Annotated in this window: 42 protein-coding genes and 1 CRISPR repeat array; of the genes, 21 read left to right on the top strand and 21 right to left on the bottom strand. The window is 70.8% G+C overall.

Going from position 1 to position 57,671, the window contains the following annotated elements:
• Positions 1-10: 10 nt before the first annotated feature.
• From I6A60_RS06030 to I6A60_RS06015, 4 genes are all read left to right on the top strand, one after another.
• Entirely contained in the window at positions 11-304 is a 294-nt protein-coding gene (locus I6A60_RS06030; protein ID WP_203013646.1) for a hypothetical protein, read from the top strand.
• Complete coding sequence (locus I6A60_RS06025) at positions 301-699, top strand: E2/UBC family protein (protein ID WP_203013643.1); 399 nt, start codon at positions 301-303, stop codon at positions 697-699. Before I6A60_RS06030 ends, I6A60_RS06025 begins: the two co-directional genes overlap by 4 nt.
• 200 nt (positions 700-899) lie before the next feature.
• Positions 900-1,415 carry a hypothetical protein gene (locus I6A60_RS06020; RefSeq protein WP_203013640.1) on the top strand — a complete coding sequence of 172 codons (516 nt, stop codon included), beginning with the start codon at positions 900-902 and terminating at the stop codon, positions 1,413-1,415.
• 458 nt (positions 1,416-1,873) lie between these two features.
• Positions 1,874-4,372 (top strand): toll/interleukin-1 receptor domain-containing protein, encoded by a 2,499-nt coding sequence (locus tag I6A60_RS06015; RefSeq protein ID WP_203013637.1) that lies wholly within the window; start codon positions 1,874-1,876, stop codon positions 4,370-4,372.
• 434 nt (positions 4,373-4,806) lie between these two features.
• Here the strand turns inward: I6A60_RS06015 and I6A60_RS06010 are convergent, their stop codons facing one another.
• The 4 genes from I6A60_RS06010 to I6A60_RS05995 form a co-directional block, all read right to left on the bottom strand.
• Positions 4,807-4,971 (bottom strand): hypothetical protein, encoded by a 165-nt coding sequence (locus I6A60_RS06010; protein ID WP_203013634.1) that lies wholly within the window; start codon positions 4,969-4,971, stop codon positions 4,807-4,809.
• A gap of 3 nt (positions 4,972-4,974) precedes the next feature.
• Positions 4,975-5,352 carry a hypothetical protein gene (locus tag I6A60_RS06005; RefSeq protein WP_203013631.1) on the bottom strand — a complete coding sequence of 126 codons (378 nt, stop codon included), beginning with the start codon at positions 5,350-5,352 and terminating at the stop codon, positions 4,975-4,977.
• Between the two features lie 1,459 nt (positions 5,353-6,811).
• Positions 6,812-7,063 carry a hypothetical protein gene (locus I6A60_RS06000; RefSeq protein WP_203013628.1) on the bottom strand — a complete coding sequence of 84 codons (252 nt, stop codon included), beginning with the start codon at positions 7,061-7,063 and terminating at the stop codon, positions 6,812-6,814.
• A gap of 63 nt (positions 7,064-7,126) precedes the next feature.
• Positions 7,127-7,468 (bottom strand): hypothetical protein, encoded by a 342-nt coding sequence (locus I6A60_RS05995; RefSeq protein WP_203013625.1) that lies wholly within the window; start codon positions 7,466-7,468, stop codon positions 7,127-7,129.
• 219 nt (positions 7,469-7,687) lie between these two features.
• Here I6A60_RS05995 and I6A60_RS43365 point away from each other — a divergent pair, with 219 nt between their 5' ends.
• The 3 genes from I6A60_RS43365 (at position 7,688) to I6A60_RS05980 (ending at position 13,043) form a co-directional block, all read left to right on the top strand.
• Positions 7,688-9,067, top strand: a complete 1,380-nt coding sequence (locus tag I6A60_RS43365; RefSeq protein ID WP_203013622.1) for a TIR domain-containing protein — start codon at positions 7,688-7,690, stop codon at positions 9,065-9,067.
• Between the two features lie 221 nt (positions 9,068-9,288).
• A complete protein-coding gene (locus I6A60_RS05985) occupies positions 9,289-10,599 on the top strand; it encodes a nucleotidyltransferase (RefSeq protein WP_203013619.1) in 1,311 nt (436 codons plus the stop codon).
• The gene (locus tag I6A60_RS05980) at positions 10,596-13,043 is read left to right on the top strand and encodes a ThiF family adenylyltransferase (protein WP_203013616.1); all 2,448 of its coding nucleotides are present in this window, start codon (positions 10,596-10,598) and stop codon (positions 13,041-13,043) included. Before I6A60_RS05985 ends, I6A60_RS05980 begins: the two co-directional genes overlap by 4 nt.
• 287 nt (positions 13,044-13,330) lie before the next feature.
• On the opposite strand, the gene I6A60_RS05975 is transcribed toward I6A60_RS05980, so the two are convergent.
• From I6A60_RS05975 to I6A60_RS05960, 4 genes are all read right to left on the bottom strand, one after another.
• A complete protein-coding gene (locus tag I6A60_RS05975) occupies positions 13,331-14,038 on the bottom strand; it encodes a hypothetical protein (RefSeq protein ID WP_203013601.1) in 708 nt (235 codons plus the stop codon).
• 240 nt (positions 14,039-14,278) lie between these two features.
• A CRISPR array of direct repeats spans positions 14,279-14,759; the repeat unit is 35 nt; unit sequence TTTCAATCCGACTCGGATTTGGTGATCTCTGGAAC.
• Between the two features lie 1,029 nt (positions 14,760-15,788).
• On the bottom strand, positions 15,789-16,649 hold the full coding sequence (locus tag I6A60_RS05970; RefSeq protein WP_203013599.1) for a transposase: 861 nt from the start codon (positions 16,647-16,649) through the stop codon (positions 15,789-15,791).
• A gap of 527 nt (positions 16,650-17,176) precedes the next feature.
• Entirely contained in the window at positions 17,177-17,953 is a 777-nt protein-coding gene (locus tag I6A60_RS05965) for a hypothetical protein (protein WP_203013596.1), read from the bottom strand.
• A gap of 563 nt (positions 17,954-18,516) precedes the next feature.
• Positions 18,517-21,033 (bottom strand): hypothetical protein, encoded by a 2,517-nt coding sequence (locus tag I6A60_RS05960; protein ID WP_203013595.1) that lies wholly within the window; start codon positions 21,031-21,033, stop codon positions 18,517-18,519.
• 378 nt (positions 21,034-21,411) lie between these two features.
• On the opposite strand from I6A60_RS05960, the gene I6A60_RS05955 reads away from it, so the two are divergent.
• Entirely contained in the window at positions 21,412-22,557 is a 1,146-nt protein-coding gene (locus I6A60_RS05955; protein ID WP_203013593.1) for a hypothetical protein, read from the top strand.
• Here the strand turns inward: I6A60_RS05955 and I6A60_RS05950 are convergent.
• The gene (locus I6A60_RS05950) at positions 22,532-23,020 is read right to left on the bottom strand and encodes a hypothetical protein (protein WP_203013591.1); all 489 of its coding nucleotides are present in this window, start codon (positions 23,018-23,020) and stop codon (positions 22,532-22,534) included. The two genes, I6A60_RS05955 and I6A60_RS05950, sit on opposite strands and share 26 nt — an antisense overlap.
• Positions 23,021-23,241: 221 nt before the next feature.
• On the opposite strand from I6A60_RS05950, the gene cas6 reads away from it, so the two are divergent.
• Positions 23,242-24,075 carry a CRISPR system precrRNA processing endoribonuclease RAMP protein Cas6 gene (cas6, locus tag I6A60_RS05945; RefSeq protein ID WP_203013589.1) on the top strand — a complete coding sequence of 278 codons (834 nt, stop codon included), beginning with the start codon at positions 23,242-23,244 and terminating at the stop codon, positions 24,073-24,075.
• Positions 24,076-24,881: 806 nt separating this feature from the next.
• Here the strand turns inward: cas6 and I6A60_RS05940 are convergent.
• From I6A60_RS05940 to I6A60_RS05920, 5 genes are read right to left on the bottom strand one after another with little or no spacing between them, the layout of a single operon-like run.
• Complete coding sequence (locus I6A60_RS05940) at positions 24,882-27,737, bottom strand: TIGR03986 family CRISPR-associated RAMP protein (RefSeq protein ID WP_203013587.1); 2,856 nt, start codon at positions 27,735-27,737, stop codon at positions 24,882-24,884.
• Entirely contained in the window at positions 27,730-28,437 is a 708-nt protein-coding gene (gene csx19 / locus I6A60_RS05935; protein ID WP_203013585.1) for a CRISPR-associated protein Csx19, read from the bottom strand. The genes I6A60_RS05940 and csx19 overlap by 8 nt, the downstream gene beginning before the upstream one ends.
• A complete protein-coding gene (locus tag I6A60_RS05930) occupies positions 28,434-30,227 on the bottom strand; it encodes an RAMP superfamily CRISPR-associated protein (protein WP_203013583.1) in 1,794 nt (597 codons plus the stop codon). The genes csx19 and I6A60_RS05930 overlap by 4 nt, the downstream gene beginning before the upstream one ends.
• 1 nt (position 30,228) lies before the next feature.
• Positions 30,229-32,727 carry an RAMP superfamily CRISPR-associated protein gene (locus I6A60_RS05925; RefSeq protein ID WP_203042223.1) on the bottom strand — a complete coding sequence of 833 codons (2,499 nt, stop codon included), beginning with the start codon at positions 32,725-32,727 and terminating at the stop codon, positions 30,229-30,231.
• Positions 32,724-34,637 (bottom strand): hypothetical protein, encoded by a 1,914-nt coding sequence (locus tag I6A60_RS05920; protein WP_203013579.1) that lies wholly within the window; start codon positions 34,635-34,637, stop codon positions 32,724-32,726. The genes I6A60_RS05925 and I6A60_RS05920 overlap by 4 nt, the downstream gene beginning before the upstream one ends.
• 1,131 nt (positions 34,638-35,768) lie before the next feature.
• On the opposite strand from I6A60_RS05920, the gene I6A60_RS05915 reads away from it, so the two are divergent.
• The 3 genes from I6A60_RS05915 (at position 35,769) to I6A60_RS05905 (ending at position 40,412) form a co-directional block, all read left to right on the top strand.
• Entirely contained in the window at positions 35,769-37,424 is a 1,656-nt protein-coding gene (locus I6A60_RS05915) for an FAD-dependent oxidoreductase (protein WP_203019929.1), read from the top strand.
• A gap of 41 nt (positions 37,425-37,465) precedes the next feature.
• On the top strand, positions 37,466-39,262 hold the full coding sequence (locus tag I6A60_RS05910) for an NAD(P)/FAD-dependent oxidoreductase (protein ID WP_203019937.1): 1,797 nt from the start codon (positions 37,466-37,468) through the stop codon (positions 39,260-39,262).
• A 145-nt stretch (positions 39,263-39,407) separates the two neighbouring features.
• On the top strand, positions 39,408-40,412 hold the full coding sequence (locus tag I6A60_RS05905) for an alpha/beta hydrolase (RefSeq protein WP_203019939.1): 1,005 nt from the start codon (positions 39,408-39,410) through the stop codon (positions 40,410-40,412).
• Between the two features lie 108 nt (positions 40,413-40,520).
• On the opposite strand, the gene I6A60_RS05900 is transcribed toward I6A60_RS05905, so the two are convergent.
• The 3 genes from I6A60_RS05900 to car form a co-directional block, all read right to left on the bottom strand.
• Positions 40,521-40,823: a hypothetical protein gene (locus I6A60_RS05900; protein ID WP_203019941.1), complete on the bottom strand. Its 303-nt coding sequence runs from the start codon at positions 40,821-40,823 to the stop codon at positions 40,521-40,523.
• Position 40,824: 1 nt separating this feature from the next.
• Complete coding sequence (locus I6A60_RS05895; RefSeq protein ID WP_203055571.1) at positions 40,825-41,190, bottom strand: ArsR family transcriptional regulator; 366 nt, start codon at positions 41,188-41,190, stop codon at positions 40,825-40,827.
• Positions 41,191-41,300: 110 nt separating this feature from the next.
• Entirely contained in the window at positions 41,301-44,840 is a 3,540-nt protein-coding gene (gene car, locus I6A60_RS05890; protein WP_238434855.1) for a carboxylic acid reductase, read from the bottom strand.
• A gap of 240 nt (positions 44,841-45,080) precedes the next feature.
• Between car and I6A60_RS05885 the strand changes: the two genes are divergently transcribed.
• The 3 genes from I6A60_RS05885 to I6A60_RS05875 all read left to right on the top strand — a co-directional run bounded on the left by I6A60_RS05885 (position 45,081) and on the right by I6A60_RS05875 (position 47,174).
• Positions 45,081-45,440, top strand: a complete 360-nt coding sequence (locus I6A60_RS05885; protein WP_203019965.1) for an EthD domain-containing protein — start codon at positions 45,081-45,083, stop codon at positions 45,438-45,440.
• Positions 45,440-46,405 (top strand): zinc-binding dehydrogenase, encoded by a 966-nt coding sequence (locus I6A60_RS05880; RefSeq protein ID WP_203019967.1) that lies wholly within the window; start codon positions 45,440-45,442, stop codon positions 46,403-46,405. Before I6A60_RS05885 ends, I6A60_RS05880 begins: the two co-directional genes overlap by 1 nt.
• A 124-nt stretch (positions 46,406-46,529) precedes the next feature.
• Complete coding sequence (locus tag I6A60_RS05875) at positions 46,530-47,174, top strand: TetR/AcrR family transcriptional regulator (protein ID WP_203019969.1); 645 nt, start codon at positions 46,530-46,532, stop codon at positions 47,172-47,174.
• A 45-nt stretch (positions 47,175-47,219) separates the two neighbouring features.
• On the opposite strand, the gene I6A60_RS05870 is transcribed toward I6A60_RS05875, so the two are convergent.
• The 4 genes from I6A60_RS05870 to I6A60_RS05855 form a co-directional block, all read right to left on the bottom strand.
• Complete coding sequence (locus tag I6A60_RS05870; RefSeq protein WP_203019971.1) at positions 47,220-48,158, bottom strand: 3-carboxyethylcatechol 2,3-dioxygenase; 939 nt, start codon at positions 48,156-48,158, stop codon at positions 47,220-47,222.
• Positions 48,115-48,672: a MarR family winged helix-turn-helix transcriptional regulator gene (locus I6A60_RS05865; protein WP_203019975.1), complete on the bottom strand. Its 558-nt coding sequence runs from the start codon at positions 48,670-48,672 to the stop codon at positions 48,115-48,117. Before I6A60_RS05865 ends, I6A60_RS05870 begins: the two co-directional genes overlap by 44 nt.
• Before the next feature lie 35 nt (positions 48,673-48,707).
• Complete coding sequence (locus I6A60_RS05860; RefSeq protein WP_203019986.1) at positions 48,708-49,955, bottom strand: amidohydrolase family protein; 1,248 nt, start codon at positions 49,953-49,955, stop codon at positions 48,708-48,710.
• Between the two features lie 140 nt (positions 49,956-50,095).
• Positions 50,096-51,256 (bottom strand): acyl-CoA dehydrogenase family protein, encoded by a 1,161-nt coding sequence (locus I6A60_RS05855; RefSeq protein WP_203019988.1) that lies wholly within the window; start codon positions 51,254-51,256, stop codon positions 50,096-50,098.
• 236 nt (positions 51,257-51,492) lie between these two features.
• Here I6A60_RS05855 and I6A60_RS05850 point away from each other — a divergent pair, with 236 nt between their 5' ends.
• From I6A60_RS05850 to I6A60_RS05825, 6 genes are all read left to right on the top strand, one after another.
• Positions 51,493-53,397, top strand: a complete 1,905-nt coding sequence (locus I6A60_RS05850) for a dehydrogenase E1 component subunit alpha/beta (protein ID WP_238434870.1) — start codon at positions 51,493-51,495, stop codon at positions 53,395-53,397.
• 224 nt (positions 53,398-53,621) lie between these two features.
• Positions 53,622-54,896 carry a cytochrome P450 gene (locus tag I6A60_RS05845; RefSeq protein WP_203019992.1) on the top strand — a complete coding sequence of 425 codons (1,275 nt, stop codon included), beginning with the start codon at positions 53,622-53,624 and terminating at the stop codon, positions 54,894-54,896.
• 30 nt (positions 54,897-54,926) lie between these two features.
• Positions 54,927-55,121, top strand: a complete 195-nt coding sequence (locus I6A60_RS05840; protein WP_203019994.1) for a ferredoxin — start codon at positions 54,927-54,929, stop codon at positions 55,119-55,121.
• Complete coding sequence (locus I6A60_RS05835; protein ID WP_203019996.1) at positions 55,114-55,899, top strand: enoyl-CoA hydratase-related protein; 786 nt, start codon at positions 55,114-55,116, stop codon at positions 55,897-55,899. Before I6A60_RS05840 ends, I6A60_RS05835 begins: the two co-directional genes overlap by 8 nt.
• A complete protein-coding gene (locus I6A60_RS05830; RefSeq protein WP_013426437.1) occupies positions 55,896-56,678 on the top strand; it encodes an SDR family NAD(P)-dependent oxidoreductase in 783 nt (260 codons plus the stop codon). Before I6A60_RS05835 ends, I6A60_RS05830 begins: the two co-directional genes overlap by 4 nt.
• 95 nt (positions 56,679-56,773) lie before the next feature.
• A complete protein-coding gene (locus tag I6A60_RS05825) occupies positions 56,774-57,520 on the top strand; it encodes an SDR family NAD(P)-dependent oxidoreductase (RefSeq protein ID WP_203019998.1) in 747 nt (248 codons plus the stop codon).
• Positions 57,521-57,671: the final 151 nt, after the last annotated feature.

Genomic DNA, 57,671 nt, shown 5'->3' with positions numbered 1-57,671 from the left:
GGAGCCGTTCATGCCCCGCACGATTCGGATCAACGGAATTGACGTCCCGGTCATAGCGGACGAGCTGAGCGGCGCCCAGCTCAAGGCAGCCGTGGGAATCGAGCCGGACCGTGTCCTCGTCAAACAGGACCCGGACCGCAACACCATCGTCGGTGACGGCCAGCGAGTCCGGCTGGCCGACGGCGACACGTTCGCCCACCATGCCCGCCACTCCAAGGCCCAGGACGAGTCGCGCGCGCCGCTGTTTCGCACCGTCCCCGAAGCCGACGGCGCGACAGCGCCGCGCCGCGGATCGAGCCGGTGAACTTCCAGCAGCGGCGGGTCTTCGCCGAGGCGGCACAGCTGTTGCGCGCCTACCCAGGGCTGTGCGTCGCCGCCGACGGGTCGTGGCTGCTCATCCCGGAGTTCCGGCTGCCCGCCGGCTGGGCGCCCCCTCGCACGACGGTGCTGATCGCCGTCCCGTTGACGTACCCCGAGTGCGCCCCGGACGGCTTCTACCTCGGTGACCGGCTACGCCGCCATACCGGAGCCGCCCTGGCCCAGCCAGGCCACTACTTGCGCGACTTCCACAATCCCTGCGCCGGCCTCGGCTACCTCTGGTACTGCCTGGAGGACCCGGAACGCCGCTGGCGCCACGACATCGACTCGCTGGTCACCTACGTCGAGGCGATCCGCACCTATCTCGGCGCCGCGGACTGATACGCGGCCACCCTCCAGGCCCGCCGACACGCCCAGACACCTCGCCGGCCGCGTACAACGACGAACCGCCCCAGGCTGGACGCTGCCTGGTCGTCATCCCGGCCCGGCTGTGGGACGACCTGCGCGCCCACCTGCTCGCCCGGCCCGTCGAGCGGTTCGCCTACCTGCTGGCACACCTGGAACAGCGCCCGCCCTCGGTGGTGGACCACGATCGAGGGCCGCAGGGCGTCAGCAGCCGCAGCCGGCGCCGTTTCACCGTCGACCGCCTGGACGAAGCCGCGCGGGGTGATGGCACGTGGCAGGTCACGCTCCGGGTCCGGTGGCTACTGCTCGTCCCAGACGACGCGCTCACCGCCCAGACGGCTGACCGCGTCGACGTGTCGGCCGAGCTGACCCGGACCGTGGTGCGGACCTGCTACGAGCAGGCGCTCTCGCTGATCGACGTCCACAGCCACCCCGGCGCGCCGTCCGCGCGGCTCTCGGCGCACGACCGGCGCAACGCGCTCACGACCCACCGCGAGTTCCTGGCCGCGATCCCGCCGAGGCCGCCCGTTCGCGGCATCCCTCGTGCTGACCAGCGCGGAGGCCGACGGTGTGTGGCTCGACTCCCAAGCCGGCCATCTCGGCGCGGTGAGCACCCAGGTCAGCTGATCGCCGGCTGCTCGGTCCCTGTTCCCGCAGGCCGCGGACGGGCACAGACCACGATCACGAAATAGTCGGTGACGTGTCGAGGCCCTTGGCCGGACGCCAGGCTGTTTTCTATGAGGCCCACAGACAGCGCTCCGCCCATAAAAGCTGCCTAGCATCCCCGGTTTGTCCCGGTATCAGCCGGTAGGCCCGGACGTCGATTCGTGTCACCGGGGACAAAGCAGCTGCCGAAGGATTCGCAACCAGGAGCACGCTCTGTGCCTGATCCGAAGCGTGTCGCGCAGCCGTGATGATCGGGTACGTGGGCCGATCGGGCAAGGAGAGGTTCCGGAACGCTGGCAGACACCCGGTGACTGTCTGCAACGCAAACGGTTTGTAGGGTTCTACTCACCCATCGACAGCACAGGAACGCGTGCGGCACGTGGGTGGTAGTAGAACAGCTGCCGCGCGGCGGCACGGTCGATCTCCACCCGAGGCGACCTGTTCCGCGGGTGGCCATTCCTCTCGCCGGACAAGGAGTCGGCCCTTGCGAGACCTGCATCAGCTAGTGCTGCGATGGAGTCACGAACGCGGCGAATTTGCGGCCACCGCGAGTTCCTTGCCGGCCGCCGAAGCAGACCGGTGGGCGAAGATCCTTTCGCCCTGGATATTACCGGCCAAGGACCGCGGTGCCGACGACGTCAGTTTTCTGCGAATAGGAGATGAGGTCGCCCTCTGTTTCCGGCAAGATTATGGTCAGCGTCATGATCGCGACTCCGTTGCCCACGTCATTCTCGGCCCCACTAGTGAGTTGACGGCGTGGCACAGTTTGGCGGGATTTGCGTGGCGTGGCCGTCGACTCGAGCCCTTCCGTATACACCTCTGGGATTCCATGGAGCACGGCGACGCGTATCGGCTGCCCTTTGAAGTCCTTGCCGACCTCGAACCAGCCCGTGCGGTCCCTGTCGATATCTTTCACGCCGAGGCAAAACGGGTAGACGGAAGGATAGCCCCGCTGCTTACGATGCTGCGCTATCTGGATAGGGATACCGGACCGTCGTTCGCAGTCGTCGCCCCTCGCTCGCAGTACGAGTATCTCCTGCGCATTCTCCTGACCGCATCACAACATCTTGAAATTGCCGCAGATCTGACCTTCACTACAGTGCCAGAAGTATTCTCCCGTGGAGGACTTCGCCCGAGACTATATTTTCTGGAACCTGGCCAGGTCGCCAAGCAACGCTCGTTGCTCGGTAAACGCTGGACTGCGAGCGCGGTCGATCGGGACGAGATCGCGAGGCTGGCGGACCCACGTATTCTGGCTCGACCAAAGGCGGCACGGGCGCCCGCCGAGGCAGGCGCCCAGAAGCAGTCGGAAACTCGCGCAGAAACGGGTGGCTTGGTCACGGCGATCGCCGACGCTGCAGCAGCCACCGGGCAACCGATCGACGTTCTGATCGTCCACGCCGGGGCACCAGGAGACAGGCATCGCGCCGACTGGATCGCCGGACGTCTGGAGGCCGCTAAATACAACGTGGCTCTTGAGGAATGGCTTCCTGCTGGCTCGAACGTCGTCGTAGAACTCGACCGGGCGATCGTCAGTGCGAAACAGGTATTCGTGCTCTGCTCGACACCGTTGCGAATGGCCGAGAGCGGGTTGATGAGCATAGTCGGCGCGCGTGCGCGGAGTTTCCCGGCGCGGCCGGCGATTGTGCCGATTGTCTATGATGACATGCCTCTCGTCGGATATCTCGCGAGCCGACGGGTCCTCGACCTCGGAGCCCCGGCGGGCTCATCGCGAGAAAAGTCGGAAGAAGCAGCTACACTTACGCTCCTGCGGTCCGCATACATCCTTTTTGGCGGAGCGGACCACGACCGAAACCTCGCGAGTCCGACTATTAGTGATGATCCCATCGGGGAATCATCAGACGCCGACGAGATCCAAGTTTATATTGTGCGTGGCACCGCTTCGGCTAGTCATCCCAACACATTCAACGACGACGGCGTGCAACCGTTAAGTTCAAGGAGACTCGCGCACGTCGACAGGACAGCGAGGCGCGAGGCCGCCGCCGCCCGCAGACTGGCCGAAAACCTCAAGAGACGAGAATACGCGGTGCTCGTCGGCATCCTTACGTCATTTGGGCTCACGCCCCGCGAACTTGACGATCCACGAGTTCAACTAATCGGTTTTCTCAAGAACCTACAAGCAGTCTCCGACGAACAGCTCGAAATTTCACTCCCGGAGATCGAGAGCGGCACGCTCGACTCCGATAGCCCGAATATCCCTGGACTGGATCTCGCTCTCGATCACGAAGGCGACTTGCTCCTGCGAGAACTCGGTGACGAACTTGCTGCGGGTGTTTCCGACGATGGGGGCACCTCACCCGAGACGCCGGACCAGCCAAAGGCGCGGCGGGCGATCGAGGCCCGGTTGGCCGCGACCGATTCCTTGCTGCGGCCTCCGAGACGAGCCAGGCCAGCACCTGCCAGGCCGAAAAGCTCGTGGCGACCAGCCGGCTGGGCACGAAGAATCAGCGCCCCCCGTCCGACGGTGACCAACAGATCATCCAACCGCAGATCGGAAGCCGCTGGCCAGGTCACCCACCTACTCGCACGTATGCGTCACTGGGCGACGATCATCACAGCATTGCTGCCCGTCGGCGGCGCAGCGTTCGGTGCGTGGCAAGACTCTGTCGCGGCCGGATTTGCCTTCGTCGTGGTAGCCCCTTTCGGCTTCGCGCTTTTGGCCGGTCTTATCGCTCTCGTTCTCAGCCCGCTAGCTCTCGGCATAACCATCGCCGAGGAGATCGGCCGCGCCGTGCGACACCCGCGGCCCCGGAAGGCTCGTAGGAACGCTTCCTTCGTTGCCCTGCTCGTGACCGGCTTTTTCGCTCTGGTTCTCAGCCCGTTGGCTCTCGGCACAGCCATCGCGGAGGACTTCACTCGTGCTAGGCGACACCCACGCCCGGCGGCGAACCGGCGACGCGCGATCGCCCGCTACGGCCTCCCCCGCATCCGCCGGAACGATCTCCATAGGAAGCCCGGATAAGGATTGCCGTCGTGCGGTCTCAGCGGCGACCGAGAGCGACGCTGTCCTGCCGGCGCTTGCTTTGCCGGCCGGGCTCGGCCCGGCCGGGCTCGGCCCGGTCGGGGAGCCAGTGCTTGCTGTGACGTCGGCTGGCTACGCGAGGACGTCGACGCTTCCGCCAGCCAATGCGCCTACCTGCGCGACCTCGCCGACTGACTCACGTTCTTTACCGAACTTGGATCTTGCTGGTCACGGTCGCCTGGATCCGGAAAGTCCGAATCCCAGCTTCCCGAATCCAGGCGACGCACGGACGACGCCAGGTCGAGCCGCAACTGCCGCCGCTTCCCGCGGACAGCGCGCCCCCAGATCGGACATGGCTCGACGACGCCGATGATCATCACGAGCGCGCCGAGGCCGCTCACCAATCCGGCGGTGCCGGGCGGGGTTCTGCTTGATCACGGCGCGGCTGCCGAGCCCCGCCGACACTCCCTGAACTCCGCGTCGATCAGCTTCGCGCGCTGCTTCGAGTCGTTCTCGACGTCGCCGCCTCGCATCAGCGTCAGATCGACATCCGCCGGTGCCTTCCCCAGCTGGACGAGGCGCACGTCCGGGACACCCACCTCCTACGAACGTCCCGCCTCTGCGCGCATCGTCGCCGCCAACGCGTCCGACAACGCCGGCGCGGGCTCAGCCGACGTCGCCGTCAGCGCGACCACCGCCGTCACGTCCTTCGGCGGCCGTCCGCAACCCGCCAGCACCACCCCGAGAAGAACAACCAGGCAGACGAGCAGCCCGACCACGCCTCGACGCGGCCGGGCGCCCGCGCACTGCCCGCTGGTCTCCCCGTGGAACCAACGGACGTGACGGCCCCCGAGAACCCGGACATCAGACTCGCCCGACAGGACATGCCCCCGCGCGTAGCCGTACGACACGGCAACGCCACGCCCCACGGACCCGAACGACATCCCCCACCGCGCCCCGCCCAGGCCGACCACAGACATCCCCGATCCCTTCGCGCAGACCGGCGACCCGCGCCCCCCAGGAGGCCGAACCATCGCCACCCCGGCGGCCGCGATCCTCCGGCGTCCGTCACCTCCACAAGACGGACAGCACGCCTACACCCGCGATGACCTCACCCCACGGTCTCCAGCCACCCCGCCACACCGCCCGGCCAGACCTCACGGCGAGATCAATCCGACCCGGATTTGGTGATCTCTGGGACAGTCATGCTAAAGCTAATCCTGGACTTCAAGTTTCAATCCGACTCCGGTTTGGTAATTTCTGGGACCCCCGGAATGGAGACGAGAAGACCATGAAGGGTCTGCTCGTTTCAATCCGGCTCGGATTTGGTGATCTCTGGGACCGGGAAGGCACGGATTAACATGCAGTCAAAGTTTCAATCCGACTCGGATTTGGTGATCTCTGGGACAGCTGTCCGAATTGTACATGGGCTGACCTGCGGGTTTACAAGATCGAACCAGAACCTCGACCCGAAGATCGACTTCGCATCGCGCTTTCGATCTTCTATCTGGCTGTCTCCGCACGTCAGGGCATGGATTGATCTATAGTGCCGCGTCTGGCAAGGTTCGCCCGTTTCGGCGTCTCCTTGATCGCCGTTTCGGCCCTCCGGTGGTCGCTACCGACGTTGTTTCGTAGCCACCAGAGGGCGAACACAGCGATCAAGGTGGCGGGCAGACTTTGCCGGTCGCGGCAATAGCCAGGGCCTATCCGGGCCGCAGGCGTGTCGGAGGTTCTCGCTGTGTCATCGGGTGGGTCCGTCTGTTCGCGGTGAGATCTGTCGCCGGCGGGCGGTGGGTTCCTGCAGAGCGGAGGTGCGGTGGCCCTCGAATTCAATGCCACTCGAATTCGAAGCTCATCTCTGAGCCCGGCCTACTACACAGAAAGGTACGGTGCGCCCGGTTTCAATCCGACTCGGACTTGGTGATCCCTGGGACCCTCGGCACGCAGTACCTGTACCACGTCGTGTTTCAATCTGACTCGGATTTGATGATCTCTGGGACTCGCCTACGCGATCGCCCGGCAGAACTACCCGGAGGTTCAATCCGACTCGGATTTGATGATCCCTGGGACCCTGAGATGAGGGTCGACGTAGGTAGGTTCCGTGGCCTGCGATCCGACTCGGATCTGGTGATCTCTGAGATAGTTGTCCAAATTGTACACAGGCCGACCTGCGGCTTTGCAAGATCAAACCAGAACATCCCTTCAGTGATCAACAGTCGCGGTCGCCGTCGATCTTCAAAATCGCTGTCTGGGCAGGCCAGAGGATATGCCGATTTTAAGCCAGAACCTCTTCGGGCTGGTCGGCCTGCTGGAGGCGCTGTCGCCGCGCGCCGAGCATCCAGCTACGACGACGAGTCGGGCCAGCCGGCGGGCGCGGTCATCTTCTCAGCCGGGCGGTCACCGCCGCGGCCCGCCCGCGAGGACCGGGCTCGGGCGCGGTCAGGTGCGGGTGACGGTGTGTTCGATGAGGGTGAAGACCTCGTCGGGGGTGAGGGTGCTACGGCGGCGGTCGGGGTGGCGGGGGGCGCCGCCGACGGTCGTGCCGCCGCCCCAGCCGGGCTCGCGGGCGGCGAGAGCGGCGAGGATCGTGTCGGGCTGGTCGGGTGGGCCGACGGGGAAGTCGTCGACGAGGGCGCTGCGGCGCGCGACGGTGTAGGCGGTCGTGCCGTCGAGTTGTTCCCGCCACAGCACGACCCGGCTGTATCCGCGGGCATAGACCGGCTCGAAACCGCCGAGCGGCCAGATCGCGGACCATCACCCAGCCGGTGCCACGGTGCGTGATGTCGACCGGCGGGGACGCCACCGGCCCGGCCCCGCGGCTGGCCATGCGTCCGAGGCCAGCGTGCCGATCAGATCGACGACGGCCCGCACTGCGGCGACGAGGTCGGCGGCCATCTGCGCGGCCGCGTCGGCGGTGCTGCGCTGGCTGGCCCGGTCGGGCAGCGCGACCCAGTGGGCGAACGCGGCGAGCAGCCGGGGATCCGCCACCGGGTAGGCCCCTCCGTGCGCGTCCCGGCTGGCGACGGCGTCGACGAGCGCCCGTGCGGAGGTGGTCGTCGCCGCGCCAGGCGCGACGAGGTCCGGGTGGGCCAGCAACGCGGTGGCGAGGACCGTGTCGGCATCGACGTCGTTGACGTAGACGGTGTAGTGGCTCGGCTCGAGGCCGAGCAGCAGCGCGTCGGTGACCTGGCGGCAGGTCCGTCACCTCCAAGGTGCGGAGCCATCTGCCCAACTCAGGTGGCCGGCCAGGCACATTGCGGGCCGCGTCCGGGCGAGGCGCCTGCTCGAACCACGCTTCGTGGATGATGTCGTAGCGTGAGGCCATCTGGTGAACGTGAGGAGTGGGACTTCTTCGTCTCGTACGCCTCGGCGGACGTGGCGTGGGCCCAGTGGATCGCCTGGCAGCTGGAGGACGCCGGTTCAAAGGTGCTGATCGGGGCATGGGATTTCGTGCCCGGAGCTCACTGGATGAGCCGGATGGCCGAGGGCGTGCGTGCGAGCGCGCGGGTACTAGCCGTCGTCTCCCCCGCCTACCTGGAATCGGTCTACGGCCAGCACGAGTGGCAGGCCGCGCTTCGGCAGGATCCTGGCGGGTTCGCGCGCAAGCTGCTGCCGGTACGGATTAAGGACTGCCCGCTGCCCGACCTTCTCGACGGCGTCGTGGCAGTCGACCTTTTCAGTCTTGGGGAGGATGAGGCGCGGCAGGCACTGCAGACAGCGGTTCGTGCTCTGGAGACCGGCCGCGCCAAGCCCGAGACAGAGCCCCCGTTTCCCGGCGCGATGGCCCTGGGAAACTCCGCGATGCCGGATTCGCGGTCGCGCACCTTCGCTTCGCCCGACCCGGCACGCAAACAGGTGGGCAGCGCCCCGCCCAGCTCCGCTGGTCACGAGCGCAGCCGGCCTCACGTCTCGGCGTCCGCGAGCAACCCGCGCGCGGCCGGTAGGTCGCAGGCGCCGGACCGCCCCGCGATCCTCAGCGTGCAGGCCATCGACATCGACCCTCGCGCGGACGACGCCGACATCACCTTGAACTGGATGCACCTGTACGACGGCGAGCAGCCACGGACGCGTGTCGCGCCGCGCGACCCTGCCGACTGGCAGACGATGGACCGTGAGCTGACGCAAGCCGCTGCGGAACTTGAAGCCGGCGGCTGGGACACCACGCTCCTACGCGGCGCCATGCGCCAGGCGACTTTCTTCCGCGTCGGCACCCTGCTGCCCATGGTCCGCCAGCACACGATCCAGTACCGGCAGGGCAGCCGCATCTGGTCGACTGACAATCCCAAGGCTCCGATCGCCGCACCCCAAACGCGCCAGACGAGACTCGATCAGGGCGGTGACCTGGCGGTAGCAGTCGGCGTCACCCTCGACCCGACCGAGGAGATCGTCCGCTATCTCGCGACCGCGCGGGTGCCTATCAGCACCCTGATCACGGTCACCCCGGCCGCTGGGGCCGATGACCAGTCCGTTGCAGGTCCTGGCGAAGCCGTCGCCTACGCCGAGCAGATCCGCAACCGAGTACGCGCTGCCGTCGCCGAACATGCCGCGACCGCGCGCATCCACCTCTTTCTCGCCGGGCCCGGAGGTCTCGCGCTGCTTCTCGGCAGCCGCTGGAACCGCCTCCGCGAGACCGTGGTCTACGAGCACCTCGGCGCCGGGCACGGCTACACCCCGGCCTTCACCGTCGAGACCTGACCAGTGACGAGCCCGCGCGCCATCAACGATGAGGCGCGGGCTCATGGTCCCATCGCCTGCGGTCACTCGGACCACCGGTGGCCCCGTCCGGCGCCACCGCCAGGGCAACCGGCTAAGTACTTCCGTCGACTTTCCGACAGGACCGGCTCACCCAGGACATCTTGCACTCGTCGATCCGTTGGCTAACCATGGTGTTCTTGTAGCGTGCCTCGGGAGCCGACATGGACGTTCTCGCGCCTCGGAGGGTCGACGAGGCGTTCAAGATCTTTCGGAGGCGCATCAGCGCGAGTCCGGCCGACCGCAGGCTGGCCCGCCAGCGGGTCAAGGTGGTGCGGCGCGCCCTGCGACGTGACCGCTGCGTGCGGGCCGTGTACCTGTCGGGCTCGTTCGCGCGCCGGACGCAGTGTCGGCCGATCCACGACGTGGACCTGATCGTCGTCTTCGACCGGCGGGCGCGGCCTGAATGGGACCGCGATCGAGAATCCGCGGCGGCCGCCCTGACTGAGGTTGAGCAGATCCTCAAGAGGCACCTGGGCTACGGCGATGGCAGCGGGACCGGCAGGATCCAGCGAATCGAACCCAAGAACCGGGTCGTTGAATGCTATCTTGATGTTGGAGTCGAGAACGGTAATCCCCGCTCCTTCGCCGTCGATATCATGCCGACCGTGTGGGAAAGGGAACTCGCGCGTGGCATTCGGCTCACCAACGTCGTTCGGGCGCCTGGGCGTCTTCAGCACGAGTGGATCTCGACGAACCCGCTCTACCTCAGGCGTCGTTTCGCGGTCCGAAACTGGTGGTGGTGGCGATTTCCAGCCCTAGCACGGATGCTCCGTGAATGGCGACGTTTCAACTACCCGGACCTGAAGAGCCTCACCGTCGACGTCTTGGCCCTCCATCATCTTCCGCGCCGCCTGTGGCATCCGTTACTGACTCAGCAGGAGGCTATCGCAATATTCTTCGACCACGCGGCGAACGCCGTCCTGAAGGGCGTGGACGACCCGGCTGGCAAATGCGGGGAGATTCAGCCTCGCCTCAAGCGGCAGGAGCTGTCAGAGTCCCTCGCGAGAGCGGCCGAGCTGTCCAGGAAAGCTCTGGACTGTGAACGGGACGAACTTTACGAGGAAGCCATCTGCAAATGGGGACAGATCTTCGGGCCCAAGTTCCCTGCGCCGCGCGGTGGCTGCGCCGGCTTCGGCGATGAGGACGGCTCTACAGGACTAGGTGACGACACTGGCCGAACGCCGAACGGCCGACCAGGCCCGACTGTGGTCATCCCCTCACCGGGACCACAGCCACCAGATGAGCAAGCCCCGACCGATCCGGTGCCTACACCGCCCGAAGATGAGATCCCGGCGCCGCCGCCTGCGGAACCCCGTCCTCCTGGCACCCCGGGCAATGGGCCGGCGTCCAATAGTGAGGCGGCGAAACCGGCGGCGGCCACCAGCGGCTGGGCCACTCTCCAAGACGCTGTGAGGAGGGCACGCGGTGCCGATGATCCACCGGCCGCGCCCGTCACCTTTGGAGCTCTATGAAGCCTGAACCGTCGGCGTGGGGCTTCACACCGGGTCAGTTTCAAGCCTTCGAGGAACTGTCGTCGATTGCCGACGACTCCTCCGAGAGGATCACCGTCGGAGCGCCGACCGGCGACGAACTGGGGAATCTCGTCGTGGACGTCGCCCTGGACTTGGCCGACGTCTCCACTGGTCCTGGCGGCGTTCGTCTGGACTCGCGCGAGACGATTCGCATCCGCATACCGGAGGATTACCCTTTCGGCATGCCACGCGCCGAGGCAACCCACTTGCGGTGGGCGGGAACGCCGCACGTGCAGTTCGGCCGCTATCTCTGCCTGTATGCGTCACCCGAGCTGGAATGGGACGCGCCCGACGGGATGTACGGCTACCTCCAGCGGCTATTCACCTGGCTGGAGAGAGCGGCGAAGGGTGAGGTGACCGAGGTTGGCCAGCCTCTGCACCCGCCCGTCGCCTACTCAATGTGCGAGGACGTCGTCGTCCTGCGCAAGGACATCGATGGCCAGAGAAGCACCGGCCCGTGGCTGGGCGTCGTCGTTTTGAGGCGGGTCAACCCGGCGCGGGTGGACGTGGTCGGATGGGTGCCTGGCGATCAGGCACTACCGCGCGGCGAAGCCGGCGCTCGGAACCTGGCGCGCGCCGCCGGCGTGACCGTCGCGCGAGACGACGAGATTCTCTACGGCTCGGCAATCATCTTGACAGGCGACATTGGCTTCGAGTATCCGCTGGGCGCCGGCGACCTCGTCGAAAAGCTAGCGGAGCAGGGCGTGTCACGTGACGGCCTGGTCGGGCTTCTCGGCGCGGTCCGCATTCGCAACGCGGAGCTGGCCGCTGCGCGGATTCCGGGATCCGACAGCGTTGACCCGATGGGGACGTCGTCGTATGTGCTCATCGGCACCCCATCACTGGGGATTGCCGGCGCGGAGAACCGGAACATCTCGCTGGTGGCGTGGAAATTTCCCGAGATGCTTACCGGCCTGATCGAGAAAGCCAACAAAGCGTATCGCGGCGCGCCGTCACTGAGTGCACTCGGCGCCGCGCTGAATGCCCTCGCGGCGGGCCTTCTGTCCGTCATGCCGATCGAGTGGGCGACCGTCCTCGACGCCCGCGAGGAGGTTGTGACGAGGCGCGACGCCTGCGCGCCCACGCACTGGCTCTCTGACCGTCGAGTGCTGGTGCTGGGCGCCGGCGCGCTCGGGGCGCCCGTCGTAGAAGCGGTCTGTCGGGCCGGAGCGGCCGAGGTGACCGTGGTGGACAACTCGATCGTCACACCAGGCATTCTCGTCCGGCAACCCTACGCCGACGCAGAGATCGGCCTACCCAAGGCGGAGGCGCTCGTCGATCGCCTCCGCAGGCTCGGTCTCCGATGCGCCCTCCGACCGCTAGTCCGTGACGCCATACAGGTAATCCGGGAACTCGACAGCGCTGCTCGTGCCTACGACATGGTCATCGACGCCACCGCGAATCGTGCCGTCCGTACCGAGGTGGAACAGCGCCGCTCGCAGGCACGAAACACCTGGCCGGCCGCAGTCACCCTCGCGATCGGGCACACCGCCGAGATGGGAATCGCCTGCGTCTCGTTGCCGTTGGCCTCCGGAGGTCCGATCGACATCCTGAGGCGGACGTCGCTTGCCGCCAGAAATGACCAGCACGACGTCGTCGAAGACTTCTTTCCTGACCGACCGCGAACGGATCTCTTCCACCCGGAACCTGGATGCTCCGACGCCACCTTTGTTGGTGGATTTTCCGACACCACCGGCCTTGCAGGCCAGCTGCTTACCGGCGCCCTCGGCTACCTCACCGACGGGGAAGACCCAGAAAACAAAAGCAGGACTCTCCCGATGGCGGCTCTGGTTGTCCGAGCCCCAGCGCGGATCGGCGCCCGAACGAGCTACCGGGGCCGCCCTCCTTCCTGGTTCACCTGGGCCAACGACCTGATCGTCGTTGATGCAGGCCACGAGTATGAGGTCCGACTCTCGAGCACCGCGATGGCGGTCATCCGCGACGAGGCCCAACGGTGCCGGGCCGAGGTAGGCACGCTCGCGGAAACCGGTGGCACGCTCCTCGGCGCCTTCGACCACGCCCTTCGGGTCGTCTGGGTCGACGAGGCCACGAAACCGCCGCCCGATTCGACACATTCGGACAGGTCCTTTGTACACGGAACACAGGACACCCGTGAAAACGCCGCGAAGCGCAGCTTCGCGACCGGTCGGGTCACGCAGTTCGTTGGGATGTGGCACACCCACCCTCACGGGATCGCACTTCCCAGCTGGACCGACGAGGCGAGCATGACGATGGATGCGTCGGTCCCGGCAGCCCGACGCTGCAGTCTTTTCCTCATTGTGGGCGGGGAGGGACCGCGCTGGTCGCGTTGGCTGGACGGGGCGGGCCGGCCAGATCTGTATGCCCGCGTCGTCGACCGCACCAGGGGCCTCCGGACCAGATGACTGTTCGGCGTGTGGGGGCCGATCACCATGGCCTGCGCCCGCGGCGGCCAACGCGGCCCTCATCCAGCGCGGCGGCGCGCTCCACGTCGCAGCGGGCGACCAGGTCGGCGCGGTAGCTGTCCCGCAGGCGAACGCGAGCAGGCCACTACTGTCCCGCCGCCGGTACGGCGCGAGCGGGAAGCGTGTACGCGGGCTCGAGTCCATGGCACACCTCCAGTAAGCCGAATCCGCCAGTAGCGCGAGCGCAGCTGGCATCGGCCAAAGGCGCCTGAGCCAGACAGACCGTGTCACTCGTGGCTCGGACCGGCAGGGTGAGCTCCGGCTGGGGCCGGGGCGCTCGCCAGGACGCCGGTTGGTACACACCGCGCGGTACGCAGCCATTCCGGCGGAGGAAACGCCGGCGGCGGCCACGCATCGGCCAGCGCCGCAGCTTCACGGCGCCGGCGGCGAAGGTTCGCCGCCCGGTACACCTCGACGCACTGGTCACGGAATGACGAGATCACGCCGGCACGGGCCTCGACCTCATCAATCAGACGTTCGCGCCGTTCCAGGTCCACCGCGAGTCGGACTCGGAGGTTCTCCAGCCGAGCCTGGTCGGTGAGCAGATTGGCGCGCGCCCGCGCCGCCGCCCGCCGCGCCCGCGCCGCCGCGTCATCCCCACTCACCGGAGCACCAAGATCCTCAGCCTCGCGCACCAGCCGATCGGCCGGGCTCCCGGTCACCCGCGCCGCCAGCAGCCCTGCCTGCGCGGCTCCCTCGGCGATCCGCATATCCAGCTCGCCGAGCGCCGCCGCCAAGACGCCTCGCAGCGCCTCATGCGACCGAGCGGCGGCATACGCCAGCTCCAGAACCGCCGGGCTGGCCAGCCAGCCCACCATCGACGCCGGCGGCGCGTCGCCCGTCGGCCCCGACCTGGTCGCCGACGGCACGCCAGCCCGGCCATCCCGACGCCCCAGCCACCACAGCCGCAGCCGGGTACGAACCCCCAGGCTCAAAGGGTCCCGATGCCCGCTCCAGACGCCCGCCAACGACGTCTCGCGCACGACACCCCCGCACGGCCCCCGCCGGCCCCGCGCGCCATCCGATACCACCTGACGCCCCCGTAGCTCGCCGCCCTATCGCCGACAGCCAAGCCAGACGGACGAGCACCCCGATCCCGGCAACACGGACCCACCGATCACCGACGGACCGACGGACCGACGGACCGACGCAAGTTCCAGCGAACGGCGAAAACCCTCCAACCCGACTCGGATTTGGTGATCTCTGGAACCTGGCCTCGCGAGTGAGATGCGCGCGGTCGCAGACTTTTCAATCCGACTCGGATTTGGTGATCTCTGGAACCACCATTCCAGCGAGCTGGATCGAGTGGGCCTCGGAGTTTCAATCCGACTCGGATTTGGTGATCTCTGGAACTGGCCCTATGAGCGGGTTTCTGAGCTGGCGACCGAACTCGCGTAGTTTCAATCCGACTCGGATTTGGTGATCTCTGGAACAGGCCTCAGTGTGTGGCTTCAACCGAAGGAGGAACCTGTAGTTTCAATCCGACTCGGATTTGGTGATCTCTGGAACCCGGCGTCATCTTCGGCGACATGTTCTGGAGGTCGGAGGTTTCAATCCGACTCGGATTTGGTGATCTCTGGAACTAGGCCAGACTCCGTGGGTTCGAATCCCACCGTTCCTGTTTCAATCCGACTCGGATTTGGTGATCTCTGGAGCAGCTGTCCGGATTGTACACGGGCTGACCTGCGGGTTTGCAAGATCAAACCAGAACCTCCCGCCAGAGATCGACGCCGAGCGAGCGGTTCAATCACTCTTGCACCTGTTTCCGCAGGTCGGGGGGCATGTCGATCAGCAGCCAGAACCTCCCTGGTTTGTCGGCGGGTCGGAGGTTCTGGCTGACGATCTTCGACGCGGCGGCGGGTGCCGGTGGACCAGATGGTCCGTCTAGTCTGGACGCCGGGCTCGCCGGGACGTGGGAGGGGGCGGAAGGCGTGGTTGGTCCACCGCGGATGCGGCTCGACGGCCGTGGCGTCGCCGTGCCCGTATTGGACGAGAACACCGCCGCGCATGTCCCCATCATCGCTGTTCCGGCACTGCTGGGAAACGGGGTGGCACGCCGGCCGATCGGGCCAGCCGCACAGCGCCGCCGACGCGGCCGAGGCCTGCCGCCACGAACTGGACGGACTCGGCGAGGGCGCTCGCGGGCGCGCCGTCGGTCCAGTCGAGAGGAGCGGCGGCGCGCCGGGCGGCTGCGAATTGGCCGGCGGCCCCGGCGACCTGGGTGCCACGACCGGCGGCGGATGGGGCCCGTTGCCGGGTTCCTGCTCGGCTTCGCTGTCGCAACGGCGCTGGCCACGCTCATCTGGCTGAGGTAGCCACCTGACATCGCCGTCTGCACGGCGCCTCGTCTCCAGGAGGGATCAACCCGGAGGTGGCCCGCGTCCGTCTGAGTCCGGTATCCGCTGGAAGGAGCCCTCCGGGCCCCGCACGATTCGGATCATCGGAATTGACGTCCTGGTCATCGCGGACGAGCTGAGCGGCGCGGACCTCAAGGCCGCCGCAGGAATCGGGCCGGACCGTGTCCTCGTCAAGCAGGACCCGGACCGCAACACGATCGTGGGTGACGGCCAGCGAATTCGCCTGGCCGACGGCGACACGTTCGCCCACCACGCCCGTCACTCCAAGGCCCAAAGCATGCCCCTGTTCCGCCTGGCCCGCGAAACCGACGCCACGGCCACTCCCCGGCTAGCCGCAAGGCCGTGTAGTTATGTCGGGGCGGGTGGTGTCAAGGTCTCGGGGTTGAGGATCTCGATGCTCAGGGTGGCGTTGTGGCTGGGGCCGTGGATACGGCCCTTGGCTGTGCTGGCCGCGTAGTTGGAGATCGCGCGTTTGACGACGCGGGGGCTGGCGCGTGGGCGCCGGTCGGGCCAGGACGGCCCGGCCGATCTTCCCGACCAGGTCGATGACGCTGTCCGCGATCACCCCGGCTGCCTGTGTGATCTGGTCGCGGGCGGTCTCGAGGGCGATCGTGAAGCTGGCGCGGTCGGGGTCGAGGCCGGGGCTGGTCAGGGTCGCGTCGGCGATCGCGAGCCGTAGCGCCTGGTAGGCGCAGAGCAGGGCGTGGACTTCCTGGTCGAGGCCGGTGGGGGTGCGAGCGCGCAGGACCCGGCCGTCCAGGATCGTCGCCTTGAGCTCGAGGTAGACGGTCTCGATCTCCCAGCGGTCGTGGTAGAGGCGGATCAGGTCCACCGTAGGGACGGCCGAGTCGGTCACGGTGGTGACCAACTGGTAGAGCCCGGTCCGGCGGCCGGCGGTGGTCGCGATCGTGATCTCGGCGCGGACGACCCGGACCTCGACCTGGCCGATCCGCGAGATCCACGACCCGTCGCCCAGGCGCCGGCAGACCGGTAGCCGGCGGCCGATCTTCACCCGCACGAGCAGGTCGGCCCCGGTCGCGGCGACCCCGGTCACCAGCGGCTGGTAGCCGAAGTTGCGGTCCGCGAGCATGATCATCCCCGGCCGCAGCGACCGGGCCAGCAGGCCGGCGTAGAAGACCTCGCCGCTGGCCGTGGGCGGTCCGCACTGGCTCACCCGCAGGCAGGTCATGCAGCGTGCAACCGTGACCGGCCACGCCGTCAATTCCACAGGCGTGGCACGACCACCAGCCTCGCACGCACAAACCCGCCAGCAAACAACCGTCCGGTTCAATCCGGCTCGGATTTGTGGATCACTGGGATCCGTTCATGAACACCTGATTCTCGTCGATCTAGTTTCAATCCGACTCGGATTTGTGATCACTGGGACGCGCCCTCAACTGCTCGAACCCCTGGTTCAACCAGCGGTTTCAATCCGATTCGGATTTGTGGATCGCTGGGACCAGTGACGTGATCTACGCTCACTTGCACCAGTTTCAATCCGATTCGGATTTGTGGATCACTGGGACAGCTGTCCGAATTATACAGGCGCCGACCTGCGGGTTTGCAAGGTCAAAACCAGAACCTTCCTTTGAAGATCGACGCGGGAGCACCGGTTCGATCTTCTTCACGGCCATCTCCGCAGGTCAGGGTGCATCTCGATCAGAAGCCAGAACCTCCTGGGTTGATCGGCGTGTCGGAGGTGCTGGCTCACGGCTGTCAGCCAGCGTGGACGGTGGGCGAGACGGCTGCTTCGATGATGGTGAAAATCTCGTCGGGGCGCAGGGTGCTGCGGGAACGGTCGCGGTGGCGCGGGGCGCCACCGATGGAGCTGCCGCCGCCCCAGCCGGGCTCGCGAGCGGCGAGGGCGGCCAGGATGGTGCCCGGCTGCTCGGCGGGGCCCACGGGGAAGTCCTCGACGAGGTCACTGCGGCGGGCGACGGTGTACGCGGTCGAGCCGTCGGAAAGCGCGCTCCACAGCACGACCCGGGTGTATTCCTGCGCGTAGGCGGGTTCGAAGCCGCCCATGCGGGAATCGCGCACCATGACCCACCCGGTGCCGACGTGGGTGACCTCCACTGGCGCGGTCGCAGCGGGCGGCGAGTCGTCGGTGGCGGCGGCCGGATGCGCCGTCGCCGCCAGGTCCAAGTAGGCCAGCCGAGGTTGGGTCGGGTGCGAGTGGGCCAGGTCGGAGTCTGATTCGGCGGCCAGGTCCGTGAGCAGGTCGGCGACCTGGTAGACCGCCACGGCAAGATCTTCTGCCATCTGCCGGGCGACCTCGGAGGGGTCCGGGTCCCCGTCGTTAACGCTGCCGGCACGACGAAGGATCGGGACGCGGCGGGCGAAGGCCGCGAGCAGCCGCGGGTCGGTCACCGGGTAGGCCGTACCGTGCGCGTCCCGCGCGGCGACCACCTCGACCAGCCGGCGGCCCGGTGGCGTGGTCGGGCTCTGCGGGGACAGCAGGTCGGGGAACGCGAGCAGGGCCGTCGCGAGCACGGTATCCGCGTGGACGTCGTTGACGTAGACGGTGTAGCGGGCCGGGTCGAGGCCGAGCAGCAGAGCGTCGGCGACCTGCCGGCAGGTCGCGGTGGTGACCAGCCGGATACAGCCGCAGTGGTGGTCGAAGCTGAACCGGCGGGGCAGCGAGGTCGATCTCCGGGCCCTGCACGAAGCCGTCGAGGGCGATGCTGTACTCCGGCAGCTCGGCGAGCGTCAGCGTCTGGCCGGGGGCGACGACCACCTGGCTCTCGCCGATCGGCACCGCGTGCCAGTACTCGTCACGGAGGCGCGGGGTCGCGCCGCCGCGAGTGGCCCCGCCGCGGCCCGCCGCATGGCCGGTGGTCTCGCTCATCGCCGACATCGTCGCCCCCGCACCTTGAGCCTGCACAGCCTTGGAACACACAGCCGAACGCCGTACCGGCACATATGAACTCCGGCGGCCTTCCTCGCGGCAGTCCGGCCCCACAGGGCCACGCGGCCGGATTCGGCCCAGCATGCCGCCAAGCCAGAACCGCTCTGGTGGACTCGGTCGCTCTCCTTCGATCAGACCCGGCGTGCCGTCAAGCACGAACGGCGTCGTCGGGCCTGGGCGAGGCTTCATCGCCGGAACTCGCACCGATGCGCACGCTCGGGTCAGACGGACCGGAGTGCTCTGGTACCGGGCCCGCCGGAACCAGGGCGGCGGACGCCAGCGGAGGGAACAGCTCGTCGAGCGCGGTGCGCAGCTCTTCGTAGCGGGTGACCAGGCGGCGGCGGTCCGGCGAGCGCGGGTCCGTCCGGGGGTCGAGCTCGCGTTGCACCTGGCGCAGCAGCGCGTCGCAGGTGCGGATCGTTCGGCCGGATGGCATCGGGTGGTCCCGCAGGGCGGCGGTGAACGATCTGAGCTGGTCGCCATGGGCGACGATTGCCTGACTGCGCAGCCGGTAGGCGGCGCGGCCGAACGGCTTCCCCGCGTACCACTTCGGACCACCGCGCACGTACAGGATCGCGTCGGCCATGGTCATCGCGAGGTGCAGCGCGTGCCAGTCGTCGAGGGCTGGCCGGGCGGACCGGCCGACGCCGGCGAGCAGGGCCCGGATCAGCTCGATCCGCCGGGCGACCTCGGCCGGAGCGTCAACGCCGACGACCCCACGGTGGACGTCGACGAACGCTCGGCGCAGCTCCTCGGCCAGCGCCGCGACCGGGGCGAGCCGGCGCCCGCCGCGGCGCAGCAGGTCCGCGGCGGCGCTGACCTCAAGGTCGGCGAGGTGTTCTCGGGCGACACCAGCGAGCAGGTGCGGGTAGCCGGGCAGCGCCGCGACCTGGCTGGCGGCGAGCCGGATCGCGGTCCTGCCGTCGCCTGCCGGGACCAGCTCGCCCACGTAGACCGGGCTGCCGATCGTGACGGCGACGTCGGTCGCAGCGAGCAGCAGGCCGAGGTTCATCTGGTTCGCGCCGGGGCCGGCGAGCACCAGCACGGCCTCGACGTTGAAAATGCTCGTCTCAGCAAGCAGCGCGTCCCGGACGAGGTCACGGGCCGTGGAGATCGTGAGGGGTACCTCGACCGTGTCGGGCCAGTCGGCGCTGTCGGGGGACAGCCCGAGGTGCTCGCCGATGTAGCGGGCGGATTCCCGAGCCGCGCCGATGGTGCCGGCGTTACCGGGGGCGGTCGGGGTGGCACCGAGTGGCGCGCTGCCGACGAGGCGGACGACCGGGACGATCGAGGTGCGTGCGCCGCCGTCTGTCCGCGCGTCGACGAGGGCGCCGATCCGCTCACGCCAGGCCGGATCGCAGACCGCGTCGGCGAAGGGACGGTCGTCGCCCTGCCGTTCCTGGGTGCCGACGCAGTAGCACACGAGGACCCGGCCGGAGGCCGCCGGCACCCAGACGAAGGGGTCGAGGTCCGCTGGGAGGCCGGGCAGGTCGCGCAGACTGCCTTCGGCTCGGCGGGGGTCGCGGTCGTGCACGCCCTGGGCGTACTGGGCGGCCTTGGCGAGGTAGCTCGGCTTCGGTGCCCGCAGGGTGTGGTTGTCCTGGGCCGCGTCGTTGATGATCTCGTTGTCGAGCAGGAACGTTACGGCGGCGCTCCGGTGGCGGCGGTAGCCCCGTTCTCGCCACACCCGCCTGATGAAGGTGCTGAGCTCCTCCCTCGGCTCGCAGCTCGGGTCGTCGCCCCCTCGAAGCTCGTTGTAGCGGGACAGCAGCCAGGCACGCCCGATCATCGTCGCCTGGACCTCGCGGCGGGTCAGCCGGTCGAAGAAGGCGTCGGCCAGGGCCTCCGGACGGTCCGGCGACAGCGGCCCGTTCACCGGGACGTCAGCCAGTTCCGCCAAGGCGGCAAAGCGGCCGGGGTCGAGACGCTGGCGGGCGTCGAGCAGCTCCAGCAGGCGGCGGGTACGGGTGTGCACGGGGTCGACGGCGGCGGCGAGAGCGCCGAACATCCGCCTGCGCGCGAGCCACGCCGTCGGGTCGTTCGTCACCGGGATATCCACCAGCCGGCCGTGCTCGGCCTCCTGGATCGGCCACACGCGGACCGCCGGACCGGCCTCGAGCACCGCCATCAGGCAGCCGAACGCGAGCGCGGTCGCGCCCGTCCCGACGCCAGCGACGATCTCGCTGACGCCGGCAAGGCGGCCGGGAGCCGACAACCAGCCCGACAGCCTGTCGTAGCCCTCGTCGAGCGCCGGCTTGGCGATGACCAGCTGCTCCACCGCGAACGCCGGCACTACCGGGCCGTAGACGTCCGGGACCAGGTCAAATGCCCGCGCCAGCAGCCCGGCCAGCGGCGCCGTGTCGAGCCCGGTGAGGTTCCCGCTGGTGGCGGTGGCGATCAGCAGCAGCCGGTCTCCCGGGCCGAAGCCGCGCAGCATGACCTGCAGCGGCACGTGGCTGCGCGGCCCCCGGTCCGGGCTCGCCGCCGGCGTCAGCAGCAGCCGGCGGACCTCGGCCTCGTCGCGCCGGTCCAGCGCGGCGGCGAGGTGCGCGATCTGGTGCCGCAGGTCGCGTTCGAACGCGAGACCGGCCAGCGCCGCGCGGATCCGTTCGTTGCTCTCGACCCCGAGGTCGGAATCCCCCAGCGCATGAACGACCACCCGCATCGAGCACCCCCGAGGCTCTCGGAATCGGTCGCGACCGCCTGCGAACCTCACATTCTGCGCCCGCTGTCCAGCACCACCGTGTGAGGCGGCTCCATGCGAGGCCGGATCCGGCGATCTGCTCACCATCGGCCCTCACGGCAGGTGACGGCCGCGGTGGCGTTGACGCGCCGCCGGGCAAACACCTAGTGTCGGCCTCGGTTGGTCATGTCGTGACCACCATCGCCCGCGGGGCAGTAGTCCCTCGCGGGCGGCGCACCGGCTCCGGCCGGCGCTCCGGTGCCGCCCCGGACTTCGGGGTGGCTCCCGCCCGGACTCGGGTGGGTGATCGACGAACGGCCCATGGTGGCCTGCTTCGTCATGCCTCCGGAGGCGCCGCCCGTGAGCGTTCTTCAGGTCTGCGACCTTCTCGACGCCGACGACACCGTGGCGGCGTTCGCCCTCGCCCGGTTCCTCAGGCCGGCGTTCGTCGTCCGGATACGACGGGTCGTGCGGACCAGCGTGCCGTGGCTGTGCTCCTGCGACCGCGAGACGCTGTGCGACACCTGCGGCGAGCTGGTCAACACCTACCTGTTCGACGCGTACCGGAAGCTGCGCGCCTGCGCGCGGGGCGAGCTCCCGGTCACCCGGGCGGGCGAGCCGCTGCGCGAGCTGCGCGACCTCGTCGCCGGCCTGTCCGACCCCGCCCCGACCGCGTCGCTCGACGTCGACGAGGCCGGCCGGCAGCTCGCCGCGTACACCGCCCGCGGCTCACGCCCGTCCGGCGTGGCCACGCCGGCAACGAGCCCGGCCGAGGCGCCGGTCGCCGACGAGGTCTGGCTACGCAAGGCCTGGGGACAGCTCGTCTGGTACCCCACCCAGAAGCTCGACATCGATCTCGTCCGCAAGGACGCGGTCCGCCGCGGCATGCCCGCCCGGCCGATGCGGACGCTGGACGAGTCCGCGGCCCGCGCGCCGCTGGCGGCCGACCCCGCGGCCGACGGCGCGGTACGCGAGCTGGTCACGGGACTGCACGCGAACGTCACCAGCCCGCTCCAGCTGCCGAGCACGCAGACCAGGCTGGGCGGGAGCGCGTCGGACGCGCGGGCCGCCCTGGAGCGCGGCCTGGAACTCCTGCGCCGCCACGAGCCCCAGGCCTACGAGACGCTGGTCGCCGGCCCGCTGGCCGCTCGCGGCGACGGGCGCCTCCCGGCCCGGCCCGCGCAGCCCCGGCCCACGGCCCGCCTCGACGACGCGGACGGGCTGGGAGCCGAGGTCGCCCGCCGTGCGCTCCGCGCCGAGATCACGGCCGCGTACGCCCTCGGCAGCGAGCGGCGGACCGGCGAGCCACCACTCGTGGCGCTGCTGACCGCGCTGGTCGACGCGGGCTACGGCCGCACGGTCGACCTGGCGGGCCGGTGCGGGCGGCTGCTGCGGCTGGACGAGGCCGCCGCTCGAGCCGAGGTCGCCCGGCTCGCCGCCCTGGCAGCCGAGGCTGGCCTCCCGTGGCTCGACGAGCTGCTCACCCGGCCGGAGCGGGCGGCGTGACCGGCCACCGAGCCGGTCGGGCCCGTCGGTGCCCCGGCGCGAGCAGGTCGGCGAGCGCCGCGGCCTGTTCGAGGCCAAGCACCGCAGCGACCGGCGCCCAGCCGGGGACGGTCGTCTCCACCGCGAGCCGCACTCCCTCCGGCTCCTGGGCGACCGACAGCCGGCGGACCACGTCCGGCCGAGCGGGCGGGGGGTCGGTCAGCCGGCGGCGGACGTGCGGCCGGACCCGCTCCGGCCAGGCCAGGCACCCGCCGCCTTCGGACCGCAGCAGCGCCGCGATCCCGGCACCGACAGCGAGAGCGTCCGCTGGGCCGGCCTCGTCCCAGAGCAGCCGCAGGCCCGTGTCGCGAAACTCGACCAGCACGGCGGCGCCGATCCGCTCGACCTCGACCGGCCCGAACCGGCGCCGGACGTGGGGAGCACTGAACCGCGCCGCTCCCGGCTCCTCGTCCAGTGCCCTCACCTCCCTGCGCAGCCGTGTGTCCGGCCGTCCCGGCGCGATCCGCCCAACCGAGCCCTCGGCCGAAGCCCTCCCGCGGCGGTCCCGGGTTCCCACGAGTGCCAGACGGACACCGGCGGATCGTCCGCAAGCGACTACCCGTCCGTCCGAGGAGAGTGACCGGGCACGATGATGGGCGGGCAGATCGACGGGGGTGGGCGGTGCCGGCGCGGATCGTGGTGCGGTTGCGAGCGGATTCGCCGGGGGCGCTGCCGCCGCCGCAGACCGGCCCGGCGGTCGCCGCCGCTGTGCTCGCCGCCGTCGCCAGGGTCGACCCCGCGCTGGCGGCGCGGCTGCACGACGACCCGCCACCGAAGCCGTACCGGCTGACCCCTCTGCTCGACGAGCAGCACCGGCCGCCGCGCCGGGGCTCCCAACAGGTCCGCTTCGAGGTCGGGATCCTGGTCGACGCGCTGTTCGCGCAGTTCCACCACGCGCTGTCCAGCGCCGCGACCTGGCGGATCGGCCAGACGACCTACCAGGCCGCCGGCACCGAGATTGCCGCGTTGCTGCCCTATCCGGACCTCGCGAGCGAGGCACTCCCGGCGACGTCGTGGGGCTTCCAGCTGGTCACGCCGTGCGCGTTCGGCACGGCCCGGGAGGAGGGCGCCCGCCGCCAGCGGGTGTTCCCCGAGCCGGAATGGGTCTTCACCTCGCTGGCCCAGCGCTGGCGGACGAACGCGCCGGACCTGCGCGGGCCCGATGGCGCCGCGTTCGACCTCGGCGGCGCCGTCGACGCCGCCGAGCGCAACCTGCAGGTCGTCGAGTTCGACCTGCACAGCGCCGAACACCTCGTCAAACCCAAGGTCCCGCCGTTGCGCGGCGCCGTCGGCACGGTCCGCTACACGCTTGCCGAAGCCGCGTCGGTCTCCGTCGACGCCCGCCACGCCCTGTCCGCCCTCGCCACGTTCGCCACCTACGCGGGCCTCGGCGACCGCACCACCGTCGGCATGGGCCACGTCCTCGCGATCCCCGCGCCGGGCAAACTGCGGCCTACGGCTGCGAAGGCTCCCGCGTAACGGTCAGGGCGCGAGCGGCCGCCACGATCTCTCGTAGCTCGCCGTCGAGCCGATCGGCAGGGTACGCGCGTTTCCGTCCGATTCGGTGTCTGGTCGCCAGTGCAACAGCCCAAGTCGGGCCGATCCGGCATGTGCGACCAGTTTCAATCCGGTTCGGTGCCTGGTCGCCAGTGCAACCTCGAACCACGACACCGCGAAGAACAACTACAGCTGGTTTCAATCCGGTTCGGTGTCTGGTCGCCAGTGCAACGCCCAGTACCGAGGCACCCGCGTCTTCGTCGAGGTTTCAATCCGGTTCGGTGTGTGGTCGCCGGTGCGACTCCTTCTTCCGACGTAACAGGCTTATTGCCACAGTTTCAATCCGGTTCGGTGTGTGGTCGCCGGTGCGACTTCGTAGGAGTCGCGGGCGGCCTTACAGCCGTGGTGGTTTCAATCCGGTTCGGTGTGTGGTCGCCGGTGCGACCCTGGGTGATCTGCGGGTTCTGATCGTAGCAGTCGGAGTACCTGCCGGCAGTCGGTCACTGCCGTCCGGTTTGCCCTGGTTCTAGCCTCGGAACCTCTCGGGGATTCGGAGGGCGCCGGGGGTTCCGAAGCGGAGCCAGGACGCGGCGAGGCCCACCGGATCAGGAGGACTGCCGGGACGACGCAGCAGTCGCCCGGCAGCCAAACCGGCGGGCAACGACGGACGAGCGTGGACGACCACGGAATCCGGACGGCCCGTGACCTGCACCAGCGGACGTCCGTGGACAGCCACTGACAAACTACAAAGTTCTCGAATTCGAAGGGTAGGTCTCGCCAGCCCTGAGTCAGGGCTGGCCAGGGTTGCGGGGTGGGCCCGGCCGCGGCCCGGGGCCGGGGCGGGGTACACGGTTCACGGCCGGCGGTGGACTCGCGCGACGTTCCTGGGACGGGCCGCGGTCGGAGCCGCCAGGGCGGCGGGCCTGGTCCGGACCGCCGGGACCGTGGCCCTGTGCGCTGGCGGCGCGGCCTTGGCCGGCGGCGCCGCGGCCTTCGGGGGCGGGGTGGATGGGAAGGGGATCGCCGTCGGCGGGTGGGAGGCTGACGGCTCGGACGAAGGTGCCGGCGCGTTCCTGCTCGTTCTGGACGAACCACTGGAAGGACTGGCCGCGCGGGTCTGGGGGGATGGCGGCGCGGACGTCGAGCTCGGCTGGGCGGACCCGCGGGTAGTGGACCGGGACCGTCGGGTCGCCTTGGGCCGCGGCCCGGAACGCGGCCAGCTGCGGGGCTCCGCGCCAGACCGCGGCGACCGCCTTCTCGAAGTGCCCGGCGAGCGCGCGGAAGTCAGGGTTCTCGCCCGGCAGTTCGGCCGAGAAGTCCACGTAGTGGCGGCGCCAGTCGTCGCCACGGCGCAGGTGTGTTGCGGCGGTGTCAAGGTCCAGGTGCACGCTGCCGAAACCCAGCGGCTTGCCCAGGCCGAACCGGTGGTACTCGTCCGCGGGGCGGCGCAGCAGCCAGAGCAGCGCTCCGAGCTCCAGGTTGGACAGGTTGCGTACGTCCAGGGTGAAGCGGAACTCCCCGCCGGGGCGCACCCAGGCCGTCACCGAGCGGTTCTGGTTGTCCCGCTGCTCCTCCTGCTCGGTCGTCCCGACGGCGAACGCGTCCCGGCCGGGAGTGAACAGGTCGCCGTCCGGCGCCTGGTGGGGCCGGCGGTACTCCTGGTAGCGGCCCCGGCCGTCGGCCGTCTGGGTCCGGTCCTCCGACGGCTTGGACCAGTAGTCGGGCGCCAGGCCGGCGTGGTGCGGGTAGGTCTTGCGGCCGCGCAGCGACCGGCCGGAGGCGTACCAGGCGGAGCGAGGGGTCCGGTCGGGCAGCGGGGCCGGCGCGTCGACAGAGCCGGCGGCGACGTAGAAGCGGCCCTGCTGCGGCTTCGGCTGCCCGAGGATCGCCAGCGGCACGCCCCGGCCCTCGAACCGGTCGAGGCCGTCACCCCCGTCGGGGCTGCGGAAGCTGGCCGGGCCGACTCGCAACTGGCCGCCATACGCCGCGCGCGGCCGCCGGCCTCCGGCGTCCCTGCCGGCCGCCGCAGGCTGGCCCGAGCGATCGTCCCGGCCCGCCGGGGACGGGCCGCGCTGGTGGACCCAGCCGAAGACCCGGTCCGCCGGGGACAGCGCGTCGAACTGGGCGGCGGGGCGCAGCGTCGGGTGCAGCAGGTCCAGCGGAGAAGCGGCGAACAGCTCGCGGGCGATCATCACCGGGAACAGCGCCGTCACGTCGCCGCGGGCGTCGAGCCGGGCGTAGCAGAGGTCGCCGGGGGAAAGCCGCTCGGCGCCCGCGGCGTACTGGTGGCGGCTCCAGCCGGTCTTGGCCGCCTTGCCGGCCTCGCCGTCAAGCCACTCGTGCGGCTTGGCGACCTCGTCGCCGCGCCGGCGGCCCCAGATGTCGGCGTGCCGGTGCGCGTACCGGTAGTTCTCGACGAGGTTGGTCCAGTCGGTTCGTAGCCGCTTCGTCAGCTCCCTGCGGACGGGGGTGCCGAAGAAGACGCGCTCGTCGTGCTTGCGGCTGAAGTTGCGGTTGGAGACCGACACCCAGCCGACGGTGTCCAGCGTGTCAGGCAGCACCTCGTGCCAGCTGCGCCGGTCGGCCGGCGTGGTGGCCCGCGTGAGCGCGGGCGACGGCGTGCCCGGGCCCTGGCCGTCCGGGGTGATCGCGGTGACCCGCCAGTAGCGGAAGTCGGCGACGTGGGTCTGCTGGCGCTTGTCCCAGCGGTGGTGCTGGACGAGCCGCAGCCGGATCGCCGCCTTCCTCGTGTGCCAGCCCGGCAGTCGTTCAGCCACGATCGGCACCTCGCGGTGGAATGGCGGGTAGGCCGGCAGCCAGGCCGCGTACATCACAGCCTGCGAGCCGGTGCGCTGGCCGAGCGGGGCCGTGCCGGTAAGCAGTTCGAGGGACTCGCCGTCGTCACTGACCCGGGCCGGGACCATGCCGAGGCCCGCGCTCGCGGACATCCGGTGGCCGAGCGGGGCCTCGTGGCCGGCGAAGACGCCGAAGCGCGAGTTGGTGACGGCCTCGTAGGAGGCGCGCAGCAGGCCCTTGACCGCCGTCGACGGCAGGTGGACAGCACCGCCGCGCAGCAGCGGGCCGTAGGTGGTGTGGCCCTTGTCGTCGGTCACCGCGGCGGGGGTGTCCAGCAGGAGTAGCGGGGTGTGCACGGTCATCCGGACGCCGATCTGCCCGGTCCACAGGTCGTCGTCCAGCCGGTCGTGGCCGGACGGGAGCCGGTCACCGAGGTCCGCCGCCGCGGGAGGCAGCTTGGCGAGAGCCGGGCGAGGCAGCGCCGGGACGAACGTGTACGGGTTGAGGAACGCGTCGGTGCGCACCTTCTCCAGCGGCTCGGCCGAGACAGGACCCGCGCCATCCGCCGGGGCCACCGCCCGCCGGGTGGCATCCGCGCCGCCACCGGGCGCCACCCACGGCTCGCCGTGGCGACGGACGCGCCTCGGCTGCGCCTTCACGTGTTCGAAGTCGACCTCGAACTTCGCGAGTTCCGGGGACTCGTCTTCGTAGAGCTTGCGCAGCTCGTCCGTCAGCTCCCGCTCGGGGCGACTGAGCCGCTGCGACTTGCCGCCCACCACTACGACAAGCTCGCGGGTACCGTCCGGTCGCTCGCGCCAACCGAGCCGCCCGGTTCGCACGTCAGCCATGCCGTCCTCCCGGGTTCGCGGCCTGCGCACTGATCTGACGGACGAACTGGTAGGCCTCGACGCGGACGAGCCGTTCGTCCAGGACGTAGGCGTTGCCGTGTCCCTTTACGTCGATCGCGTCCCCGGACGGGTCGGGCTCGGCGAGAGGCAGGTCGTAGGCGAGGTACTCGCGAACGACGAGGCGCAGCCGGTTCCCAGGGGCGGTGGCGACGCCGCCGTCCGCGGGGACGAGCAGGAGGCCGATCCGGTGTGACGACAACGCGCGCCAGCCCGCCCGGTCGGCGGCCGGCTCGTGCTCGCCCCAGAGCAGGTAGTGGCCGTCGTGCGCGGCGAGACCGGTCGCCTCGCCGCCGCCGGTCACGTCCTCGCCGAGCAGGACGCCCTCGCCGGAGGCGAGGCGGCGGACCCAGCGCAGTTCGACGTCCGCGGTGAAGGCGCGGGCCTCGAAGACGTCATCCGGGTCGACGGCGGTGCCGTCGGCGGTGACGCACGCGCCGTCGGCGCTCACCCGGGCGAGAAGGAACGCCGACGGCGTGGACAGCAGCGCGGTCGCGCCGGCGAACCCGGGCCGCTCGACGAGCACCGCGCGCAGCGCAGCGGCGAGCGGGCCGTCGACCCGCCGCCAGCCCAGGCGCAGGTCGCCAGCGGCCGCGCCCACTGGCGCTCCGGTCGCCCACGCGGTCGTGGTGGTGGCGTTCACGCGGCTGCCCCTTCCCGGTCGAGGTGGTAGGCCCGCCAGGCGTCGACTAGCTCGGCGCCGAGCTCGGTCCCCAGCAGGTCCGCGAGGGTGACCTCGCCGTCGGGGGGCGACCCGGCGGGCGAACGGCCGGTCCAGCGCAGGCCGACCCGGCTAACGGCCACGTCGCCGAAGCCACGGTTCACCGACCCGCCGAGCGGGATCCGCCCGGCAGAGAGGTCGCGCAGCAGCAGAAGCAGGAGCGCGACGACAACCTGCCAGCGGGGCGCGGCGTCCGCCGGGGCCGCGTCGGCGGACCCGGCGTCGAGCTGACGTAGCCGGGTGACGTCGAGGGTCAGCGTGAGCGGGCGCCAGGCGACCCGCCAGGGCTCAAGGACGGAGAACAGCAGCTTGTCGGCCGCGCCGCCGGTCCAACGGTCGATCGCGACGTGGTCGGCCTGGGCGAGCCCGGCCTCGGCCAGCCAGTTGCGCAGCTGGCGGGTGAACCGGCTGTCGTCGTCGGGCAGGCCCTCGGCGACGACCCGGGACGACGGCTCGCCGCGCACGAGCAGACCCCACTCACCGGCGTCCAGCGGCCGGGCGCTCACGCAATCATCGACGCGCAGCGCACCGCGGCCCCACGGCACGCCGTCGACATCGAACTCCCCTCCGGCGGCCCGGGCGGCCCGGGGTGGCTCGCCGAACAACGCCCAGGCGGGCCGCAGGCACTCGTCGCGCAGCTGATCGTGGAACTCCTCCGGCGCCGAGGTGGCGCTCGCTGCCACGGGCCTGCCTGCTGTCGTGCGCAGGATGCGCTCGGCGTGGGCCCGCCAGGCGCCCTTCAGGCTCGACCCGGGCAGCACGAGCCGGACCTTGCCGGCGTCGTCCGGCTCCCCGCCGGCGCCGGCGAGCGGCAACGTGTCGGCGACTAGCCCGGCCCGGTCGGCGCGGACCATCACCGGGGCGCGCGGAGCCCAGTCGATCGTGACGGTGAGCAGCTCCACCGGCGTGCGGTAGTCGTCGGCGCCGCGCAGGTCGGCAAGTTGTACGCGCGGCGACCCGGGCACGCCGTTCTCGCCGGTCGGGTCGCGCAGGAAGGCGAGCAGTCCGGCGCGGCTCGTCAGGTCGTGTTCGACGATGTGGACGTCCTCGTCGAGCTGAACCTTGCCGAGTCCACGGCTGACGGCGGCGCCGAGACGCAGCTCACCGGCCGCAAGCGCGCCGAGGAGCGCGCCGAGTCGCGCCCGGTCGAGTGCCTGGACGGCCGGGTCGGCGCCGCTCTCGACGTCTAGCTCGAGGTGCAGGTAGGCGCCGGCGGGCACGACGGCCCGGGAGTAGAGGATCCGGTCCGCGGCCGTGGCCGAGTGCCGGTCGATGCCGACCGATGTGCGGACCTCCAGGCGAGCGGGGGCCAGCAGCTCCTCGTCGCCAGGCGGCGTTATCGGGTCGGCGGGCCGGCGGGCGCAGACCAGCGCGTCGCGGACGACGATCCGGCTGGCCCGCGCCTCGGGGGCGGCGACCCGCCGGCCGCGGCGCTCGCCCGGGTCGTCGGGGTCGGCGTCAGCCCGCAGGGCGTACCCCCACAGCGCGAGCGGCGAGCGCTCGTCGACATCGGTGACGTCGGCCTCGCCGACCAGCCAGCTCCGGAACACGCCGGCCAGGCTCGTGCCGGGGACGTAGAGCCGGGACTGGCCATCGACGGCGACCGTCAGATCGACGTCGGCGTCCAGTCCCAGACCGCCGACGTGCAGCGGGGCGCCGAGGCGCAACCAGCCGGCGACCCGAAGGCGGGTGTGTAGCGGCCGTCCGGCCATGTCAGCTCATCCCCTTCCGGCGGGCCGCGAGCAGCGTGTGGACCAGCGTGGTGACCGCCTCGGCGCGCAGCGCCTGGCGCAGCTCCGGGTCGTCGTCGAGACCGGACGGCCAGCCCAGCAGCGTCCACACCTTGTCTGGTTCGACAAGCAGCGATCGGACTGCCGTACCGACGTTGCCCGGCCACGACCGTCGGCGCCTCGCGTCGACCATGCGGTCGACCAGCGCGCCGACCTCAGCCGCGCCACCGGGCTCGGTCAGCAGGGGCAGCAGCTCGTGCAGCAGTGCCAGCTGCGACGGCGTCACCTTCGCGATGTCCGCGCCGAGCGCCGTGCGGTGCGCCTCGGGGTCAGCGGCCAGCGCCACTGACCGGCGGGCGATCTCCGCCCGCCACGCCTCGGCGCGCAGCCGGCTCAGGGTCTGGGCGTCCCACGCGCTGAGCTGGCCCGGCGCCGCCGGCCGGTGGCGTGTGCCGCTCGCCTTGTGGGCGATCGTCTGCCCGAGGTCGGTCAGCAGCCGGCCAGGGCCGGGCAGGGTCTCGTCGTCCGGGCCGTCCTGGAGAACCGCGACGGCGACCTGGCCGAAGCCCTCGGCGCGGCGCTCGCCGAGGCCGGCCTGCGCCAGGTCGGCGAGCCGCTGCGGGTCAAGGGTCACGCTGGCGTCCAGGTCGAAGCCGGCGACGCTGCCGGCGGAGAAGGCGGCCAACGTCGGACGAGGCAGCCCCCAGCGGGCGTGCCACGACTCGACTCGTCCGGCGGCCAGCGCGGTGCGCATGAGCACGCCAGCGTCGACGGCCGCTTCGTCGTCACGGGCCGGCAGTTCCTCCGCCGAAACCGGGACCAGAAGATCTCGGCCCTCAGCTGCCTCGCGGTTAACCAAGCCCAGTGCGGTGGCCAGCGCGGCGCGCAGCAGGTCTGGTCGCGGCGACGGGCGCAGCCGCTCGTCGAGCAGCACCAGGTCCGACAGCAGCCACACCGCGAGCCGCCGCCCGGCGGGCACCGTGGCCAGGGTGGGCGCGTGCCTGTCGGCGACCAGGCTGACCTGGACCCGGCCGTAGTCGTCCTTCGTCGACCGGCCGGCGGTCCACTCGCCGGCCAGCCCCGCCGCCCAGCCGGAGGGGAGCAGGCCGGCGCGGACCCGCACCTCGGCCCGCAGCACGGTCCCCGGGCGAAGCGCCCGGTTGGTGTAGAGGCCGCCGCCGGTCTCCGCCGTCGGGCGCTGGGTGGCGTCGTCGACGCTGTTATGCGTGTGGATCTCGTGCTGGGGCCGCCCAAGCAGCAGCCGTTGGCCGTCGCCACGCTCAGCTGGCTCGGACGCGGCGTAGACGTCACCCAACCGGGCGAGCTGGCCCAGGTCCTCGTCGGCCCGCACCTGCGTCCGGTTGACGACCGGGAACGTTGGTCCGTAGGCCGCCTTCTGCTTCAGCACGGTGCGCGGCGCGGGCAGCGCCCGCTGTTCGGCGAGCTCGACGGTCGCGTCGGTGACGATGAGATCGCCAGCGAGCAGCGCCCGTCGTGCCGCCTGCCCGTCGAGCCCGGTCCGCCGCTCCCGTTCGCCCAGCAGGCGCAGCACACTCGGCACGAGTGTCGTGCCAGGGATCCGGTCGCCACCGAACACCTCGTTGCCGACGAGCCTGCCGGACGCGAGCACCGGATCGACGAGGACGAGCCGCAGTTCGGCGACCTCCCAGCCCGCCGAGGTGGCCGCGATCTGGGCGAACGCCGAACCGGGCCGCACCGCGGGGACCGCGGGCGAGACCGGGGCCGGCGGCGGCGCGGCCTCAAGCCAGGTCCACCAGTGGGCGACGGTCAGGCCGTCGACCGTCAGCCGACAGCGGCCGTTGCCCCGGCGACGCTTCGCGCCGATCTGCTCGACCAGCGCCGCCCCGGCGAGCAGAAGCGCGATGGCGTGCCGACGAGCGCCCTCGTCGAGCGCTCCGTCCGGATCGAGGGTGAGAACGCCGGTCAGCTCAACGCCACCCCGAGCCTGCTCCTCGAACCGCAGCATCCGGTCGAGCGCCCGCCCAGTCCGCCGGTCGATGGCCACTCCTGGTTTGACGAACGTGACCGCCTGGCGGACCGCCGGGTCGGCGGCGAGCAGCGCCGCCCGCAGCCCGGCAGACAGCCGGGCGGCCCGAACCGACAGCGCCGCCCGCGGCGGCGCCCCAGGCAGGCCAGCCCCATCCGCCGTCGAGGTGGTGACCCGGCGGGAGATTCCCAGCCCAGCCTGACTGCCGAACAGCCGGTCGACGAAGCGGGACCAGGGACCGTCCTCGGCCTCGTCGAGCGCCCGCGCGGCGATCTCACAGGCGTCGCGCCACAACCCGGTCACGGTCTTCGCCGCCAGGTACGGCAGGTCGTCGGCGTCGCGGACGACGAGCCGGTCGACGTCGCGCGGCCGGCCGTTACCGCTGCCCGCGTGCCAGTCGGAGAGCATCTCGAGCCGGTATCCGAGGACCTCGCCCGAAGCTGGTGGCTGCGGCGCGGCGATCGTCGTGGTCACTGTGCGTCCTCTCCGCTGGCGACAGCCTCGTCGTGGAGCCGGGAGGCCGTCGCGAGGAATTCCTCGGCGTCCATCGCGTCGAGGTAGCGGGTAACCCAGCGAGGCTCGTCCGGCCGTTCGTCGTCGTCCCAGAACAAGGTGGCCGTCCCGTCGGGAGCCGCGAGCGCTTGCAGCCCCTCGTAACGGTTCGCGCCCGCCGCTGCGCGCAGGCCGCGGTAGCGGGCGTCGGCGACCTCGCGGCCCAGTTGCAGGCCGGCGCGCAGGTCGTGGGTCTGCGATCGCGGCAGCGCGCGGCCCTCTCGGCCCGTCGCCGGCTTCTGCAGCGCGGCTACCTGCTCCAGCAGGTCGACCCAGCGGTGCCGGGCGGCCCAGCCGTCCCAGCCGTCGGCGGGCCTGGTCACGACGTAGGGCTGGGCATGCAGCCGGACACCGTCGTCAAGGGTGGCTCGCGCTCGCAGCGCGTCGAGGTCGGCCGCGGCGGTGTCGTACAGGACGTGGAACGCCAGGCCGCTCGCGCCTGTCGTCCGTGTCTTGACCTGGCGGGCCTCGTCCATCAGTGACTCGGCCAGGTGGTAGGCCGACGAGAACGGGTACGACCGCTTGACGATCGCCACACCGGCCTTGGCCGTCAGCTTCCTCGCCCGCTCCGGGCGCAGTCGGTACTCGTTGACGACCGCGCCCAGCCGGACCTGCGTCCGCTCCTCCAGCGCCCGCAGGTACGCGGCGGTGAACGCGAGCGCGACCTTGCCCTCACAGACGACCGTCAGGTCGTCGCCACCGAGGATGAGCGGCAGCACCTCGGCTCGGAACCGGGAAAGCGGGTCGTCCAGCGCCGCGTCCCGACCGGTCCGTTCTGCGCGCAGGAGGCCCAGGCGCACGAGTTCGTCGACGGCTGCCAGGTACGCGTCGACCGTCGCCGCTTCTACGGCCGCCGAGAAGTCCCGCAGAATATCGGCGCATTCCCGGGCCGACCGGTCGGCGATCTCGGCGCCGAGGCCGAGGAAGACCTCGCCGAGCCCGTTGCCGTCGGCGTGCACGACCGCGACCCATTCCCGGTCGGACTGCAGATGGTCGGCGGTCGTCTGCAGGGCACGGCGGGCGGTCGCGCGGCGCGCTGGCGGGACGTCGCCGGGCGTCCAGGTGCGCGCCAGCTCGTCGTCCGCCCCAGGGGCGAGCAGCAGGGCGGCGAGCCGGTCATACGCGCTCTCGACGCCACCCAGATCGCCGGCCGTGCGCGCGCCGTCGACAGCACGCAGCTTCGCCCGCGAGAACGCCGACCGCGGCTCCGGCTCCTCCAACTCTTCGGTAAGGCCCGCCTCGGCCGCGGCCCGCAGCGTCTCCACGTCCACCACGTCGTAGAGCCCGGCGGCGGGCAGCGAGCTGGACCGGCAGTGCTCGGCGATCGGCAGCCGGGCGAAGCGGGCCGACGGCTGGGCCGGGCGTGCCGCGCGGACGCGCGGCAGCAGCCCGCTCGCCTCCCGGGTCGCGGCCGGCAGCGTACGCCCGGTCGCGCCGGGCCCGTCGGTGCTCGCCTCAGTCCAGTCGAACGGGACGACGACGCCGCAGACGTCCAGCCCCGGCGCCCGGACCAACGCGTGCCGGGTGACAGCCGCGACCAGCGCGCGCCCCTGCTCCGGGTCGGTTACGAGGACCTGGACGCGCCCCGCAGCGGTCGTCAGCACCTCGGCCTGGGCCGTCGGGAGCCGTGCGTCCCGGACGGCGCTCCGAGAGGCCATCCCGAGACGGACGAGCGCGTCGATGGTCCACTCGCCAAGGGAGGCGATGAGGTGCGAAGCGCCGACGTTCTCCCGGCGACGGTTGGTGTCGAAGATGTACGCCTGGTTGCCCGACGTCTCCAGCAGCACCAGCCACATCAGCCGGCTCGGCCGCGCGGGACCACCTTCTGTCACGTCAACATCCGCAAGTAGCGCGCTCAAAGCAGCTCCCCCGTTGAGCTGGTCATCGCCACGTGGTCCTGGGAATCCACGTGGGCAATGACGGTAACGGTTCGGATCCGGTCAGCACAGCCAGGGTCACGCACCGCGTTGGATTCGGGACTTCCCTGGGCTGGCCCCGGCCGGCTGTCACCCCTGTCTGACGGACAGGACCAGCGATGGCTGACGTCGATCGGTGAGCGCACCGGCCGCGCCACGAGACGATCTTCGAGGGGAGTCCGATCCGGGTGGGCCTTGGCCCCGCCGCGTCCTGGCTCGGCTTCGGAACCCCCGGCGCCCTCCGAATCCCCGGGAGGTTCCGAGGCTAGAACCAGGGCAAACCGGACGACAGTGACCGACTACCGGCAGGCACTCCGACTGCTACGATCGGAACCCGCAGCTCACGCAGGGTTGCACCAGCCACCAGACACCGAATCGGATTGAAACTTACGTGGGTCTTTGAACCCCGGATCGAATACCTGGTTGCACCAGCCCACCAGACACCGAATCGGATTGAAACAGCCATTCGCGGATCACGCGCGAGCGGTCGCAGGCGGTTGCACCGGCCACCCGACACCGAATCGGATTGAAACCTGCTGACACCTGAAACCTATAGTGAACAGTAGGGATGTTGCACCGGCCAACAGGCACCGAATCGGATTGAAACCTTCCTGGCGATCGCCATGTCGTGGTGTTCGAGGGGGTTGCTCAGGCCACCAGACACCGAATCGGATTGAAACTCCATCAGGCGGCCTCGAACCCGTGCAGGTACGCCAGCTCCGAGAGACGGAAGCCGTCGAACGGCTCGGGGTCGCCAGTGGCGTGCCTCGGAGGTTGTTGGGGGGCCCCCCCCGCCCTCGGGGGCCCGGCGGGGCCCGGCCGCGACGGATGTGAAGTACTCCGACCCTGCCCTCGTCGGACCTGGCGCGATGCCCGCCAGGAGTGCGAAGGCGAGGTCTTGCCTCGATCTGACCACCGAAGGTAATCTCCGTTTGCTGCACTATCAGAACAGTCGAGTGCATTATCTGCACCCATGACCCATGCACCCAGGCACGCTGATAGCTGCATGCTGATAGCTGCGCAGTCTCGTGGCAGTGAGGGCTCGCGATGCACAACAGCTACGACGTCTTAGTCCTCGGCTCGGGCGCCGCCGGGCTGACCGCCGCGCTGTCGGCGGCGGTCGAAGGCGCTCGGGTCGCTCTCTTCGAGAAGGCCGAACTGCTGGGCGGCACGACCGCCCTTTCCGGCGGCACCGTGTGGATCCCCAACAACCAGCCCGCGCGGGACGCCGGCGTCGAGGACTCGAGGGCCCGTGGCCTGGAGTACCTGGCGAGCCTCTCCTACGGGATGATCCTTCCGGAGCTCGTCGAGGCGCTGGTCGACGGCGGCCCCGAGTACGTCGACTTCATCCACGAGCACACCGACCTGCGCTTCCAGCTCGTCGAGGGCTACCCGGATTACCACCCCGAACGGCCCGGCGGCCTGCCGCGCGGCGGGCGCTCGATCGAGGTCGGCCTCGTCGGCCTGGCCGAGCTCGGCGAGTGGGCGGCCCGGATCGCCGGTCTCCCGAACCGGCTGCTCATCCGGGAGACGCCACTCGGTGGCGGTACCGGCGTGCTCCCGGCGGACGTGCTCGCCGACCGCACGCTGGCCGGCTCCGAAGGACTCGGGCGGGGCCTCGTCGCCGGGCTGCTCAAGGCATGCCTGCGCGTCGGCGTCGAGATCTCCACCGGCTCCCGGGGCCTGCGGCTGCTGACCGACGACGGCACCATCACCGGGGTCGAGATCGAGACCCCCGCCGGCGTCGCCGCGGTGTCGGCCGGCGCCGTCGTGCTGGCCACCGGCGGCTTCGAGTACGACGCCGCCCTCGTGCGCGACTTCCTGCGGGGCCCGCTGACCAGGCCGCTCGGCGCGCCGACCAACACCGGCGACGGCCTGCGGATGGCGATGCGCGTCGGCGCCCAGCTGGGCAACATGCGCGAGGCGTGGTGGGCCCCGGCGGTGAGCTTCCCCGGGGTGCGCCGCGACGGCGGGGACAACGGCCTGCTGGCGTCGCGTGACCGCGCGCTGCCCGGGTCGGTCATGGTCAACGGGTACGGGCGCCGCTTCGCGAACGAGGCCGCGAACTACAACGCCTTCGGCGGCGCCTTCCACCAGCTGGACGCGTCCCGCTTCGAGTACCCGAACCTGCCGAGCTTCATGATCTTCGACCAGTCGGTGGTCGACCGGTTCGGGGTGCTGGGCGCCGGCCCTGGCACGCCGGCGCCGGACTGGGTGACCCGCGCGGACACCCTCGGGGAGCTGGCGGTGGCCCTCGACCTTCCCGGCGAGCAGGTCGAGGCCACCGTCGCCGCCTTCAACGAGCACGCCAGGGCCGGGGCCGACCCCGACTTCGGCCGCGGGGAAAGCGCGTTCGACCGGTTCCCCGGTGGCCGGATGCTCGACCCGGACTCGCCCGCCTCGACGCTCGGCCCGGTCGAGACCGCGCCCTTCTACGGGGTGCGCGTCGAGTCGTCGCTGCTTGGGACGAAGGGCGGCCCCAGGACCGACCAGACAGGACGCGTCCTGGACGTCGACGGGGACGTGATCCCCGGGCTTTACGCCGCCGGCAACGTCATGGCCAGCCCCACCGGCATGGTCTACGGCGGCGCCGGGGCAACCCTCGCGGTCGCCGGGGTGTGGGGGATGAGCGCCGGGCGCGCCGCTGTGCGCGACCGCGCTGTTATTTCAGGTGTCGCTACCGACTCTGTCGGCGACAGGTGACCAAGGCCGCACTTGCCTCAGGTGTGACAGGGAGACGACGGATGACACAAACGGTTGACCAGGCGTCGCGGGAGCTCACCGATCGGGAAGCGGAGCCGATTTTCGCCAGTTGGGTCACTGGCCTGGCGGCGGCCGTGCAGAGCGGCTCGGAGACCGCGCTCGCCGAGCTCTTCACCGAGGAGGCGTCGTGGCGAGACTTCATGGCCTTCCTCTGGGACTTCCACCACACAGTGGGGCGTGACGAGACGGTCCCGCGGTTCCTGGAGCTCGCGAAGACCTGGCAGGCCGCCGACTTCGCGGTGAGCCAGGAGCAGGCACCCGTGGTGACCGACGGCGCGATCAACGCCTTCGTCGACTTCACCACCAAGGACCGCCACAACCGCGGCTACGTGATGCTCGTCGCGGACGGCGAGGGCTACCGGGCCCAGATCCTGCAGACGCAGGTAATCGGCCTGCAGGACCACCCGGAGCTGGTCCGCGACCGCCGTCGGGAGGGGAAGGTCTACGGCGTCGTGCCGGGCCGGACCCGCTGGACGGATGACCGGGAGAAGGAAGCCTCCTTCGCCGACGCCGACCCGACGGTGCTGGTCCTCGGCGCCGGCCACAACGGCCTGTCCATCGCCGCGCGCCTCGGCGCCCTCGACGTCTCGACGCTGGTCATCGACAAGGAGGCCAGGGTCGGCGACCAGTGGCGCAAGCGCTACGCGTCGCTCGCGCTGCACAGCACGGTGTTCGGCGACCACCTGCCGTACATGCCGTTGCCGCCGAACTGGCCGGCGCACACGCCGAAGGACAAGTTCGCGGACTGGCTCGAGTCGTACGCGAAGCTGATGGACATCAACATCTGGCACTCGACGACCTTCCTCAGCGGTCACTACGACGACGAGACGCAGCGCTGGACGATCCAGATCCGGCGCGAGGACGGCACGATCCAGGAGCTGCACCCGCGCCACTTCGTGGTGGCCGGCGGCATGTTCGGCGCGCCGAAGATCCCGCCGATCAAGGGGCTCGAGGACTTCGAGGGCATCTGGTCGCACTCCGACGAGTTCCAGAACGGTGGCGACTTCGCCGGCAAGAAGACCCTGGTCATCGGGGCCGGCGTCAGCGGGCACGAGCTCGCGCACGACCTCTTCGAGCACGGCGCCGACGTCACGCTGCTGCAGCGCAGCGCGACCTACGTCGTCACCTACGAGTCGTACCACCGGTTCTGGTCGACGCTGTTCACCGAGTACATGCCGTACACCCCGGACTTCGCCGACCAGATGACCTACTGCCTGCCCAACCAGCGGGTGGACGAGCTGAACAAGCGACTGGTCAAGGAAGCGGCCGAGGCGGACCGCCCGCTGCTCGACCAGCTGGAGGCCCAGGGCTTCAAGCTGGAGTGGGGCCCCGACGGCACCGGCATCATCGGCGCGCACATGTCCGGCCGGGACGCCTACCAGATCAACATCGGCGCCTCCGAGCTGATCGCCGACGGCCGGGTCCACCTCAAGCAGGGCGTCGAGGTGGCCGAGATCCAGGGCAAGAGGGTCATCTACACCGACGGCACGACCCTTGACGACGTCGAGCTCATCGTCTTCGCGACCGGCTACCACCAGTTCTGGGGGCACCTGCAGCCCGTGCTGGGCAAGGCAGCCGAGAAGATCGACAAGGCGTACGGCCGGGCCGCCGACGGCGAGTACGCCAACACCTGGCGCCGCTCCGCGCAGCCGGGCCTCTGGTTCGGCACCGGCTTCATCCGGATGGCCCGCTTCTACTCCCGCTTCATGGCCCTGCTCATCAAGGCCATCGAGGAGGGCGTCGAGCCGGTCGACCCGGAGAAGCCGACCGCTGGGTGACCGGACTGGCTGACCGGGACCAGGCCCGGGCTCGCGCCGCCGTCCCCGCGGCGCGGGCCCGTGGCCACCCTTCGTGGTCGGTCGGGCTGGCGGCGCACCCCGTCGCGAGCCCGGTCCGGCTCCTGGAATCGAGCGAGGATGCGCGGTGCCTGAAGACGACGCAAGAGGCTCACAAGGTCCCGCCATCGACGTGAACGCGCGGGTGGAGCCAGGAACGTTGGCGATCCTCGACCGGCTGGCCCGCTGGGACCTGACGTCGATCGACACGATCCGCGCCTCCTACGCGAAGGTCGCCGCGCCGCTGACCCCGCCGAACCCGCTGGTGACCAGGACCGACGAGACGATCGCCGGCGTCGACGGCCGGCCCGGCGTCCGGGTCCGCTGGTACCGGCCTGCCGGCGCCGACCCCGGTGTGGCGTTGCCCTGCCTGCTCTGGCTGCACGGTGGCGCCTACATCATGGGCAACCTCGACGAGAACGACAGCCGCTTCGACCTGATGGTCATCGAGCTCGGGTGCGCGGTCGTGTCGGTCGACTGGCGGCTCGCGCCCGAGCACCCGTACCCGGAAGGGCTGGACGACGCCGACACGGTCTGGAGCCGACTGGTCGAGGACCCGGCGGCGTTCGGCGTCGACCCCGCGCGCCTGGTCATCGGGGGCGCCAGCGCGGGTGCCGGCGTCGCCGCGGCCCTCTGCCTGCGGCTGCGGGACACCGGCCGCGCACAGCCGATCCTGCAACTGCTCGTCTACCCCATGTTCGACGACCGCGAGGTGACGCCGTCGATCCGCGCGATCGAGGACCCGGGCCACTGGGGCCTGTGGCACCTGCGCGCGAACCGGCTCTGCTGGCAGGCCTACCTGAGCGGCCTGGCGGGGGAGGACGTCCCGGCGACCGCGGCCCCGGCCCGCGCGACCGACCTGTCCGGCCTCGCGCCGGCCTACCTGGGCGTCGGCGACGTCGACGCCTTCCTCGACGAGAACCTCGCCTACGCCGCCCGGCTTTCCCGGGACGGCGTCCCCGTCGAGCTGCACGTCTACCCCGGAGTCATTCACGGCGGTTTCGTGGCCGTCCCGCGCACCCCCCGCACCGCCCAGCTCCTGCGCGACGTGTACGCCGCCCTGGCCACGGCCTTCGCCCCGGGCCAGGCCTGACCTGCCGCCGGCTCCCCATCACCCGGCTCCCGGCCGTCGGCCTCCGGCCATGGCGCCGTGGTCCGGCGGGCGCCGTGTCGAGTCACGTCCGGTGGACTGACGGTCGGGTTATTCGACTTCGCGCAGGAGGCGTTCCACGCTGGTCAGGCGGCCGGTCAGGTCCGCGAGCTGCTTGCCGATGTCCGTCAGTTTCTCCGAGGTCTGGTACTGGGCGTCGGTCGCGTCGTTGGCGAGGGTGCGGTAGCTGGACTCCTTGCTGAGGGCGACCTTGGCGCGGGACCGGGCCACCAGAAACCAGGCCAGCAGTCCGACGAACAACAGCGAGATAATCATCGAGCCGAACGTCCACACCATTCCGTCGATCGACCAGGAATGTGCGTCCGAGGCGGCGTCCGCCCACGTCGTGTTCATGTCAGTCTCCGTTCTCGCGTGATTCGGCGGAGCGCCGTTCAGGCGCTCCGTCCGCGTCGGTGGTCAGGGGCGCGGCGGCCGCCGCGAGAATCTCGGGCGTGACGGTCAGCGCGAAGGGCGCGACCTCGTAGAACTTCATGGCCTTGCCGTCCTCGGACACCTCGATATGCGGCGAGACGAGGCCGACGGCCTCCAGCCGGCGCAGATGGACCTGCAGGAGGGGACGGCTCATCCCCAGGTCCCGGGCGAGCTGGCTGACATAGGCGCGCCCACCGACCAACGCCGCGATCGTCCGGAGGCGGTGAGGGTTGGCAAGTGCCGCGAAGACCCGAACCAGCTCGTCTCCGGTGATCTCAGTCTGTCCCACAACACCTCCTTGGCACCAGCAAGAAAAAGTTTGCATGTGCCAGAGGTAGATGTCAAACGTCGCCAGGCGAAGCCGTGGCCAGCAGGTCTGACCCGGGCGCGGCTACGGCCTCAGGCTGGCAAGGGCGGGATCAGGCCGAGGTGGGCCATGTCGGTCAGGCACTTGCCGAGGAAATCCCTGGTCAGACCGGGTACGCCGGGGCCGACCGGAAGGGTGCTGACCGCCGCCTGGAACCGCTCGGTGCCGGGCATCGGGTCGACCGGGCGGGGCGTGCGCAGCGAGGCCAGGACGGACAGGGACGAGTGCTGACGCCGCGCCTCCGGCAGCGCCTTCAGCTTGGTCTCGAAGCGGTCGAGCCAGACGCCGTAGTCGGGCACCCGTTCGACGGGGTAGCCCGCTTCCACGATCCAGTCGACGAAGGTGTCGAGCGAGATCCCGTCGTCCGCATGGTGATTCATGACGTGGTAGCAGCGGAGGCCGTCGTTCGGCTGGGCGCCGATTCCCGCGATCGCCGCGGCGACGAAATCCACCGGGAGGCCGTCGTAGTGCGCCGGGGCCGTCGCTGCGGACCGGTAGAACGAGGCCGGCGCGAGCCCGGTCAGTACGACGCTCGTGAGCAGCCGGGTGAAGACGTCGGGCACGTTGATCTGCCCCCGGTACCGCTGGTGCGCGAGCATCATGTCGCCGCGGAAGATGTTCACCGGCAGCCCGAACTCGCGGTGCGTATGCAGCAGCACCTGCTCCGCCGCCCATTTGCTGACGCCGTAGCCCATCCGGAACCGGTCGAGGTCGATCTCGTCGAGCAGTGGCGCGGTCTCATCGGGTGCCGAGTCCGCGTCGGCTGAGGGGTCCTGTTGGTCGGAGGGGTCCTGGTCGATCAGATGGGTGGTCGCGGCGGACGAGACGAAGTCGAAACGCTTCTGCCGCCGCGTCAGCGCCAGCCGGACCAGTTCCGCCGTCCCGGCGACGTTCGGTCCGAACAGGTCCTGGTACGGCAGGACGTGGTTGACCAGCGCGCCCGGATGGACGATCCGGTCCACGTCGCGCGCCAGGCGGTCGAACTCCTGCTCGGTCAGCCCCAGCCACGGCTGCGCGACATCGCCGACGACGACCTCCAGCCGGCCGTCGCTCAGCTCGGCGAACCGCCGCCGCAGGTCGGGATCGGTGTCGAACACCGCGGTGAGACGACGCCTGGCCGCGGCCTCGTCGGTCGCGCGCACCAGGCAGACGAGCGTCCCGCCGGTCGCCGCGAGGCGTTCGAGCCAGTCGAGACACAGGAAGCGGCCGAGGAAACCGGTGGCCCCGGTGAGCAGCACGCAGGTGGACACCGCGGGCGGCGGTTCGACCGGCGCGTTCGCGAGCGTGCCGGCCGGGAGGAAGGCGGCGAGACCCAGGTCGGCGGCCCGCAGGCGGCGGGCACCCGGGCCGTGCACGCGCTCGAAGGTCGCGAGCCGGGTGACGGACTGGTCGAGAGTGGACTCGATCAGGGCAGCCCAGGTCCGTGGGCTGCCCGCGGGGCTGAGGATCGCGCTGACCGGCACGGTGACGCCGAAGATGTCCGCCAGCATCGCGGCGAACGTCGCCGCACCGAGTGAGTCACCGCCGAGGTCCACGAAGCCGAGCGCGGCGGCCGGGTCGAGGTCGGTGACCCCCAGCGCCACCTCGAGCGCTCGGGCCACCCTGTCCAGGACGCTGGTGGCGCCGTCGAGGTTCCGGAGCGCGACGAGGTCCTCGGTCTGCCGGCGTTCGAGCTCCGTGTACAGCTCTTCGAGCCGCGCGCGGTATCTGGCCTCCAACGCGGGGCGCATGCGCTTGTGCACGCTGGAGAGCAGCCCGTTCTCGTGGGTGAAGGGCTCGTGTTCGACGATGAAGTCACGAGGAACCTCGAACGTCCGCAGGTCCTCCTTCGCTGCCACAGTGCGCAGCTCGGCCCGGATCAGGTCGCGCACCGCCGCCTCGGTGGCGCCGTCGCCGAGGCGGTCGCGCACCACGTCGGCGTTGGGAACGACGACGGCGAGCACGTGGGAACGCGACGAGCTGCCGTAGACGAAGATCTGGTCGATGACCGCGCTGCCGTTCTCGAACGTCGTGGCCAGCGCGCCGACGGCGACGAACTCGCTCTGGGAGAGCTTCAGGACGTCGTTGCGACGCCCGATCCATTCGATCTGGTCCGGGCCGCGTTCCTCCACGATGTCGCCGGTGCACAGGAAGCCGTCGGCGTCGAACAGGGCGGCCGTCGCCTCCGGCCGTTTGAAGTAGCCGGGAGTGGCCCGCTCGCTCCTGACGCAGAACTCGCCCCGTGGATAGGGCTTGTCCGTGAGCAGGTAGCCGAGCTCCGGGACCTCGCGCAGCCGGTAGTCGAGGACCGGGGGACGCAGGACGCGGCCCTTGACCGCCATCGTGCCGGCCTCGGTCGAGCCGTAGCCGCCGCCGAGCCGCACCTGGAAGCACTCCTCGGTGAAGCGGCCCACCTCGGGCGTCACCGGCGCGCCCGCCCCACCGATCGTGCAGACCCGGTCGCCGAGGAACTCGGTGCGCATGAGCCGCATCACCTCGGCGCGGGCCGCCTCGACGTCGAGGCCCTCGTCGGCCGTGCGCCGGACGACCTCGCGGACGAAGTGGTGGTGGATCAGTTCGAGGATCCGGGGAAACGCCAGCACCTCGGTCGGGCGGGTGAGCCGGATGTCCTCGAAGACCGTGGACAGGTCGCTGGCCGCGGTGAAGTTCACCCGGCCGCCGCGAGCGAGCGCCGAGTAGACGACGTTGCGGCCCGCCATGTGGTTAAGCGGCGCGAAGGCGAGCCGGATCACCGGGGCCGGCCGCTCCCCGGGATCCCACTGCGCCTTCGTGGTGCGCTCGGTGATGATCACGCCCTTGGGGGTGCCGGTGCTCCCGGACGAATGGACGAGCAGCGTCATCCGGTCGGCGCCCGACTCGGCGGCTGGCAGCGGCTCCCACGCGGGCAGCCCAGCCGCGTCGGCCAGCACCTGGTCGAGGGTGACGAGGCGCGCCGTCGAACCGTTGCTGGCGAGTTCCGCCGCCGCCGCGGCGAGGCGCGCGCGGTCCTCGTCGACCCGGGCGTCGAACCCGAGCGCGAGGACCGTCCGGACCGAGCCGTGCGCCCCGGCCAGCGTCGCCGCCAGCAGGAGGTCGGCCAGCTCGGCGGCCAGGAGGGTCGGCGCGGTGTCGGTGAGGATGTCGCCCAGGTTGGCGGCGGCCAGGGTCGCCTGCAGCGGGACGCTCACCGCGAGCGCGTAGGCGGCGGCCAGGTCGACCGTCACGTAGTCGGTGCTCGTGAAACCGAGGACGCAGACGAAGTCACCCGGATCGACCCGGTAACGCGGGTCGTGCCGCCAGGCCGAGGCCAGGCGTCGGACGCGGTCGTGCAGCGTTCCGTAGGTGATCGTGTCGAAGCCCGCGAGGTAGGACCGCTGGCTGCGTTCCGCCTCGTCCTGGATCACCTCGTAGTTGCGTCGGCCGAGGGCCGGCCGTGACGCGTAGCCGTCGAGGACGGTCGTGATGACCTGCTGGTACGACAGGTCGGGCCGGCGGACCCTCGCGGTGACGTCGGGGTCGGGCCGCAGGGCCTGCAGCTCGGGGTCCGCCACCGTCAGCTCGGCGAGGCGTTCGGCCGGGCTACGCACATCCATCAGAGACATCGCTGTTCTGCTCCCGTCGGCTCGCCGGTTCCTTGAACGTCTGGGGTTCCTCGACTCCGTCGAGGGGTGGGAGGCCGCGTGCACGGGTGTGGTCACCGTTCCGCGGTGCCGTTAATCATACCGCTGCGGTTGATTTCGGACAAGAGGGCCGGTAACCTGCGGTGGTGCCAACCGGCGAGGAGGAGATCGGGTGACGTCGGACCAGAGGCTGGTTCCCGCCGGGCGGGCGCGATGATTAAAATCGTCGCACTCATCAAAAGGCGGCCGGACCTTACTCGTGAGCAGTTCCGCGACTACTACGAGCATCGGCACGCGCCGCTCTTTCACCGGGTAATCCCGGACGAGGTGGCAGCCGCCATCGTGCACTATGTGCAGAACCACGCGGTCACGCTCGGGCGCGGTAGTACGGACACGTTGTATGACTGCGTGACGGAGATCGGTTTTGCCGATCGCGCCCAGCTGGCGGTCTGGAACCGCTGGTATCTTGGCGACGACGGGAAAGTGCTGCGCGACGATGAAGAGAACTTCATGGACAAGGACAAGCGAATCGTGATCGTCGCCGACGTCTGTGACATCGGGATCGTCCGCTGATGCTGGCCGCGACGATGAACCGCGTGGATGCGGACGACCCGCTGGCGGGGCTCCAGGTCGGTGCGCATCCGGAGCCGACGGCTCCCGAGGGCTGGAGCCTCGTGGAGGTCAGGGCGGCGTCGCTCAACCACCACGACATCTGGTCGCTGCGTGGCCACGGCCCCCGGAACGCGCCCCTGCCGCGGGTGCTCGGCTCGGACGTGGCCGGCGTCGACGAGTCCGGCAACGAGGTCCTGATCCACTCGCTGATCAACGACCCCGCCTGGACCGGCGACGAGGTGCTCGACCCCAGGATCTCCATGCTGTCGGACTTCCACGACGGCGGGCTGGCCGAGCGCATCGCCGTGCCGACGCGCAACCTGGTGCCCAAGCCGGCCGGGCTGTCCTTCGAGCACGCGGCCTGCCTGCCGACCGCGTGGCTCACCGCCTATCGCATGCTGTTCGTCCTGGCCGGGGCGACCGAGGGCACGACGGTGCTGATGCAGGGTGCCGGCGGCGGCGTGGCCACCGCGGTGATCATGCTGGGCAAGGCCGCCGGCGTCCGGGTGTGGGTCACGGGCCGGTCCGAGGAGAAGCGCGAGCGGGCCGTCGCGCTCGGCGCGGCGGCGGCGTTCCCGCCCGGCGCGCGGCTCCCGGAGCGGGTCGACGCCGTCATCGAGACCGTCGGCGCGGCCACCTGGGCGCACTCGATGAAGGCCGTGCGAGCGGGCGGCATCATCGTCGTCGCCGGCATGACCTCGGGATCGCACCCGCCTCTCGACATCGAGCGGGTGTACCTGGCCAACCTGCGGATCGTCGGCACCACCATGGGATCTCGCCACGACCTCGAACAGCTCGTGCGGCTGGTCGTCGACCAGGATCTTCGGCCGCCGATCCACGAGGTCATCCCGCTCGCAGAGACCCGGGCCGGTTTCCAGGCCATGCTCGCCGGCGACGTCTTCGGCAAGCTCGTGGCCCGGCCCTAGCCTGGCCCCGCTGGCCGCCGGCCAGCCTCGGAGGCACCTTCGGGCCAAGAACGAACGGCGAATGGTCCGGCGCGGCTGGCCTCGGGCCCGGCGGGGATGGCGGCGTGCCTGCCAGACTGGTCGTATGACGAGGTCGGCGACGCCCGCCAACCGGGGCAGTGGGCGCCCTACCAGCGCGGAGGCGGCGCGCCTCGAACGGGATATCAAGGAAGCGGCCCTGCGCCTGTTCCTGGCCCGCGGCTATGAGGGCACCTCGGTGGAGGACGTCGCCGTGTCCGCGGGTACGACGAAGCAGTCGTTGTACGCACGGTTTCGCGGCAAGGAAGAGCTTTTCTCCGCCGTTCTCAACTGGGCGATCGAGCGCCCGGACTGGCCCAGCCCGCAAACAGCGGAGGACGTGCCCACGAGCGACCTGGAGACCGCGTTGCAGGCGGTCGCGGAGAACGTCGTCCGCCGGGTGCTCGATCCCGAGATGGTGGCGCTTTCGCGGTTGGTGATCGCGCAGGCTGACCGGTTCCCCGAGATCGCCCACAAGGCGTACCGCATCTGGCCGCGGCAGAAAGCCGTCGCCAGCCTGCTGCGTGAGCACGCCGCCGCCGGGACGATCCGCGCGGACGATCCAGACCTGCTCGCGGAACACTTTCTCGGAATGGTCGCGGTCACGCCGGCGCGGATGGCGTCGTACGGCATCGTGCATGACCGCGAGACGCAGAACCGCCGCACGCGGGAGGCCGTCCAGCTGTTCCTGCGGGCGCTGCGAACAGACTGATCGGCCTGCCCTCGCGCAGCGCCGCGCGAGGGCAGACCGAACAGATCAGGCCGCCGGCAGCGCGGTCGTGACCGCAAAGCCGGCGATGTACTCCGGGACCGGGCGGTAGTAGCGGTAGGTGACCTCGTACCGCCCGGCCGCGGCGAGCGCGGCATGGGCGGCGAGCCAGGTGCGGATCTCGTGGGCGCCGCCGCCGTGCGCGCCGATCTCGTCGTTGGTCCAGCCGTCGAGCTCGGACAGCTTGCCCGCGCCGAGCAGGTCGAGGACGGTCTCGTCCCAGTCCGGCGCCAGCGGCAGCCGCGCGCTCGTGCCCGCCGCCAGCGCCTTGCCCTCGGCGATGGCGCCCACGTGCTTGCGCTCCGCCTCCTCGGCGGTGAGGGGCCGACCGGAGACGAGACGCTCGGCCACCGGCGGGGGAGCGGTGTCCAGCTGCGGCACCGGCGGGTCGTGCGAGAGGCCGCCGGACCCGAGGAAGAGCACGCGCTCGTCACGTCCGGCGAAGAACTGCCCGATCGCCGCGCCAAGCGCCCGGGAGCGCGACAGCGGCCCGAGCGGCGGTGCGGCGGCGTTGAGGAAGATCGGGATCACCGGCCGCGCGTCCAGGGCGCCGAACAGCTCGCGCAGCGGCTGCGCCGTGCCGTGGTCGACCTGCATCTGGTGCGAGACCGCCAGGTCGACCCCCGCGTCGAGGACGGCGGCGGCCAGCTCGCGCGCGAGCGCGGTCGGCACCGCCAGATCGCCGGCCAGGCTGTTGTAGTCGCCGATCGCGGTGGCGGCGACGCCGAGGCAGAACGGCGGCAGCGTTCGATAGAAGAAGCCGTTGAAATGATCCGGGACGAACACGACGACGACGTCCGGATCGACGGTCGCGGCGAAGTCCCGCGCGACGCCGAGCGCCCCGCGGACGGACGCCTCCAGCTCGTCGCTCTGTGTCGTGATGTCAAGCAGTGGACTGTGCGACATGCAGCAGAGCGCCAGCGGCATCGACTTCTCCGTTCTCCTCGACGTCGCCCCAGGCATGGCGCATCTTCGCGAAGATGGTGACCAGCGCCCGCGTCTCCTCGACGGTGAGCCCGAGCTGCGCGTACAGCTCGGAGCTCAGTCGCCGGATGGCCGTGCGGGTGCGGGCCCGCCCGGTGCGGGTGATCTGGGCCAGCGTGACGCGGCGGTCGGAGGGGTGCGCCCTCCGCTCCAGGTAGCCCTGCTTCTCCAGCTTGTCGACCAGGTTCGTGACGCTCGCCTGGTGCAGCTGCAGCGCCTGCGCCAGGTAGGACAGCGGCACCGCGTCCTCGTTGAAGTAGAGGACGACCAGCACCTCGTAGCGGGCGAACGTCAGCTCGACCGAGGAGAGGATCTGGTCGGCGCGCTGGGTGAGCAGCTGGTGGACCCGCAGGAGGGAGGTCACCGCCGTCATGCCGTCGGCGGTGTCCTCCCACCCTTTGCCCACCCAGAGGTCGTAGGCCGCCTGGATGGGGTCGCGGTTCCAGCGCTTGGGCATCGAAATCAGGCTAGCGCGGTGTCAGGCTCGCCGGATCAGACCGTGGCCGGCTGCTTGAAGCCGAGGACGTCGGCCAGGGTGCCGCCGACGATCGCCTTGCGCTCGGCGTCCGGGACGCCCTTGAACTGGTCGGCGATGAGTTCCTGGCTGCGCCGGAACGTGCCCTCCGCGTGCGGATAGTCGCTGCCCCAGATCAGGGAGCTGACGCCGGTGACGTGGCGGGCGGCGACGGCGGCCGGGTCGTCAGAGAACGACACGTGGAACTGGCGCTGGACGTACTCGCTCGGCATCAGCGGGTAGGGCCACTTCTCGTTCAGCAGGAAGATCCGGGACATCGTGCTCTGGCCCTCGACGGTCGCCGGGGCGTCGTCGTCCCAGGAGCCGATCCACCAGTCCTGGTCCTGGCCGATGCCGGTCGTCCACGCCTTGTCCATGGCGCCGACCAGCGAGCTCAGCCAGTGCGCGTTGAACTCGATGAGGCTGAAGTGCAGCTCGGGGAAGCGCTCGGGCACGCCGGCGCCGATCAGGTCGCAGATCACCTTCTGCGGCACGAGCGTCGACAGGACGGACTGGGTGTAGAGCCGCTCGGCGGCGGACTTCGCGGTGACCGGCTGGTTCACCTGCCGCGCGTTCTCCTTGACGACCCGCATCGTCGAGGACGACGGGTTCTTCATCTTCACGCCACCGGTCTGGGTGTGGAAGAAGATCTGCGCGCCGCCGTCCCTGGCGGCGTTCCAGACCCGGTCCAGCTCGGGGTCCCAGTACGTGGTCGGCGGGATGCCCGGCAGCAGCAGCGTCTTGAAGCCCGCGCTCGTGACCCGCTCGATCTCGGCGACCGCGTCGTCGATGTCGGTCAGCGGGATCGGGCAGGTCGGGGCGATCCGGTCCCGGTACGGCAGGAACCGCTCGATGAGGTACCCGTTGTAGACCCGGGCGTGCGCGATCGAGAGCTCGTGGTCGTCGGAGTACAGCCCGAAGATCGACAGGTTCGGGTGCATGACGCAGGCGTCGACGCCGTCGGAGTCGAGGTCCTCGATGATGTGCTCCGGGTCGCCCTCGGGCGTGCGGCCGGAGGTCTGCCGGTAGCGGGAGATCGTCCAGCCGTCGAAGCCGGGCGTGTGCAGGCGCCGGAAGACCCGGGCGCCGCCCTCGACCAGCGGCTCGACCTCGAAGTCCTCTTCCCACACCGCACGCTCGCGCAGGTGCTCCGGCATGCGGGTCTTGAAGAGGTCGATCGGCTCCAGGATGTGCCCATCGGCCGAGACGACGAAGTCCTTGGACATTCACACCACCCCATCGGGTCGGGCTGTACCGACCGGTCGAATCCTGTCTACGCCCGCCCGATAGGCGGAGTCAAGACTGTTGGCCTTCAAAGTAATTTGGGGACGCGGCCGCGTGCGAGCCCCTGGCGCGTTCCCGCAGGTCAACGGCGAGGGGTCGTCGTGATCATCCTCGCGATGACGTTGCGCTGGATCTCGCTGGTGCCCTCGCCGATCTCCAGGACCTTGGCGTCGGCGTAGAACCGGGAGATCGCGGACTCGCGCACGTAGCCGTAGCCGCCGTGGATCTGCACGCTCGCGCTGGCCGCACGGTTGGCGAGCTCGGAGGTGTAGAGCTTCGCCATCGCCGCCTCCTTGCTGAACGGCCGGCCCTGGTCACCGAGCCACGCGGCGCGGTAGACGAGCGCGCGGCCGGCCTCGATCTCGGTGGCCATGTCGGCGAGCTTGTGCCCGATCGCCTGGAACCGGCTGAGCTTGGAGCCGAACTGCTCGCGCTCGTTCGCGTGGCGCAGCGCCAGGTCGAGCGCGGTCTGCGCCAGCGAGAGGCCGAGCGCCGCCACGCTGATCCGTCCGCCGTCGAGCACCTCCAGGAACTGGCGCAGACCGTTGCCCTCCTCGCCGATCAGGTGGTCGTCGGGGATCCAGCAGTCGCGGAAGACCAGCTCGCGGGTGTCCATCGCGTGCCAGCCGAGCTTGCGCAGCGCGTTGCCCTTTTCGTAGCCCGCGGTGCCGTCCGGGATGAAGAACGTGCCGTAGCGCTTCTTGCCGTCGTCCGAGACGCCGGTGACCGCGAGGATCGTGACGCCGAGGCTGATCGGCGTCCCCGCGTTGGTGATGAACATCTTGGTGCCGTTGATCAGCCAGCCGCCGTTGTCCCGGCGAGCCTGGGTCCGGATGGACGCGGCGTCGGAGCCGGCGGTCGGCTCGGTCAGGCCGAAGGCGCCGAGCTTGCGGCCGGTCGCGAGCGGCTCCAGCCAACGCTTCTTCTGCTCGGGCGTGCCGAACGCGGCCAGCGGCAGCGAGGCGATCGTCGAGTGGGCGTTCCAGGCGGCCGCGATCGACTGGTCGGCCCCGCCGATGGCCTCCATCGCGGCCACGTAGTTGACGTAGCCGGCGTTGGTGCCGCCGTACTCCTCGTCGATCAGCATGCCCATGACGCCGAGATCGGCCAGCTTGCCGAACAGCTCGGCCGGGAAGTACTCGCGCTCGCTCCAGTCGGCCGCGTACGGCTCGATCTCCTTGGCCGCGAACTCTCGGCACACGCGTTGCAGGGCGAGCGTCTCCTCGGGGAGATCGAAGTCCATGGTCGCCTTCCCGCAGCTGCAAAGGGTTGTGTTTTGGAACGAGCGGTACAAGAATGGCGCGTTGTCGCTCGATGTCAAGCGGTCACCCCAAGCGGGCCCGCACCTGGCCCCTGGCCACTGGGCCCGCTCTTGGCCAAAGGCCACACAGGCCGGAAGGAAGGCAGCAGGCGGTGACGTCCATCGACGTGGAAGAGGCCGGTCTCGACCCGGCGACGCTGGGTGAGCTCTACCGGCGGATGCGGCTGATCCGACGCTTCGAGGAACGCGCGTCGGTGCTTTACCGCGACAGCCAGATCCCTGGCTTCCTGCACCTGTCGATCGGCCAGGAGGCCTCGGCCGTCGGGGCGTGCTGGCCCCTGGACGACCGGGACGTGATCACCTCCACCCACCGCGGCCACGGGCACTGCATCGCCAAGGGCCTCGACGTCACCGAGATGTTCGCCGAGCTGATGGGGCGCGAGACCGGTACGAACCGCGGCCGCGGCGGCTCGATGCACATCGCCGACCCGCGCCGGGGCATCTTCGGCGCGAACGGCATCGTCGCCGCCGGGTTGCCGATCGCGGCCGGCGCGGCCACCGCGGCCCAGCTGCGCGCGTCGGGCGGGGTGGTCGTCGCGTTCTTCGGGGACGGCGCGGTCGGCCAGGGCATGTTCCACGAGGCGGTCAACCTCGCCTCGGTCTGGGACCTGCCGGTCATCTTCCTGTGCGAGAACAACCACTACGCCGAGTTCTCGCCGGCCGCCGACCAGAGCCGCTCGTCGCTTGCGGACCGGGCACAGGGCTACGGCATCCGGTACGCGCACGTCGACGGCAACGACGTCGTCGCCGTGGCGCAGGCCATGTCCCGGCATGTGCGGGACATGCGCCTCGGCGCTCGGCCGCTGCTCTTCGAGGCCGAGACCTACCGGTGGCACGGCCACTACGAGGGCGACCCCGAGGCCTACCGGGACGTCGCCGAGGTCGACACCTGGAAGGCCCGCGACCCGCTGGTGGTCCTCGCGCGCCGGATGGCGCCGACGCAGGTCGCGGCGATCGACCGGGAGATCGACGAGCAGATCGAAAAGGCAGTCGCGGCGGCCTCCGAGGCACCCGAGCCGGAGCCGGAGACGCTGCACCACTTCGTCTCCAGCCCGCGGGAGGCCGTGGCCGAGCCACCTGCGCCGACGGGCGAGATCTTCCGGACGATGGACGCGGTGCACGAGGCGCTCGACTACGAGCTCGGCCACGACCCGGACGTCTTCGTCGCGGGCATCGACGTCGGGGCCGGTGGCAACGTCTTCGGCCTCACCCGCAAGCTCGCCGCGCGGTACCCGGGCCGGGTGCGGGACACGCCGATCTCGGAGAGCGCGGTCATCGGCACGGCGGTCGGGGCGGCGATGGCCGGGATGCGGCCGGTGGTCGAGGTCATGTACCTCGACTTCATCGGCGTCTGCCTCGACCAGATCATGAACCAGGCCGCGAAGCTGCGCTTCATGAGCGGCGGGGCGGTCAGCCTGCCGCTGGTGATCCGGACCCAGTTCGGGGCCGGGCGCTCGTCCGGCAGCCAGCACTCGCAAAGCCTGGAGGCCCTGCTCGCGCACATCCCCGGGCTCACCGTCGTCATGCCGTCGACGCCGGCGGAGACCTACGGACTCCTGCGCGCCGCGATCCGTGACCCCAACCCGGTGATCTTCATCGAGAACCGCCTGCTCTACGGTCGCAAGGGGCCGCGGCCCGAGCCGGACGCGCTGGTGCCGCTCGGCAAGGCCGCCATCCGCCGGCCGGGGACGGACGTCACGCTGGTGTCCTACTCGCGGATGGTGAACGACTGCCTGACGGCCGCCGAGCAGCTGGCCGCCGAGGGGATCAGCGTCGAGGTCATCGACCTGCGGACGATCGCGCCGCTCGACTACGAGACGGTGCTCGCCTCGCTGGCCAGGACGAACCGGCTCGTCATCGCGCACGAGGCGGTGACGCCGTTCGGGGTGGGGGCGGAGCTCGCCGCGGCCGCGGTGCGCGAGGGCTTCTGGACGCTCGACGCCCCCGTGATCCGGGTCGGGGCCGAGGCGACGCCGGCGCCCTACGCGCCGTCGCTCGAACGCGCCTGGCTGCCGAGCGTCGAACGGATCGCCGCGGCGGTGCGCGAGTCAGCCGGCGCCTAGCCCCACGCGGACCCGGCCCGGTCTCCGGGCCCGCGATCGGTCTCCGGGCCCTCGCCGGGTCCGCGGACCCGGGACGCGGGCCACGACAGGGGCCCGCGTCTGGTCCGACGGCGCGCGGCCGCGACGACCAGGACCACCACCCCGCCGGCTGACCGGGGCGCCAGCCGGCCGGATGAGACAGACCCCGCCCCCCGACCCGAGCACGACCGAAGCGGAGCAGCCAGATGACGGACCTGAGCACGGTCAACTTCTTCCGCGACCCGCAGGTCGCGGTCGACCCCTGGGCGTACTTCAACTTTTTGCTGTCCGACCGCCCGATCTGGCTGGAGCCGAACTACGGCGTCGCGATGGTCTCCGGCTGGGAGGAGGCGCTGACCGTCTTCCGCGACCCGGACACGTTCTCGTCCTGCAACCTGATCGCCGGGCCGCGGCCGGCCTTCCCCGTCCCGATCAAGGGCGTCGGCGACGACATCTCCGAGCTGATCGAGGCGCACCGCGACGCGCTGCCGCAGAGCGACCAGCTGGTCACCTTCGACCCGCCGAAGCACACGTTCCACCGCGCGCTGCTGATGGGCCTGATCACGCCGAAGCGGCTCAAGGAGAACGAGGAGTTCATGTGGCGGCTGGCCGACCGCCAGCTCGACGTGATCCTCGCGAAGGGCAGCTGCGAGTTCATCAACGACTTCGCCCAGCCCTACACGCTGCTCGTCATCGCCGACCTGCTCGGGGTGCCCGAGGAGGACCACCCGCAGCTGCTGGAGGCGACCGGGATCGGTGACATGCCCGGCAACGTCAGCGGCGCCAACGCCGGGCACCACACCCTGGACCCGATCTACGACTACTTCATCGAGCGGATCGGCGCGCGGCGGACCGAGCCCCAGGGTGACGTCCTGACCGGCATGGCGGAGGCGACGTTCCCCGACGGGAGCACCCCCGACCTGCTCGACGTGGCCCGGATCGGCGCCAACATGTTCGCCGCCGGCCAGGAGACCACCGTGCGCCTGCTCGGCGCCTGCCTGCGGCTGCTCGGCGACAGCCCGGAGCTGCAGCAGCAGCTGCGCGACAACCGCGACCTCATCCCGCGCTTCATCGAGGAGGCGCTGCGCCTGGAGGGGCCGATCAAGAGCGCCTTCCGGCTGGTGCGCAAGACGACCAGCGTGGGTGGCGTCGACCTGCCCGCCGGGACCGTCGTCCTGCTGATGCACACCGCGACCGGCCGGGACGGGCGCCAGTTCGAGAACCCGGACGAGCTCCAGATCCAGCGCCCGAACGCGCGCCGGCACCTGGCCTTCGGGCACGGCGCGCACACCTGCCCAGGCGCGCCGCTGGCCCGCTCCGAGGTCCGCATCGTGCTGGAGCGGCTCTTCGACCGCACCTCGGCGATCACGATCTCCGAAGAGGCCCACGGGCCGGCCGACGCGCGTCGCTACCAGTACATGCCGACGTACCTGTTCCACGGCCTGATGAACCTGCATGTGGAGCTGACCCCCACTGCCTGACGCCGACGAGGCCCCTCGGGAGGGACCAACGTGGCTCGTGCCATAACGATCGACCGTGACCTGTGCATGGGTTCCGGCCAGTGCCTCATCTACGCGTCGAACACCTTCGACCTGGACGACGACGCGATCGCGACCGTCGTCGACCCCGACGGTGACTCCGACGCGGAGCTGACCAGCGCGGTGACCGGCTGCCCGACGCAGGCCATCTCGGTCGCCCGTGACTGACGCCGTCCTCATCGAGACGCGGGGACGCGTCGCGGTGATCACACTGAACCGGCCCGAGGCGCGCAACGCCGTCAACCATGACGTCGCCGCCGCCCTGGAGTCGGCGATCGACACCCTGGAGAACGACCCCGACCTGTGGGTCGGCGTGCTGTGCGCCAACTCCGCGGGGCAGGTCCGGCCGGTGTTCTGCGCCGGCGCGGACCTCAAGGCGATCGAGTCGGGCCAGCTCGACACCCTGTTCACCGAGCGGGGCGGCTTCGCGGGCTTCACGTTCCGCGAGCGGGCCAAGCCGGTCGTCGTCGCGGTCGACGGGCTGGCCACCGCCGGCGGCCTGGAGATCGTCCTGGCCGCCGACGTGGTGGTGGCGAGCACGCGGTCCGCCTTCGGGCTCGCGGAGGTCACGCGCAACCTGATCGCCTCCTCCGGCGGCCTGTTCCGGCTTCCCAGGGCGGTCGGCCAGGCCGTGGCGATGGACGCGATCCTGACCGGCGAGCCGATCGACGCCCAGCGGGCGTTCGCCCTCGGCCTGGTCAGCCGGCTGGTCGAGCCCGGCGCCTCGCTCGACGAGGCGCTGCGGGTGGCCGAGCGGATCGCCGCAGCCGCGCCGCTGGCCGTGCGGGCCAGCCGGCGGGTCGTGCGGGCCGCCGCGACGGCCGACGACGAGACGCTGCGGGCTATGTCGGACCGGGAGTTCGACGCCCTGCTCGGCTCGGCAGACACCAAGGAAGGCCTCGCCGCGTTCATCGAGAAGCGGCTTCCCCGATGGAGCGCGCAATGACGGACCGCATCGAGATTCCCGAGACCTTCCCCAACCCGGGGGACGTTCGCGGCAAGCGCGTGGTGCTGACCGGCGCCGGCCGCGGCCTGGGCGAGCTGCTCGCGCACGCGTTCTCGCGCGCCGGCGCCAGCGTCGCCCTCGTCGCGCGGACCGAGCGAGACCTCAAGACGGTCGCGGCCGCCCTGCCCGGCCCGGTCCTGCAGTTCAGCGGTGACGTGCGCGACGCCGACTTCAACGAGGCGGTGGCCGACGGCACGGTGGCCGCCTGGGGCGGGGTCGACGTGTGGATCTGCAACGCCGGCATCTCGCCGGTCGTCGCGGGCCCGCTGAAGACCGACCCGCAGGTCTGGCGGGACGTCCTGGAGGTCAACCTCACCGGGGCCTTCCTCGGCGCCCGGGCGGCCGCCCGGGTGATGGGCAAGAACGGTGGAAGCCTGATCTTCACCGGGTCCGTGCTGGGGGAGCGGCCCGCTCGCGGCCTCGCGGCCTACAGCGCGTCCAAGGCCGGTCTGGTCGGCATGGCCAAGGCTCTGGCCCTGGACCTCGCCAACGGCGGGATCACGGTGAACGTCGTGGCGCCGGGCTGGTTCGACTCGCCGCTGGCCGCCGGCTGGAAGTCCAACGAGAAGCTGGAACAGGCTGTCCTCGGCCACACGGCGCTGGAGCGATGGGGACGGCCCGGCGACCTCGTCGGCACCTACCTGTTCCTGGCCTCGGCCGCCGCCGAGTTCGTCACGGGCTCCGTCTTCAACGTCGACGGCGGCTACCTACTCAAGTGAACCTTTTCCATTGCCGTTCATGGAGAAGGCTGTCCGCAGCAAAGGCTGTGCCTAGCAGGTAGGCGCATAAATGGAAAAGGTTCAGTGAGGGCCTTATGACCGAGCAGCGACGCGTGGTTGTGATCCTCGGCGCGGGTGGCACCCTCGGCGGTGCCCTCGTCCGCAAGCTGGCGAGCGAACCCGACACCGACCTCGTGCTGTCCGACGTCAACGACGCGGCGGTGAAGGCCGCGGCCGAGAGCGTGGCGGGCGCCGGGGCGGCCGTGGAGACCGCGCTGGCCGACGTCGGCGAGCTGGAGCAGGTCGAGGCGGTCGTGCGCCACGCCGTGGAGCGGTTCGGCCGGCTCGACGTGCTCATCAGCAACGCCGGTGTGCTCGCGCAGAACGGGCGCATCCACAACCTGACGACCGCGGACTGGGACCGCTCGTTCCGGATCAACGTGATGGGCGCGGTCAACGCGGTCCACGCGGCGGTCGGCCCGATGCGCAAGCAGGGCAGCGGGTCGATCATCCTGACCGCCTCGGTCGCCGGCATGACGGCGTGGAGCCACTCCGGGCCGTACTGCGTCACCAAGGCCGGGGTGATCCAGCTGGCCAAGGTGGCCGCGGTCGAGTACGCCCGCGACGGCATCCGGGTCAACGCGGTCTGCCCCGGCACCTTCCTGTCGGGGATGCACAAGGAGCTGTCGGAGGCGGCGGTCGACGCCATCGCGTCGAAGCACCCGCTGGGGCTCGGCTCGGCCGACGACCTGGTCGGCGCCTACTCCTACCTGGCCAGCGACGCCTCCCGCTGGACGACGGGGACGGCGATCGTGGTCGACGGTGGCTACGCGGCGCCGTAGCCCCGCTTCTTCGGGCCAGGCTGGGCCGGGGCGGCCGCGGGGGGGGGCGCCCCCGGCCCCCCCCCCCCCCCCCCCGCGGCAGCATTCTGTGGCGTGCCGCCGAGTCACTTACCATTCGGCGAAACGAAGTTGGTCATTAGGAACTTGCGGG

The sequence above is a fragment of the Frankia sp. AgB1.9 genome (assembly GCF_016786355.1).
Classification (GTDB): domain Bacteria; phylum Actinomycetota; class Actinomycetes; order Frankiales; family Frankiaceae; genus Pseudofrankia.
This window is presented reverse-complemented; position numbering and strand designations above follow the sequence as displayed.

Excerpts from the sequence above, each read along its gene's own strand:
- I6A60_RS05980 (WP_203013616.1), top strand. The coding sequence starts at position 10,596 with ATGAAGCCTGAACCGTCGGCGTGGGGCTTCACACCGGGTCAGTTTCAA.
- I6A60_RS05875 (WP_203019969.1), top strand. The coding sequence starts at position 46,530 with ATGACGAGGTCGGCGACGCCCGCCAACCGGGGCAGTGGGCGCCCTACC.
- I6A60_RS05880 (WP_203019967.1), top strand. The coding sequence starts at position 45,440 with ATGCTGGCCGCGACGATGAACCGCGTGGATGCGGACGACCCGCTGGCG.
- I6A60_RS05885 (WP_203019965.1), top strand. The coding sequence starts at position 45,081 with ATGATTAAAATCGTCGCACTCATCAAAAGGCGGCCGGACCTTACTCGT.
- I6A60_RS05915 (WP_203019929.1), top strand. The coding sequence starts at position 35,769 with ATGCACAACAGCTACGACGTCTTAGTCCTCGGCTCGGGCGCCGCCGGG.
- I6A60_RS05985 (WP_203013619.1), top strand. The coding sequence starts at position 9,289 with ATGGACGTTCTCGCGCCTCGGAGGGTCGACGAGGCGTTCAAGATCTTT.
- I6A60_RS05960 (WP_203013595.1), bottom strand. The coding sequence starts at position 21,033 with ATGCGGGTGGTCGTTCATGCGCTGGGGGATTCCGACCTCGGGGTCGAG.
- I6A60_RS05930 (WP_203013583.1), bottom strand. The coding sequence starts at position 30,227 with ATGGCCGGACGGCCGCTACACACCCGCCTTCGGGTCGCCGGCTGGTTG.
- I6A60_RS05845 (WP_203019992.1), top strand. The coding sequence starts at position 53,622 with ATGACGGACCTGAGCACGGTCAACTTCTTCCGCGACCCGCAGGTCGCG.
- I6A60_RS05910 (WP_203019937.1), top strand. The coding sequence starts at position 37,466 with ATGACACAAACGGTTGACCAGGCGTCGCGGGAGCTCACCGATCGGGAA.
- I6A60_RS05870 (WP_203019971.1), bottom strand. The coding sequence starts at position 48,158 with ATGCCGCTGGCGCTCTGCTGCATGTCGCACAGTCCACTGCTTGACATC.
- I6A60_RS06005 (WP_203013631.1), bottom strand. The coding sequence starts at position 5,352 with ATGTCTGTGGTCGGCCTGGGCGGGGCGCGGTGGGGGATGTCGTTCGGG.
- I6A60_RS05865 (WP_203019975.1), bottom strand. The coding sequence starts at position 48,672 with ATGCCCAAGCGCTGGAACCGCGACCCCATCCAGGCGGCCTACGACCTC.
- car (WP_238434855.1), bottom strand. The coding sequence starts at position 44,840 with ATGGATGTGCGTAGCCCGGCCGAACGCCTCGCCGAGCTGACGGTGGCG.
- I6A60_RS05860 (WP_203019986.1), bottom strand. The coding sequence starts at position 49,955 with ATGTCCAAGGACTTCGTCGTCTCGGCCGATGGGCACATCCTGGAGCCG.
- I6A60_RS05825 (WP_203019998.1), top strand. The coding sequence starts at position 56,774 with ATGACCGAGCAGCGACGCGTGGTTGTGATCCTCGGCGCGGGTGGCACC.
- I6A60_RS05940 (WP_203013587.1), bottom strand. The coding sequence starts at position 27,737 with ATGGCTGACGTGCGAACCGGGCGGCTCGGTTGGCGCGAGCGACCGGAC.
- I6A60_RS05900 (WP_203019941.1), bottom strand. The coding sequence starts at position 40,823 with ATGAACACGACGTGGGCGGACGCCGCCTCGGACGCACATTCCTGGTCG.
- I6A60_RS05970 (WP_203013599.1), bottom strand. The coding sequence starts at position 16,649 with ATGACCTGCCTGCGGGTGAGCCAGTGCGGACCGCCCACGGCCAGCGGC.
- I6A60_RS06030 (WP_203013646.1), top strand. The coding sequence starts at position 11 with ATGCCCCGCACGATTCGGATCAACGGAATTGACGTCCCGGTCATAGCG.
- I6A60_RS05830 (WP_013426437.1), top strand. The coding sequence starts at position 55,896 with ATGACGGACCGCATCGAGATTCCCGAGACCTTCCCCAACCCGGGGGAC.
- I6A60_RS05855 (WP_203019988.1), bottom strand. The coding sequence starts at position 51,256 with ATGGACTTCGATCTCCCCGAGGAGACGCTCGCCCTGCAACGCGTGTGC.
- I6A60_RS05850 (WP_238434870.1), top strand. The coding sequence starts at position 51,493 with ATGCGGCTGATCCGACGCTTCGAGGAACGCGCGTCGGTGCTTTACCGC.